This window comes from Paenibacillus diazotrophicus, from assembly GCF_042610465.1.
On the sequence record NZ_JBGJZN010000004.1, the window covers coordinates 400197 to 457867 of the forward strand.

General features: G+C 51.8%; 50 protein-coding genes and 1 pseudogene. 38 read left to right on the top strand and 13 right to left on the bottom strand.

Features of this window, described 5'->3' with window-relative positions:
* The first annotated feature begins 344 nt into the window (after positions 1-344).
* From ACAN54_RS18705 to ACAN54_RS18715, 3 genes are read left to right on the top strand one after another with little or no spacing between them, the layout of a single operon-like run.
* Complete coding sequence (locus tag ACAN54_RS18705) at positions 345-1508, top strand: glucose-1-phosphate adenylyltransferase (protein ID WP_379158544.1); 1164 nt, start codon at positions 345-347, stop codon at positions 1506-1508.
* 24 nt (positions 1509-1532) lie between these two features.
* Positions 1533-2636, top strand: a complete 1104-nt coding sequence (glgD, locus tag ACAN54_RS18710) for a glucose-1-phosphate adenylyltransferase subunit GlgD (protein ID WP_379158547.1) — start codon at positions 1533-1535, stop codon at positions 2634-2636.
* Positions 2637-2684: 48 nt separating this feature from the next.
* Complete coding sequence (locus ACAN54_RS18715) at positions 2685-5117, top strand: glycogen/starch/alpha-glucan phosphorylase (protein WP_379158550.1); 2433 nt, start codon at positions 2685-2687, stop codon at positions 5115-5117.
* 137 nt (positions 5118-5254) lie between these two features.
* Here ACAN54_RS18715 and ACAN54_RS18720 read toward each other — a convergent pair whose 3' ends face one another.
* Positions 5255-5734, bottom strand: coding sequence for a GAF domain-containing protein (locus ACAN54_RS18720; protein WP_379158553.1), 480 nt, complete (start codon positions 5732-5734; stop codon positions 5255-5257).
* A 237-nt stretch (positions 5735-5971) separates the two neighbouring features.
* Between ACAN54_RS18720 and ACAN54_RS18725 the strand changes: the two genes are divergently transcribed.
* The 3 genes from ACAN54_RS18725 (at position 5972) to ACAN54_RS18735 (ending at position 8544) form a co-directional block, all read left to right on the top strand.
* Positions 5972-6271: a hypothetical protein gene (locus ACAN54_RS18725; RefSeq protein WP_379158556.1), complete on the top strand. Its 300-nt coding sequence runs from the start codon at positions 5972-5974 to the stop codon at positions 6269-6271.
* Between the two features lie 170 nt (positions 6272-6441).
* A complete protein-coding gene (locus tag ACAN54_RS18730) occupies positions 6442-6996 on the top strand; it encodes a GNAT family N-acetyltransferase (protein ID WP_379158559.1) in 555 nt (184 codons plus the stop codon).
* Between the two features lie 42 nt (positions 6997-7038).
* A complete protein-coding gene (locus tag ACAN54_RS18735; protein WP_379158562.1) occupies positions 7039-8544 on the top strand; it encodes an MDR family MFS transporter in 1506 nt (501 codons plus the stop codon).
* A gap of 137 nt (positions 8545-8681) precedes the next feature.
* On the opposite strand, the gene ACAN54_RS18740 is transcribed toward ACAN54_RS18735, so the two are convergent.
* Positions 8682-9149, bottom strand: a complete 468-nt coding sequence (locus ACAN54_RS18740) for a MarR family winged helix-turn-helix transcriptional regulator (RefSeq protein ID WP_074086810.1) — start codon at positions 9147-9149, stop codon at positions 8682-8684.
* Positions 9150-9482: 333 nt separating this feature from the next.
* Between ACAN54_RS18740 and ACAN54_RS18745 the strand changes: the two genes are divergently transcribed.
* From ACAN54_RS18745 to nadE, 8 genes are all read left to right on the top strand, one after another.
* A complete protein-coding gene (locus ACAN54_RS18745; protein ID WP_379158565.1) occupies positions 9483-10787 on the top strand; it encodes an MFS transporter in 1305 nt (434 codons plus the stop codon).
* A gap of 107 nt (positions 10788-10894) precedes the next feature.
* Positions 10895-11680, top strand: coding sequence for an ABC transporter ATP-binding protein (locus tag ACAN54_RS18750; protein WP_379158568.1), 786 nt, complete (start codon positions 10895-10897; stop codon positions 11678-11680).
* Positions 11677-12927, top strand: a complete 1251-nt coding sequence (locus ACAN54_RS18755) for an ABC transporter permease (protein ID WP_379158571.1) — start codon at positions 11677-11679, stop codon at positions 12925-12927. The genes ACAN54_RS18750 and ACAN54_RS18755 overlap by 4 nt, the downstream gene beginning before the upstream one ends.
* A 100-nt stretch (positions 12928-13027) precedes the next feature.
* Positions 13028-13609 carry an RNA polymerase sigma factor gene (locus ACAN54_RS18760; RefSeq protein WP_379158574.1) on the top strand — a complete coding sequence of 194 codons (582 nt, stop codon included), beginning with the start codon at positions 13028-13030 and terminating at the stop codon, positions 13607-13609.
* Positions 13602-14447: an anti-sigma factor domain-containing protein gene (locus ACAN54_RS18765; RefSeq protein WP_379158577.1), complete on the top strand. Its 846-nt coding sequence runs from the start codon at positions 13602-13604 to the stop codon at positions 14445-14447. Before ACAN54_RS18760 ends, ACAN54_RS18765 begins: the two co-directional genes overlap by 8 nt.
* Before the next feature lie 241 nt (positions 14448-14688).
* On the top strand, positions 14689-16422 hold the full coding sequence (locus ACAN54_RS18770; protein ID WP_379158580.1) for a two-component system sensor histidine kinase NtrB: 1734 nt from the start codon (positions 14689-14691) through the stop codon (positions 16420-16422).
* Between the two features lie 104 nt (positions 16423-16526).
* The gene (locus ACAN54_RS18775) at positions 16527-16961 is read left to right on the top strand and encodes a BrxA/BrxB family bacilliredoxin (protein ID WP_379158583.1); all 435 of its coding nucleotides are present in this window, start codon (positions 16527-16529) and stop codon (positions 16959-16961) included.
* A gap of 133 nt (positions 16962-17094) precedes the next feature.
* Positions 17095-17904, top strand: coding sequence for an NAD(+) synthase (gene nadE, locus ACAN54_RS18780; RefSeq protein ID WP_379158586.1), 810 nt, complete (start codon positions 17095-17097; stop codon positions 17902-17904).
* A gap of 75 nt (positions 17905-17979) precedes the next feature.
* On the opposite strand, the gene ACAN54_RS18785 is transcribed toward nadE, so the two are convergent.
* Positions 17980-18798 (bottom strand): alpha/beta hydrolase family protein, encoded by an 819-nt coding sequence (locus ACAN54_RS18785; protein WP_379158590.1) that lies wholly within the window; start codon positions 18796-18798, stop codon positions 17980-17982.
* Positions 18799-18960: 162 nt separating this feature from the next.
* On the opposite strand from ACAN54_RS18785, the gene acpS reads away from it, so the two are divergent.
* Both acpS and mutY read left to right on the top strand, forming a co-directional pair.
* Positions 18961-19356: a holo-ACP synthase gene (gene acpS / locus ACAN54_RS18790; RefSeq protein WP_379158593.1), complete on the top strand. Its 396-nt coding sequence runs from the start codon at positions 18961-18963 to the stop codon at positions 19354-19356.
* A gap of 55 nt (positions 19357-19411) precedes the next feature.
* Positions 19412-20692 (top strand): A/G-specific adenine glycosylase, encoded by a 1281-nt coding sequence (gene mutY, locus ACAN54_RS18795; protein WP_379158596.1) that lies wholly within the window; start codon positions 19412-19414, stop codon positions 20690-20692.
* A 102-nt stretch (positions 20693-20794) separates the two neighbouring features.
* Here mutY and ACAN54_RS18800 read toward each other — a convergent pair whose 3' ends face one another.
* Complete coding sequence (locus ACAN54_RS18800; protein WP_379158599.1) at positions 20795-21403, bottom strand: superoxide dismutase; 609 nt, start codon at positions 21401-21403, stop codon at positions 20795-20797.
* A 592-nt stretch (positions 21404-21995) separates the two neighbouring features.
* Here ACAN54_RS18800 and ACAN54_RS18805 point away from each other — a divergent pair.
* The 5 genes and pseudogenes from ACAN54_RS18805 (at position 21996) to folE (ending at position 25535) form a co-directional block, all read left to right on the top strand.
* Complete coding sequence (locus ACAN54_RS18805) at positions 21996-22415, top strand: GNAT family N-acetyltransferase (protein WP_379158602.1); 420 nt, start codon at positions 21996-21998, stop codon at positions 22413-22415.
* A gap of 215 nt (positions 22416-22630) precedes the next feature.
* Entirely contained in the window at positions 22631-23248 is a 618-nt protein-coding gene (gene lepB / locus ACAN54_RS18810) for a signal peptidase I (protein ID WP_379158605.1), read from the top strand.
* 18 nt (positions 23249-23266) lie between these two features.
* A pseudogene (gene queG / locus ACAN54_RS18815) lies at positions 23267-24460 on the top strand (tRNA epoxyqueuosine(34) reductase QueG); the annotation flags it as partial.
* Positions 24461-24638: 178 nt separating this feature from the next.
* Complete coding sequence (locus ACAN54_RS18820) at positions 24639-24890, top strand: YneF family protein (RefSeq protein ID WP_379158608.1); 252 nt, start codon at positions 24639-24641, stop codon at positions 24888-24890.
* A gap of 51 nt (positions 24891-24941) precedes the next feature.
* Positions 24942-25535 (top strand): GTP cyclohydrolase I FolE, encoded by a 594-nt coding sequence (folE, locus tag ACAN54_RS18825; RefSeq protein WP_379158611.1) that lies wholly within the window; start codon positions 24942-24944, stop codon positions 25533-25535.
* A gap of 106 nt (positions 25536-25641) precedes the next feature.
* Here the strand turns inward: folE and ACAN54_RS18830 are convergent, their stop codons facing one another.
* Positions 25642-26721, bottom strand: coding sequence for a Fe-Mn family superoxide dismutase (locus tag ACAN54_RS18830; protein ID WP_379158614.1), 1080 nt, complete (start codon positions 26719-26721; stop codon positions 25642-25644).
* Positions 26722-26882: 161 nt separating this feature from the next.
* Entirely contained in the window at positions 26883-27881 is a 999-nt protein-coding gene (locus tag ACAN54_RS18835) for an alpha/beta hydrolase (protein WP_379158773.1), read from the bottom strand.
* A gap of 375 nt (positions 27882-28256) precedes the next feature.
* Here ACAN54_RS18835 and ACAN54_RS18840 point away from each other — a divergent pair, with 375 nt between their 5' ends.
* Together ACAN54_RS18840 and ACAN54_RS18845 are read left to right on the top strand one after the other, a co-directional pair.
* Positions 28257-29000 (top strand): IclR family transcriptional regulator, encoded by a 744-nt coding sequence (locus tag ACAN54_RS18840; protein ID WP_379158617.1) that lies wholly within the window; start codon positions 28257-28259, stop codon positions 28998-29000.
* 113 nt (positions 29001-29113) lie between these two features.
* Positions 29114-31339 carry a response regulator transcription factor gene (locus ACAN54_RS18845; RefSeq protein WP_379158620.1) on the top strand — a complete coding sequence of 742 codons (2226 nt, stop codon included), beginning with the start codon at positions 29114-29116 and terminating at the stop codon, positions 31337-31339.
* Positions 31340-31483: 144 nt separating this feature from the next.
* Here ACAN54_RS18845 and acnA read toward each other — a convergent pair whose 3' ends face one another.
* Positions 31484-34228 (bottom strand): aconitate hydratase AcnA, encoded by a 2745-nt coding sequence (gene acnA, locus ACAN54_RS18850; RefSeq protein ID WP_379158623.1) that lies wholly within the window; start codon positions 34226-34228, stop codon positions 31484-31486.
* A gap of 292 nt (positions 34229-34520) precedes the next feature.
* On the opposite strand from acnA, the gene ACAN54_RS18855 reads away from it, so the two are divergent.
* From ACAN54_RS18855 to ACAN54_RS18895, 9 genes are all read left to right on the top strand, one after another.
* Positions 34521-35552 carry an amidase domain-containing protein gene (locus ACAN54_RS18855; protein ID WP_379158626.1) on the top strand — a complete coding sequence of 344 codons (1032 nt, stop codon included), beginning with the start codon at positions 34521-34523 and terminating at the stop codon, positions 35550-35552.
* 19 nt (positions 35553-35571) lie between these two features.
* Positions 35572-36663, top strand: a complete 1092-nt coding sequence (locus ACAN54_RS18860; RefSeq protein WP_379158630.1) for a D-alanine--D-alanine ligase — start codon at positions 35572-35574, stop codon at positions 36661-36663.
* Positions 36664-36711: 48 nt separating this feature from the next.
* Positions 36712-37029, top strand: coding sequence for a hypothetical protein (locus ACAN54_RS18865; RefSeq protein WP_036723794.1), 318 nt, complete (start codon positions 36712-36714; stop codon positions 37027-37029).
* The gene (uvsE, locus tag ACAN54_RS18870) at positions 37026-38033 is read left to right on the top strand and encodes a UV DNA damage repair endonuclease UvsE (RefSeq protein WP_379158633.1); all 1008 of its coding nucleotides are present in this window, start codon (positions 37026-37028) and stop codon (positions 38031-38033) included. Before ACAN54_RS18865 ends, uvsE begins: the two co-directional genes overlap by 4 nt.
* A gap of 215 nt (positions 38034-38248) precedes the next feature.
* Positions 38249-39133, top strand: coding sequence for an inositol monophosphatase family protein (locus ACAN54_RS18875; RefSeq protein ID WP_379158635.1), 885 nt, complete (start codon positions 38249-38251; stop codon positions 39131-39133).
* A 15-nt stretch (positions 39134-39148) separates the two neighbouring features.
* Positions 39149-39412, top strand: a complete 264-nt coding sequence (locus tag ACAN54_RS18880; RefSeq protein ID WP_379158638.1) for a hypothetical protein — start codon at positions 39149-39151, stop codon at positions 39410-39412.
* A gap of 100 nt (positions 39413-39512) precedes the next feature.
* Positions 39513-40808: a stalk domain-containing protein gene (locus ACAN54_RS18885; RefSeq protein WP_379158640.1), complete on the top strand. Its 1296-nt coding sequence runs from the start codon at positions 39513-39515 to the stop codon at positions 40806-40808.
* A 91-nt stretch (positions 40809-40899) separates the two neighbouring features.
* Complete coding sequence (gene def, locus ACAN54_RS18890; protein ID WP_379158776.1) at positions 40900-41475, top strand: peptide deformylase; 576 nt, start codon at positions 40900-40902, stop codon at positions 41473-41475.
* A gap of 151 nt (positions 41476-41626) precedes the next feature.
* Positions 41627-41869, top strand: a complete 243-nt coding sequence (locus tag ACAN54_RS18895; protein WP_379158642.1) for a hypothetical protein — start codon at positions 41627-41629, stop codon at positions 41867-41869.
* Positions 41870-41981: 112 nt separating this feature from the next.
* Here the strand turns inward: ACAN54_RS18895 and ACAN54_RS18900 are convergent, their stop codons facing one another.
* On the bottom strand, positions 41982-43298 hold the full coding sequence (locus tag ACAN54_RS18900) for a glutamate-1-semialdehyde 2,1-aminomutase (RefSeq protein ID WP_379158645.1): 1317 nt from the start codon (positions 43296-43298) through the stop codon (positions 41982-41984).
* Positions 43299-43424: 126 nt separating this feature from the next.
* The gene (locus tag ACAN54_RS18905; protein ID WP_379158648.1) at positions 43425-44477 is read right to left on the bottom strand and encodes an LCP family protein; all 1053 of its coding nucleotides are present in this window, start codon (positions 44475-44477) and stop codon (positions 43425-43427) included.
* 103 nt (positions 44478-44580) lie between these two features.
* Here ACAN54_RS18905 and bcp point away from each other — a divergent pair, with 103 nt between their 5' ends.
* Complete coding sequence (gene bcp, locus ACAN54_RS18910) at positions 44581-45048, top strand: thioredoxin-dependent thiol peroxidase (protein ID WP_379158651.1); 468 nt, start codon at positions 44581-44583, stop codon at positions 45046-45048.
* A 117-nt stretch (positions 45049-45165) separates the two neighbouring features.
* The gene (locus ACAN54_RS18915; RefSeq protein ID WP_489685745.1) at positions 45166-49461 is read left to right on the top strand and encodes an acyl-CoA dehydratase activase-related protein; all 4296 of its coding nucleotides are present in this window, start codon (positions 45166-45168) and stop codon (positions 49459-49461) included.
* Between the two features lie 94 nt (positions 49462-49555).
* Here ACAN54_RS18915 and ACAN54_RS18920 read toward each other — a convergent pair whose 3' ends face one another.
* Entirely contained in the window at positions 49556-50251 is a 696-nt protein-coding gene (locus ACAN54_RS18920) for a DinB family protein (protein ID WP_379158662.1), read from the bottom strand.
* A 266-nt stretch (positions 50252-50517) separates the two neighbouring features.
* Between ACAN54_RS18920 and ACAN54_RS18925 the strand changes: the two genes are divergently transcribed.
* Positions 50518-50970 (top strand): MarR family winged helix-turn-helix transcriptional regulator, encoded by a 453-nt coding sequence (locus tag ACAN54_RS18925; RefSeq protein WP_379158665.1) that lies wholly within the window; start codon positions 50518-50520, stop codon positions 50968-50970.
* Positions 50967-52496, top strand: a complete 1530-nt coding sequence (locus ACAN54_RS18930) for a DHA2 family efflux MFS transporter permease subunit (RefSeq protein WP_379158668.1) — start codon at positions 50967-50969, stop codon at positions 52494-52496. Before ACAN54_RS18925 ends, ACAN54_RS18930 begins: the two co-directional genes overlap by 4 nt.
* A 91-nt stretch (positions 52497-52587) precedes the next feature.
* On the opposite strand, the gene ACAN54_RS18935 is transcribed toward ACAN54_RS18930, so the two are convergent.
* Both ACAN54_RS18935 and ACAN54_RS18940 read right to left on the bottom strand, forming a co-directional pair.
* Positions 52588-52887 (bottom strand): zinc ribbon domain-containing protein, encoded by a 300-nt coding sequence (locus ACAN54_RS18935; protein ID WP_379158778.1) that lies wholly within the window; start codon positions 52885-52887, stop codon positions 52588-52590.
* A gap of 97 nt (positions 52888-52984) precedes the next feature.
* Entirely contained in the window at positions 52985-53926 is a 942-nt protein-coding gene (locus ACAN54_RS18940; RefSeq protein WP_379158671.1) for a helix-turn-helix transcriptional regulator, read from the bottom strand.
* Between the two features lie 155 nt (positions 53927-54081).
* On the opposite strand from ACAN54_RS18940, the gene ACAN54_RS18945 reads away from it, so the two are divergent.
* Positions 54082-55350: an MFS transporter gene (locus ACAN54_RS18945; protein WP_379158674.1), complete on the top strand. Its 1269-nt coding sequence runs from the start codon at positions 54082-54084 to the stop codon at positions 55348-55350.
* Positions 55351-55386: 36 nt separating this feature from the next.
* Here the strand turns inward: ACAN54_RS18945 and ACAN54_RS18950 are convergent, their stop codons facing one another.
* Positions 55387-56061, bottom strand: coding sequence for a DedA family protein (locus ACAN54_RS18950; RefSeq protein WP_379158677.1), 675 nt, complete (start codon positions 56059-56061; stop codon positions 55387-55389).
* Between the two features lie 25 nt (positions 56062-56086).
* On the opposite strand from ACAN54_RS18950, the gene ACAN54_RS18955 reads away from it, so the two are divergent.
* Positions 56087-57565 carry a polysaccharide deacetylase family protein gene (locus ACAN54_RS18955; RefSeq protein WP_379158680.1) on the top strand — a complete coding sequence of 493 codons (1479 nt, stop codon included), beginning with the start codon at positions 56087-56089 and terminating at the stop codon, positions 57563-57565.
* Positions 57566-57671: the final 106 nt, after the last annotated feature.

Genomic DNA, 57671 nt, shown 5'->3' on the forward strand with positions numbered 1-57671 from the left:
TTAATCTAATTATACGGAGATTTTAATGCTATTAATAAGAAATTCAGTCAGAATTTAAAAGTTTTAGAACGGGACGATAAATGGTTTTGACGGCGGCTATAGAACACTTTACAATAAGGATACTACCCGGCCTGAGGCTTCCTCTCGGGTCCGGAAATAAGTCCCAATTCTATGTGTTTCCCCCCGTTTCTGACCTTATCACTTTCCTGTCATGCAAGTCTCTTTCGCTACGCTACTTTCTGAAATTTCTATTTCTACACTGGGTTAAATCTACGCTGCACTAATCACTATCCAACCTAATTGATCACATGCTTCACTACCCATAAGTCAAGGGAGGCTCATCCATGAAGAAAAAAGAAATGGTAGCTATGCTATTGGCGGGAGGCCAAGGGAAAAGGTTGAAGGGTTTGACCAAATCGCTCGCAAAACCCGCTGTATACTTTGGGGGAACCTACCGGATTATTGATTTTCCCTTGAGCAACTGCTCCAATTCGGGAATTGATACGGTCGGTGTGCTGACGCAGTATGAACCGCTTGTGCTTCATTCATACATCGGAGTAGGCAGCGACTGGGATTTGAACCGCAAGGACGGCGGGGTGTTTGTCTTGCCGCCGCATGAACGGGAGAACGGAAGCAGCTGGTACCGTGGCACAGCAGACGCCATTTACCGCAATCTGAAGTTTGTGGATCAGTTCGATCCGGAGCATGTGCTGATTCTGTCGGGTGACCATATCTACAAGATGGACTATCATGCGATGCTGCAGTATCACAAAGCCAGAAATGCCGACTGCACCATATCGGTGATCGATGTGCCGCTGGAGGAAGCCAGCCGGTTTGGCATACTGAATACCGATGAAGATCTTAAAATTTATGAATTTGACGAGAAGCCGGCCAAGCCGAAGAGTACACTGGCTTCTATGGGTGTCTATATTTTCAAATGGGAGGTGCTCCGCAAGCATCTCCTGGAGGACGGAGAGAACGCCAGCTCGTCCCATGACTTTGGCAAGGATATCATTCCGCTTATGCTGGCCGATGGCCAATCCCTCTTTGCTTATCCTTTTGAAGGATACTGGAGAGATGTAGGTACTGTAACCAGTCTATGGGAAGCGAACATGGATTTGCTGAGTGATACACCGCCGCTGAATCTGAACGATCCATACTGGCGCATCTTCACCCGCAACCCCAACCAGCCGGCACAATATGTGGCTCCGGGAGCCAAGGTATCAGGTTGCATCATTAACGAAGGCTGCATTGTCCATGGGGAAGTGAAGCATTCGGTGCTCTTTTACGGCGTGGAGGTAGGGGAAGGCAGTGTGATTACGGACTCTGTCCTCATGCCAAAGGTCAAGATTGGAAAGAATGTAAGGATTCACAAAGCTATCATCAGTGAGAATACGGTCATTGAAGATTACATGGAGATCGGGATCGAGCGTGAGCGGGAGGAAGAAATTCTGCTGATCGACAATCGGAGCAAAAAACGCAAGTCCGTTGCAGCCAAAACCATATAATCAGCAGAGGACAGGGGGATTTCGATGAAAGAACTCATGGGTGTTATCAATCTGGACCATGAACTGGACCAATTAAACGAACTGACCTATTTCCGCTGCGGTGCAGCGGTACCTTTTGCCAGCCGGTACCGGCTGATCGACTTTGTTCTCTCCAACATGATGCGTGCAGAACTGGAGAGTGTGGGGCTGTTTGTCCGCCGCAAATACCGTTCTCTGATGGATCATCTCGGCGACGGCAAGTCGTGGGACATGAACCGCAAGCACGGAGGACTCTTCATTTTGCCGCCTGACTGGAATGATCCGACAGATACTTCTCTGGGAGATTTGCAGCATTATCACAACAATCTCGATTTCTTCAAACGGGCTTCAGCCAAATATATTGTGTTCTCCGGCAGCCAGCATATCAATACCGTGGATCTACAGGATGTATACCAGTATCACTTGGAAAAAGGTGCGGACGTAACGCTGGTCTACAAGAAAATTGACCATCTCCAGCCGGAGCATGATCCCTGCCTGCGGGTTGAACTGGATGAGGACGGCAATGTGACCGAGATTCATCAGGAGAAGGATCATCACAATGTATATCTGGATATTTTCATTATGGAGAAGAGGATGTTCCTGGAGCAGGTGGAATACTGCATAGCTCATGGAGAGAGCTTCTTTTTCCGTGATGCCATTCAGAAAAACCGCCACAAGTTCAAGATCGCCGCTTACGAATATACAGGCTATCATGCGGTAATTAACTCGCTGGAGAGCTATTACAAGAACAGTCTGGATCTGCTGCAGCAGGATAATTATTTTGGACTCTTCAAAGAAAACCCGGTTCAGACGAAAATAAAATATGAAGCGCCTACCCGTTATCTGGACAGCGCGGAGGTCAGTAATTCGCTGATAGCCAATGGCTGCATTATTGCAGGAACCGTGGAGAACAGCGTGATTTTCCGGGGGGTACAGATCCGTAAAGGGGCGCGCATCGTCAATTCGGTGATTATGCAGAAATGTGTCATCGAGGAGAATGCCGTGATTGAGAATGTCATTATGGATAAAGATGTGCAGCTGAGCAAGGATCGGATACTCGTCGGGGACAGCAAACGTCCATTTGTGATTGCCAAGAGCAGCAAAATTTAACCGTGAGGCGATTTTCTAAAAAAAGCATGTGTCAGGAGGAACCAGCTGTTGTTCAACGATAAAGAGACTTTTAAACAAGTGTTCCGCGAGACACTCATCGGGAAATTGGGCAAGCCGCTGGAGGAAGCATCGAACGCCGATATCTATAATATTCTCGGCAACATGATCCGTGAGAATGCGGGTAAGGATTGGGCGGATACCAACCAGAAGTTCAAAGCCGATAAGGATAAGCAGGTATACTATTTTTCCATGGAGTTTCTAATCGGCAGACTTCTAGGCAATAACCTCCTTAACATGGGTGTGCTTGAGGTTGTACGTGACGGACTGGCGGATCTGGGGATCTCCCTTCGGGATGTGGAAGAGGAGGAAGCGGATGCGGGTCTCGGCAATGGAGGTCTGGGCCGTCTGGCGGCCTGCTTCCTTGATTCGCTGGCTTCCCTGCAATATGCTGGGCACGGCTGCGGAATACGATATAAATACGGGCTATTCGAGCAAAAGATCGTTGACGGATATCAGGTGGAGCTGCCAGACTATTGGCTGCAGAATGATAACGTATGGGAAGTGCGGCGGGAAGACAAGCAGGTAGAGGTGCGGTTCTGGGGGTATATCGAGACTCGTGAGGAGAACGGTGAACTGGCCTTCGAGCATAAAGATTATGAAGCAGTGCGCGCGGTTCCTTATGATGTACCTGTCATTGGGGCAGACCGCAGGCATGTGAACACACTGCGCAATTGGAGCGCAGAGTCCATCAACCAGCCTTCACGGATGTTCGGTTCCTTGGCCGGAAGTGATTACCACAAGTTTCTGGAATACAAGCGTTCGGTAGAATCGATCTCGGAGTTCCTGTACCCGGATGATTCGCGGTACGAAGGCAAGCTGCTTCGGTTGAAGCAGCAGTACTTCCTGTGCAGCGCCGGGCTGCAGAGTATTCTGCGGACCTACAGCAAGACTGGGCTTGGCATAGAATCGCTGCCGGATAAGGTGGCCCTGCATATCAATGACACGCATCCTACACTGGTTATCCCAGAGCTGATGCGGATTCTGATGGATGTGCATGGACTCGGCTGGGATGAGGCCTGGAGCATGACTACTCGCATGGTCTCCTACACCAACCACACCATTCTCAGTGAAGCACTGGAGAAATGGCCGATTGGAATGGTGCGGGAGCTGTTGCCGCGCATCTTCCTCATTATTGAAGAGATCAACGCCCGATTCTGCGGAGAGCTGATGAGCAAATATCCGGGGGATCAGGACCGGATCAATCAAATGGCGATCATTCATGATGACCAGGTTCGTATGGCCCATCTGGCGATCGTAGCGAGCCATAGCGTCAACGGTGTGGCGGCTCTGCATACAGAGATTCTTCAGAAGCGCGAGATGCGTCTGTTCAATGAAATGTATCCTCACCGCTTCAATAACAAGACAAACGGAATCACCCACCGGCGCTGGCTGCTTCACGCGAACCCGGAGCTTGCCGGATTGATTACGGAATCCATCGGTTCGCGCTGGGTTCATCATCCGCAGGAGATGATCGGCCTGATCAAATATAGTGAGGATGCTTCCTTCCAGGAACAGGTGGCCGGCATCAAGCGCCGCAATAAGCTGCGCCTCTCCGAATATATTTTTGGCAAGCATGGGGTTCAGGTGGATCCGGATTCGATCTTCGATGTGCAGGTTAAACGTCTGCATGCGTACAAGCGCCAATTGCTGAATGTGCTCCATATTATGCATCTGTACAATCAGCTTAAGGATAACCCTTCCATGGATATGGTACCGCGCACCTTTATCTTCGGTGCCAAAGCAGCGCCAAGCTATCACCTGGCGAAGCGGATCATCAAGCTGATCAACACCGTTGCCGATGTCGTTAATAAGGACCCGCAGATCAAGGGTAAGATTCGTATTTTCTTCCTCGAAAATTATTCGGTGTCCCTGGCGGAGAAGATTATCCCGGCGGCGGATGTCAGTGAACAGATCTCCACTGCCAGCAAAGAAGCGTCCGGCACCGGGAACATGAAGTTCATGATGAACGGGGCGCTGACCATCGGCACGATGGATGGGGCAAACGTAGAGATGCATGAAATGGTCGGGGATAACAACATGTTCCTGTTCGGCCTTCGTGCGGAGCAGGTTATGGATTACTACCAATTCGGCGGCTACCATTCCCGTGATATTTATAACGGTGACAGCCGGGTGAAGGAAGTGTTGGATCAGCTGGTGACTCCTGGCCCGATTTGCTGCAATACCCAGGAATTCGATACGCTGTACCAGTCGTTACTCGACAATAATGATGAATTCTTCGTGCTTAAAGATTTTGCCTCTTATGTGGAGACCCATGTCAATATTGACTTGGCTTACCGCAACCAGAAGGAGTGGCTGAAGAAATCCATTATCAATATTGGCCATTCCGGCAAGTTCTCCAGCGACAATACTATTGCCCGCTACGCATCCGAGATTTGGAATATCAGTCCGGTACGCCTGTAGACAGGGCCTGACGGAAGAAGCTGGAATACTGGAAGATTGGTTTTTCCTCTCCGGCAACCAAGTGGCCCAAAAAAGACCTTCACCAGCGCAGATTATTCTGCGGCGGTGAAGGTCTTTTGTCTGATCATGGAGGTGGATCAGATCACCTCGGCAACTAGTAGGGCAAACCGTTCCAGAAAACGGCGCTCCTCGTCATCAAAACGGTGCTTGATGGGGCTGTCAATATCAAGTACCCCCAGCAGGCGGTCGCCTTGAACGAGCGGAACAACAATTTCGCTATTCGAAGCTTCGTCACAGGCGATATGCCCAGGGAAAGCATGCACATCGCCAACAACCAGCGTACGGCGCTCACTTGCTGCTGTACCACATACCCCTTTGCCAAGCGGGATGCGGAGGCAGGCAGGTAATCCCTGGAACGGCCCAAGTACCAGTTCCTTGCCGTCGAATAAATAGAAGCCGGCCCAATTGGTATCCGGCAGAGAGTACTTAAGCAGTGCAGAAGCGTTGGCCAGATTGGCAATGGCACTCGGCTCGCCTTCCATCAGTGCACTGAGCTGGCTTAGAACCGATTCAAACCGCTCGCTGCGTGTGCCGTCATAGGGCATGGCTTGAAACATGAAGCATCACCTTCCTGTACGATAAATCAGCATATTCCTTAACTGTAACTAACAACATAGTACAGTGCGGCGGGCTACGTCAAGCATTCCGGTGATTTTGGCCAAAGGTTTGAATTTTACATCGCGGGGATGTGGGATAGATTACCTGGTTACCATATCTGGTTTATGTTTCCGAATTCTCTCCTCAGGGTAATGCAGTTATAAATACAGAAGGCTTCTGGCCGGAAGGAGTGGAATATGCGCGCCGATGTACAGAACTTGTTCATAGGAATCCATATGTTGTATTGTGCACATGAGAAGGACCTTACACTGACGGAGATGTTGCCGGAGCTCGAGAACCTGGGGTACCGTGTAGCAGAACGTGAGGTGAAGCAGGAGCTGGAGCGGCTCTCACAGGAGAATTTCCTGACGGCCCATGGTGAGGCTTACAGTCTTACCGGAACGGGAATTGAGGAGTTCAAGGCCATTCAGAAGAAGCTTCAGGTGCTGTGCGATGAAGTACTTAAGCCAGTCAAAGCGGCAGGTGCGTCTGGATAACTTCCGGCGGCTGCTACATTTAGAATAACAACAGCGTCTGTAACGGGTGGCGGTCAAGAAGCCCACGACAGGCGCTATTTTTATGGGGCCGGGGGATGTAGGCAACCCCTCCAATTCAGAGAAGACTTGTATCTGATGTATACTAATGAAGTTGAAGGGAGACGATCGTTGTGTATATATGTGGTGGAGAAGTTCCTGCCCTGCCCGGCAAAAAAGTAGAACTGCGTGCAATGGATACGGGGCACGCTGCAGACCTGTTCGCTGTCTGGTCGCATCCTCAGGTTGTCTCCTGGCTAGCTGCACCGCCGCTGTCTTCTCCTGAGGAGGCAGAACAGCTGATATCGATTCTCCTGCAAATGTCCCGTGAGGAAGAAAGTCTGCGCTGGAGCATCCTTGGGCATGACGGGAAGGTCATCGGCAGCTGCGGTTATAACAGCTGGCAGCTGCAGGGAGCGTACCGGGGAGAAATCGGCTGTGAGCTGCTGCCTGAATATTGGGGGCAAGGCTACATGCGGGAGTCACTGGAGCTGATGCTGGACTATGGCTTTGCAGTAATGGGGCTCAACCGGATCGAAGCATTATGCCACCCGGGCAATATCCGGGCACAGCGGCTGTTTCAATCGATCGGGTTTCAAAGGGAAGGCCTGTTGCATGAATATCGGCATACGGCAGCCGGATTTCAGGATGTAGTCCTGTATGCCCTTTTGCAGGGCCGGCGCATCTGAAGCCGTTTCAGATACATATAGAGAGAGGATTGGGAGTAATTGATGTCACCGGGTATAAGAGAACGTAAGCTTATTTTGACGGGGGTGCTGCTGGCAACTTTTCTGGCAGCGATTGAAGGGACAGTGACCGGGCCAGCCGGTCCGGCTATTGTTGGTGACTTTCAGGGGATACAGTGGCTAAGCTGGATCTTTACCGCTTATTTGCTGGCTATGGCCGTTACAACACCGATCTTCGGCAAGCTCAGTGATCTGATTGGCCGGAAGCCGGTGTTTATTGGCGGGACGGTTATTTTTCTCCTGGGCTCGCTGCTGTGCGGGGTTTCTCAGAACATGGCACAGCTGATTATGTTTCGCGGTCTGCAGGGGATTGGAGCGGGAGCGCTGATTCCGATGACTTTTACCATCATAGGAGATATTTACAGCCTTCAGGAACGTGCCAAGACCCAGGGGCTATTAAGCTCCGTCTGGGGGATATCCTCGCTGGTGGGCCCTTTGCTGGGCGGTTATGTGGTGGATTACCTGAGCTGGCGCTGGGTATTTGTGTTCAATCTGCCTTTTGGCTTGTTGTCGATTATATTTATCTCCCGGTTCCTGAAGGAAGAGAGAGTACGGCGCAAGGCGAAGATGGATCTGCCGGGTGTGCTGCTGTTCGCAGCGGGTATGGGTGCACTGCTCTTTGGGTTGACTACAGGAGGACAGAATCTGCCGTGGACCTCTCCGCTGCTCCTGTTGCTGTTCGCCGCATCTGCGGCACTTCTGATAATCTTCTGGTTCGTGGAGCGCCGAGCGCCAGAGCCGATGCTTCCGCTGGGGCTATTCTCTATCCGCGATATTGCGGTATCTTCCGCTGCCAACTTGTTCGTCAGCACATTGATTATCGGATTAAGCACTTACGTACCCCTGTGGGTGCAGGGAGTATCCGGTGAGAGCGCTGCCCTCTCTGGGCTGCTGCTGGCCCCGATGTCTGTGGGGTGGATGCTTGGCTCGATTGCCGGCGGAAGAATGATTCTGCGCTCCGGGTCCCGCCGGACAGGGATGCTGGGTCTATCATTAATCGCCCTTGGGGCTGTAGGTCTGGTGTATGTGACGGCGGATTCATCGCAGCTGCTCCTGTTGATGCTGATGTTCGCCTGTGGAGTGGGATTTGGTTATGCCTCGATCGTATTCACCATAATCGCCCAGTCCTCCGTGGAGCACAGCCAGCGGGGAGCTTCTACGGCACTGAATTCCTTCACCCGTTCGCTCGGACAGACCGTAGGTGTGGCTGTATTTGGTTCGTGGCTTAACTATAGCATTGACAGGCAGCTGGCCCACGAACCAGTCTCGTCCGCAGCCGGCGCGGATATGAATCAGCTGCTTCATCCGGAGGGCGGCAGTATACTCTCAAGTGAGGCCTGGAGCAGCTTGAAGGATGCGCTGGAGGGCGGGCTGCATTCGCTTTTCATGCTGATGGCAGTCTTGGCTGTATTATCGCTTGTGATCACATCAGGGCTGCGCAAAGGACTACCTTCAGTAAGTAAGGCACCCGGCGTACAGAAGAAAGTCTGAGCCTGATTCTCGAAGCTTAAAAAGGACAAAAAAACCGGATGCACTCTCCTGAACAGGAGGATGCATCCGGTTTCTGATGTTTAGCAATTACAGACGGATAGAACGTGAATTCATTCACAACCATTGAGGCTTAAACCCTATTTGCGGGGAAGCGGTGAGAGTTTCTCAGCCTGCAGGCCCATCTTCTTAAGCAGTGTAATCATTTGTTCCTTCTCTTCATCACTCAGGCCGCTAAATGCAAGGTGCAGACGCTCGGAGTATTTCGGATACATTTCATTCATGAGACGTTCGCCTTCTGCAGTCAACTCGGCAAAAATCACCCGGCGGTCGCTTGGGCAGGGTTTGCGCTGCAGATAGCCCCGTTCTTCCAGCTTGTCGATTACATAGGTAACGTTGCCGCTCTGCAGCAGCAGCTTGGCGCCGATCTGTTGGATAGGCTGTGGTCCCTTGTAGTAGAGGACCTCCATGACAGCAAAAGCCGTAGGATTGAAGCCTTCGATCTTGCTGCCGGTTACGGCATGCTCATTAATGCTCTTGAAGGACTTGGCAAAAACCCGGTACAAATGCAGCGTCAGTTGAGTGTCGCGTTCATAGGATTGTATCATGCTTCTCCACCTCTATTGTTAATCGTGAGGGCTTGCCCGCACGGTTTGGAATCCTGCTTCTTACATCTAGCTTTACAATACGTCAAAGAATAGATGTTGAACATGTGATTTGTCACAATGAGCACACTTTTAATTATTAAAAATCAAACAATTTTTTGCCGGTGCACAAAAGTTGTGAAAATTTTGGAGATTACCGTAAATCCGCCTCTGGAAGGAGGGGGAAATCAGCCTCGGGCGCAGCAGAAAATTACAACCAGGGTTCGATGAACCTTTCTGTTCAATTCCTTATTATGGTTATAGCAGATAACCAATTGTACGGGAGAGTGGATAAGGATGAAAGAAAATCAGGGTAATACGGCATCGGCAGTGAAACTGACGGCGAACAAGCCGTTTGTGCTGCTAATCACGGCACAGCTAGTATCCAATATAGGGGACTGGCTGCATATTCTGGCCTTGCTCACTATGGTCGGGCTGAAATGGGAGGCTTCGCCTTGGGAGATTACAGCCGTCTCCTTATGCATGGCAGTGCCTATGCTGCTCGGAGGTCCGTTCGCAGGATACTTAAGTGATATGCTGGACCGTAAAGCGATTATGATCGGATCAGATGTGGTGCGTGCCGGGATTGTGGCTTGCCTGGTATTTGCGGGCTCCCTATGGCAAGTCTATATTCTGCTGCTGGCGAAGGGAGTGCTGGATGTGATGTTTTCCCCGGCTAAAAGCGGCAAGCTCAAGGAGCTTGTGCCCTCTGAACAAATGGACCAGGCTGTGGCGCTCAGCTCTTCCATAGAGCAGATCACCAAAATTATCGGTCCTGCGATTGGCGGCTTGCTCGTTGCGGCCGTCGGAATTTCCGCCTGCTATATCATTGACTCTGTGAGCTACATCATTTCGGCCGTCATCCTGCTTGCGCTGCCGCGCGTGGGGGCGTTCAAGACGGACAGAGGGAATGAGGGGTCTGACACGTCAAAGCTCCGCCATTCTTTTCGCAAGGAAGCTGGTGCAGGACTCAAGCTGATTGCCGGTATGCCGGTGGTGCTCAGCGGAGTCGTGATGATCGTAGCAGCCCTGCTGGTGCTGCAAATTGCTGATTCCCAGATCGTTACCCTATTCCGGGAAATACCCGGGGCGGGCGCTGATGTGCTGGGCTGGTGTGTAGCTGCCAGCGGTTTCGGCACTCTATTCTCGGCCCTTGTAGTGGGACGGATGGGAAGCAGCAGATACCCGCTTGTGTTCATGGCCGCCGGTACAATTCTTATGGGCTCTGTATTTGCGAGTGCGGGTCTTGTGACTGCTTACGGTCAGGCAGGTCTTTGGATGAATATGATGATGTTCGGTTCGTTTGTTCTCGCCGGTGTCGGTGCAGGGTTTGTTATCATTCCGTTCAACTCCATGCTGCAGCGCCGGACGCCTGAGGCCTATACGGGGCGTGTATTCGGAATCGTGGGCAGTCTGACCAGTGCCGCAGTCATTCTGGGGCCGATAGCCGGCGGGGCGCTGGTTACAGCCTCTGGTCCGGTTTCGGCGTTCATTGTTTCGGGTGTGCTGGCAGCCCTGCTTGGAGCATCGCTGCTCTTCCTGCGGCCGGGAATCGAAAAAAGAGACGGGATGACGCCAAGCCTTGAGCAAACAGTGGCCTAAAGGGGCTCTCCACGAACTAAGCTGGTACAGGCTGGCTGAGGGTGATATGATCGGTTTACCGGAGTGTCCGGCAGGCGGATGATTCGCCAGCTATTATGGTTTAGGAGATGGAGAGTACTATGGGAGAAACGGAAGCACCACAGATACAGGAACTTGAATCTGGCGGAGAGCATGAACAGGAGAGTACGGAACGGGACATTGTACTGGATGTCTATATTGAAGAAGCGGGTTATGAAGCAGGCGATAAGAGAATATCCAATATCGCTTTTCAGGTACAGCAAGGCCAGCTGCTGGGCTTGATTGGTCCTAACGGAGCGGGGAAAAGTACTACAATCAAGACTCTTCTGGGGCTGCTGAAGCATGCCAAGGCCCAGGTGAAGCTCGGCGGAGAGAACAGGTCGTATGCTTACGTGCCGGAGCAACCCGTATTTTATGAGGATCTGACGCTATGGGAGCATCTGGACCTGGCTGCAGCCGCTTATGGCTTATCCTACGAAACTTTTGAGGCCACAGCTGAAAAGCTGCTGTCCCAGTTCGGCATGGATCATGTGCGCAATGATCTTCCGGCCGGCTTCTCCAAAGGGATGAAACAAAAAATGATGCTGATGCTGGGATTTCTGGTTCAGCCTGATGTCTATATTGTAGATGAGCCGTTCATCGGGCTTGATCCGCGTGCGACCAAGGATTTCCTTCGTCTCCTGGAAGCTGAGCGCAAGCGCGGAGCCGGGGTACTGATGTCAACGCATGTGCTGGACACGGCTGAGAAAATCTGTGACAGCTTCGTGCTGGTCTCCGGAGGGAGAATGACAGCAACAGGGACACTGGAAGATATCCGCTCCCAGGCGGGACTAGCGGAGGCGTCGTTGTTTGATTGCTTCGACGAGCTGACATGAGCAGAAGCGCATTTGCTTTTCCGACAGCGCAGAAGCTGTTTCGGCGGCGGCTGTTCTCCCATTTCCGTGAACAATCGGCGATCATCCGTACAGCTGCGGACTGGACTGTACTGTTGTATATAATCATTCCAGGCGGTTTGCTGGGCGGACGGTTCTACTATGGTTTCTGGAATAATGAGCTGCCTTCATGGACATCGCATTTACCCTTTGGAATCATTCTCACGCTGCTGGCAATCCTGGCGGTCACTGGAGGGATAGTCCTGCTGTTGCAGGAAGGGGATCTGTTGTTCCTCAGGCAGCGGGAGGACTGGATCCGGACGATTGTGCTGCGGGGAACGCTTTACAGTCTTGTAGTCACGGCCCTGAAGATGGCTTCTCTGTATGCCATTCTACTGCCCTTCATCGTCCACGGCTACAACATCAGTCCGGCTGCAGCCTGGGCACTGCTTGTGATGACGCTTGCCTGCAGCTGGTGTGTCAAGCTGCTAGGGCATATCGTCAAGGTCCAGCGCCAGGGCTTCCGCCGCTGGTTATGGCTGATTCCTGCGGTTACCGTACCCTGTGCCATCTATATCCGAGCCGGACTGTACTTCAAGGGCAGCCCGCTGCTTCTGGTGCTGGTTACCGCTGGGTTTGTAGCCGTGACGGCCTGGGCTGTCCACTATCGCTTGCGCTTACGCGGCACCTTCATGAATGATGTTCGCGAAGACTATAAGCAGCGGATGAGAATCGCTGCGCTGATGCTGCGCGGAGTGCTCGATAAACCGCGGCCAACGCGGTACAAGCCATGGATCTTCCGCAAGTCGCAGCCTCTGCTGAAGTCTACGCTGCCTGAGAGCCGGTTCACCGCAGCCGCCATCAAGGCATTGGTGCGGAACCCATCCCATTTGAAGCTGTATTTGTCTTTTACCGGAGTGGGTATGATAGCGGTCTTCATCGTTCCTTCCCTATTAAAGTGGCTGATCTTCGCGCTGCTTATCGCGTTAATGTCCTACTGGTTGTCTTCCTTCTGGCTGTTGTTTGCAGGAGATGACTACATTGGGATTTTGCCTTTCACCAAAGAACAAAAAGCTGATGCGGGAACCAAGGCACTGCCGCTCATGCTGATGCCGTTTGCCCTGCTGTGCTCGGCAGTCATCTGTCTGCCTCTGTATGGCTGGCTTGGGCTGTTGCTGTTTGTTCCTATTGGCGGCGCAGCCGGTTATCTGATCGCGAGTATGTTTAGCGCCTTCCGTTTTGCCAAATAACAACAGCTGTTAACCAGATTTTTTTACGAAAAAAAGTAATCCTCTTCAAAGTTTCCCGCGAAGGTTAATATAGAGGGAGATTAATGAGAGGGGTTCCCTTATGACAGAAGCTCTGGATGACAGAGAGTTGATGAAACGCATTGGAGACAAGGAACCTGCGGCGCTGGAAGACCTCTATGACCGTTATGAAAAGGTGATATACTCCTTTGCTTACAGGATGGTACAGGACGCCATGGCCGCCGAGGAGGTTGTCCAGGAGCTGTTTTTGCGTGTATGGACGCATAGTGAACGGTTCGATCAATCCCAGGGTAAGCTGACGACCTGGATGTTCGCGCTGACGCGTAATATAGCGGTGGATATGCTGCGGCGCAAATCGGTCAGGGACCGGGGTATCCCTGTGGAAGACGCTGCGCTGCATGCTGTGGCGGACGAGTCCTCCGAGCCTGCGGTTGTGGTTGAAATGAGAACTGAAGGCCAGCGCATGCGTGAAGTACTGGCCGCGCTTAGCCGCGATCAATTGCAGGTCATAGACTCCATTTATTATGGAGGCATGACACAGCAGGAGGTTGCGGCAAGGTATAACATTCCGCTGGGAACGGTCAAAAGCCGCGTGCGGCTGGCCCTGAAACAGCTGAAGAAGCATTTTAAAGCTCAGGAAAGGAGGGAAGGCTACCATGGATGAAGCGGACGATCATATCTGCGATTGGGCAGAGCTGTATGTGCTGGGCGGTCTGGACGAAGCTCAGCAGCAGGAGTATGAAACGCATTTGGCGGACTGCGCAGATTGCCGGGAACAGGTGGATGAGCTGAGGGAGATTATAGATGTGCTACCTCTCGCATCGGTGGAAGTGCTGCCGCCTGAAGGGATGAGAGCGCGGGTACTCGGACGGGTATTGCCAATTGAAGGAATGAAGAAGACAACCTTTGCGGAAGCTGAAGAACAGAACGCCGTACAGGCTGTTCATGAAACCATCATGCCACCGGTTGCTGCTCCGGAAACCCCTTTCTCTCCATCTGCTGCCAAAATGCATACAGTCCCTGTGAGGCGCAGCCGCTTGCTGCGCAGTGTATGTGCAGCCCTGGCTGTAACGGCTGCGGCACTTGCCATCTATTCGTTTTCCCTGCAGCGGGATGTAAGCGGGCTGAAGAAGCAGCTTGCGCTGACCGGAGCTCCTTCCACGGAGCTAAAGGTTAATGAGGTAGTCCAGCTTGGTCCTGCGGCACAGGACATTGTGGCCAAGGGTCTTGCTACAATCGTCATTGATGCCAAAGGTACCCATCTGCTGGTACAGGCAGAGAAGCTGCCTGAGCTCAGCGGAAGCGAAGCGTTCCAGGTCTGGCTGATCAAGGGCGATGTGAAGAAGAGCGCCGGAACCTTTGTATCATCCGGGGGAACGGGTGCGATGTACTATACCTTTGACCCCCAGGGCTATGACACTGTGGCGATTACACTTGAGCCGGATGGACAAGGTGAGCAGCCCAGAGGGCGGCCTATACTCGTCGCCAAGATTGAAGGGTAGCAGCGGCCACAGCTAAGCAAATCATCTGCGCACTTACCAGGAAGCGCAGGATGTCAAACCCAAGAAGCCAGCCTCCTAAACATACGGAGGCTGGCTTTTTTAGATGCAAGACAAAGGCCCGGAAAAGAGCGGCAAAATCCATTGTCAGAACATCGGGGTTTATGTTTTAATCAAATGGAACAGGATGATTTGTCCAATTTGGGGAGTGATTGCAATTATTTACGCGGTAAAGGATATTTTATTGCAAATAACATCTGCTTGCTCCTTTCTGTTCCTGTTCCAGTGGTGGCTCGATCAGAGCCATATGGTTCGCAGGAACGGCAAATTCCCGGATGACCAATCCTTTTTGATTATCAGTTGTGCACTAAGCATTGTATTCTGCATGGTTTTGTCCACCACACTGTTTGGTGTGATCTATCTGAATTTGGCTATTATACCGGCTTATATCGGTATTCTATACGCCAGCTCCCGTTCGGGGGTCAGTCTGGCTGTATTTTTTGTACTCTGCACTCTATTATTCTCGGAGCCTCCTGGTATCAGTAATCTGGTGCTGAACACAGGAGTGCTGCTGTATCCGCTGTTGTTCGGCATGGCGAAGCCGTTCAAGCTCGGGGGGCTGCTGAGCAAAATCTCCATTTTATGGGGTACTCTTTTTCCGAGCATGCTGTTTATTGTTCTTGTTCCCCATATGCACGGGCACAGCCAGTATGATATCCATTCCAAAGAAATGGTTGTGGCAATGCTCTATTTGTTTGTCTCGGTAACCTTGGGGTGCAGTTTTATTTACTTCATCGAAACCGCTTGGGACCGGCTGCAGATCCAGAAGCAGATGAAAGGAATATCAGAAAAGTTCGAAAGGGATTCGGTCAGGCTTCAGCAGATTACTGATGTTGTGCCGGTCAGTATTATATCTCTGGATGACATGGGCTGTGTAACTGAACTTAATGAATGTATGCTGAGCCTCCTCCGGCAGCATGATCCCCTCATGACAAGAGAGGCCATTTTAGGCCAGCGGGTAGAGCGGCTGCTCTCCAAAGAGATGGATCCCCAGATCTTAAAGCGTATGATGGATAATGCATTGCACAAACAGCGCTACAACGAGAAATTCCAGTACGATGCCAGGACTTATCAAGTATTCTCAGTGCCTCTGCAGCAAGGGGGAGCGGGCATATCCGGAGGGAGGGTTGTGATTGTCCAGGACCTGACCGAGGAGGAGAAATTCCGCAGCGAGCTGGATCATGTGGAGCGGCTAACCCTGGTTGGGCAGATGGCGGCGGGAATTACCCATGAAATCCGCAATCCTATGGCAGTAGTACGTGGATTCCTGCAGCTCATGCGGGAAAAAAGCCCCGGTGAGATGGATTCGTATTATCAGATTGTTATGGAAGAGCTGGACCGGGCCAATGGCATCATTAATGACTTTCTCTCTCTTGCCCAGAGCCGGATATCGAACAAAGAGACGGTTCAGCTGCATCATATTATAGAAGAGCTTTCCCCGCTTCTCTGGGCTGATGCTAATCTCCGCGGCCAGAGTGTAGAACTGAGATTATGTCCCTCCCTCCCCCTACTTCAACTCAATCCCAGGGAAATCAAGCAGCTTATCCTTAATCTGGCCCGCAACGGAATGGAAGCGATGGAGCCTAAGGGAGTACTGTATCTGGAGACGCATCTCAATGAGGATTCGGTAGAGCTAATTATACAGGATACAGGAAGCGGGATTCCGCAGAGTCAGCTGGATAAGTTGTTCATCCCATTTTTCACAACAAAAAGCCAGGGGACAGGCCTTGGCCTGCCGCTGTGCCTAAGCATTGCCGAGCGGCATCACGGCAGTATCAGAGTGAATTCCCAAGAGGGAAAAGGTACGGCTTTTATCGTTTCTTTTCCATACATTCATGAGGCCAGCGAGGAAGTTGCCGCCACCCGGGAGACCTCAGATTTCCCCTCCGGCGATATCCCCACCGGTCATGGACAATAAGGCTGGTTTGCTTGCTTTCACAGAGTATGTATGTATAATAAAGTTAGTAAATCCTGCTGCAATGCGGTTTCACAAATATTTAAGGATAAAGGAGAGTGCATTGAATGTCCATGTCATTTAATCAATATATGAAGGATTCCATCCAGCCCATGCGCGATGATCTGACAAGCATCGGGTTTCAGGAGCTGTTGACTCCGGAAGAGGTGGAAGCAGCTCTTCCTGCCTCCAAAGGTACCTCACTAATTGTGGTTAACTCGGTCTGCGGATGTGCCGCCGGTCAATGCCGTCCGGGTGTAGCGCAGGCGCTGCAGAATGAGATCCTGCCGGATCATCTGTTCACTGTATTTGCCGGACAGGAGAAAGAGGCCACAGCCAAAGCGCGTGAGTATTTTGCACCGTATCCGCCTTCTTCGCCTTCTATCGCACTGATGAAGGATGGGGAGCTTGTTCACTTCATCGAACGTCATGGTGTTGAGGACCGTTCGGCTGCCGAAATCGCTGCTGAGCTGAAGGATGTATTTAACCGTCTGTGCCAGTAAAATAAAGAATTCACCAGGGTCTCGCAGGCTGCCGGAAGTCCGGCTGTCTGCGGGACTTTTTGAAAATAATAGGGTTTATATGTTTCACGCTATAATGTATCTTTATACTTTTCGTTGAAACGGGGTGTTGTACTTGAGTATGCAGGAAGAGATTATTGCCGCCCTCGGTGTTAAGCCATCCATTGATGTCGAGGCAGAAGTCCGGAAACGGGTGGATTTTTTGAAAACGTATATATTAGAAGCAGGGGCAAAAGGGCTGTTGATCGCGATCAGCGGCGGGGTAGACAGTGCGGTAGCAGCAGGTCTGTGCAAACGGGCGACGGACGAGCTTACAGCCGCTGAGGGTACAGAATATATCACACTTGGCGTGTTTCAGCCTTATGGCGAACAAGAGGATATTGCGCACAGTTATGCGGTAGCAGAGGCTTTTGAGTTGACGCATAAGGTAGAGACCAACATCGAGGAAACGGTCAACGAAATTGCACTAGAGGTCGAACACAGCCTGAAATCTCTTGGGCAGCACCGCCACATCACCCATCAGGGCAAAGGCAATGTCAAGGCAAGAACACGCATGGTGATGCAGTATGCGCTGGCTTTTGAGAACAATCTGCTGGTAGTGGGAACAGACCACGCTTCAGAAGCTATAACCGGTTTCTACACCAAATGGGGCGATGGTGCGGTTGATATTACACCGTTATCGTCCCTGAACAAGCGTCAGGTGCGCCAGTTGGCTACTTATCTCGGAGTTCCTGCCGATATTGTCACCAAAGCGCCGACAGCAGGGCTGTGGCCGGGACAGACGGATGAAGCTGAGCTGGGCATCACCTATGATGAGAACAGCGACTACCTGGAAGGCAAACCGGTCAGCTCTGAAGCAGCGAAGAAGCTTGAGAGCATGTACCGGAGAACTGCGCATAAGCGCAATGTGATTCCGGGGATCTGAACAAGAGGGCATATGAAGAACCGCCGGAGCCGCTACCTTCAATCGCAGCCGCTCGGCGGTTCTTCCTGTGATTATCTACTCAGCCAAAACACGGCTGATGAACGCCTTGGAAGCAGCAATCGCCTGCTCCAGCCCAGGAGTAGTTCCGGCAAAAGGATGTACAGTCCCCAGGGTGTGGTTACCTCCGGGGATTTGGAACCATTCAATATCCGGACGTATACGGGTCAATTGTTCGGAACCGCGGCGCAGCCGCTCGCCATCCTCGCTACCCTGGATCAGGATGACCGGAAAACTGGACTGCTTCATCCGTTCCAGGATATTGTAGCGCTCGGCTTGCTGCTCCAGATCATCTAGAATTACAGCATCCAGCGGCATCTGCTGACCAGTACGTCCATTGAGCACATAGGTTCGTCCCTTTGCTCTCATTTCGTGTTTTTGGTCTTCTGTTAACAAATCGAGATTGGTAACCCCGTTCCAGGACAGCACACCGGTAATGGCCTCAGGATGTTCAAGCGCGTAGAGCAGACATATTCCGCCTCCAAGGCTGTGTCCGAGCAGAAAGACGGGCAGACCTCCAAACTTGTGATGCTGGGAGAGATAGGAGAGCAGAATTTCCAAATCCCTGATCTCACGTTGACCCGTGTTGCGGGCGAATTTCTCCAGCTCGGTGAAGGTTTGCAGGTCTTCGCCAATTCCGGCATGCGAAAAGTTGAAAGTGACAACCTCATGTTCATCACAAAGAGCCTTGGCAGCATAAGGGAACATTCCCCAATCTTTGAAGCCTTTGTATCCATGGGCAATGACAATCAGGCTTCTTGCTGTGCCTTGGGCCTGAAAATGAGAACAACGCAGGACAGCATCTTCACCTGCGGGCAATTCGAAGTTACGGGGCATAAGGCAATCTCCCTTTCCTTGCGAAAATAGACTTTAGCGGCTTTTTCTTTTAAGATAGCAGAAAAGCAATCCATAGGAAGATCATACCATTAGCAACACGGTTATGGATAGAAGACAATATGAGGCAGTTAATGACCGCAAGAGCACAAGGGGCGTGGAATTTTGATCTATGGAATCGGGCATGATGTGCTGGAAATCCAGCGAGTTGTAAAAATAGCAGCCGGTAGCTCGGGCACCCGGTTTATCCGCCGGATTCTTACCGGGCAGGAACTGGTGCTGGCCAGAAGCAGGGGCGGGAAGGCTGCGGAGTTCATAGCCGGACGATTCTCGGCCAAAGAAGCGGTAGTCAAAGCACTGGGATGTGGAATCGGGAAAACTGTGGGTTTTCAGGATATTGAGATTCTGCCGGATGCCCAGGGCAAGCCGGTGGTCTCGCTCTCTGCTGAGGCATGGGGCCGGCTCCTGCTGACGGAGCATGAGTATACCATCCATCTCACCATTACGCACAGCCGCGAGTTGGCTTCGGCGTTCGTGGTAGTGGAGCAGTTGAAAAAATAGATTATGGCTTATATGTACCAGCTACATGGCTATATGAGCGGCAAGGAGAATAACAATGACGACACATGAACAACCAGGTAAAGCGCAGCAGGAAGCCAAGTTATTCTTCAGCCGGTTTCTGCTGGAATGGTACAAAGATCAAAAACGTGATTTGCCATGGCGGCGCCACCGGAATCCTTATTATATCTGGATATCGGAGATCATGCTGCAGCAGACTCGGGTAGATACGGTCATTCCTTATTTCAACCGTTTTATTGAGCGTTTTCCTACGGTGGAGTCGCTGGCCGACGCCCCTGAAGAAGATGTGCTGAAGTGCTGGGAGGGACTTGGCTACTATTCACGTGCCCGGAATCTGCAGCATGCGGCCAGGCAGGTTAAAGAGCAGTATGGCGGACAGGTTCCGAATGACCGTGATGCTGTATTTGGCCTCAAAGGCGTAGGCCCTTACACAGCAGGTGCTATCCTCAGCATCGCCTTCAACCGGCCCGAGCCAGCGGTGGACGGTAATGTAATGCGGGTATTGTCCCGGTATTTCCTCATTGAAGATGATATCGCTAAAGGACCTACCCGCGTTGCCATGGAGCGCCTGGCGGCAGAACTGATCCCTGAAGGCGAAGCCTCGCATTTCAACCAGGCGCTGATGGAGCTTGGCGCGCTGGTGTGCACGCCGAAATCACCGCGCTGCCTTCTGTGCCCGGTGATGGAGCACTGCGCTGCGCGGCTGGCGGGCTGCGAGACATCGCTGCCCGTCAAGACCAAGGCCAAGCCGCCGCGCCCCGAAGAGCGGCTGGCTGCCCTGGTGGAGGGCCGCGGCGCGCACGCGGGCCGGGTGCTCATCCGGCAGCGGCCATCCAGCGGGCTTTTGGCCCGCATGTGGGAGCTGCCGCACTGGCCGGCGCCGCCTGCGGGGGGCGGCGCGAATGGAGCGCTGCTGCCGGAGGCCGCGGCGCTGGACCGGCTGCGCCGGTCCCTGAGGCAGGCCGGGATTCCCGCCCGGCCTGAAGAGCACTGGATGGCTGCGGAACATACGTTCAGCCATATTGTGTGGACCCTGCAGGTATACCGCTGCAGGGAGGAGGACATCCGCGCGCTGCCGCAGACTGCGGAAGGGCGGGCGGCGTATGCCGGCGGGTACACTCCCGCTTCCCCAGGTCTGTTCGCTGAAGACGTCATAGCCGCAGAGCCATTCGCCGACGGCAGCGGAAGTCCTGAGGATGGCGGAGCGGTACGTTGGATCAACCGTGAGGATATGGCCAATTACGCCTTTCCGAATGTTTTTTTGAAGCTGCTGAATAGTTATTTTGATGAGCAAGACTCCGATCAGGGGACTGGTTGAATGCGGCGAATCACGTGATATATAGCAAAAAACGGGTACCCTCCGTAAGAAGAGGGTACCCGTTTTCATATGTTCAGGTGCAGCACAATGTGCCGCGTTTACTTATTTAGCGCTGTCGTAACGTTTGCCGACTTCTTCCCAGTTGACTACATTCCAGAAGGCTTTGATATAGTCAGGACGTTTGTTTTGATAGTTCAGGTAGTAAGCATGCTCCCATACATCCAGTCCGAGGATTGGAGTAGCACCTTCGCTGATCGGGTTGTCCTGGTTCGGTGTGCTGGTAACTGCCAGCTTGCCGTCTTTCACTACGAGCCAGGCCCAGCCGCTGCCGAAACGGGTAGTTGCCGCAGTAGCGAAGTCTTCTTTGAATTTATCGAAACCGCCAAGCTCGCTGTCAATTGCAGCAGCAAGTGCGCCGGTTGGTGCGCCGCCGCCGTTCGGTCCGATAACTTCCCAGAACAGGGTGTGGTTGGCATGACCGCCGCCGTTGTTGCGGACAGCCGTGCGGATCGCTTCAGGTACGGCGTTCAGGTCGGTAAGAAGCTCATCAATGCTCTTGCTTTGCAGTTCAGGTGCCTTTTCCAGAGCGGCGTTCAGATTCGTCACGTATGTGTTATGGTGCCTGTCATGGTGAATCTCCATCGTCAATGCGTCGATGTGCGGTTCGAGAGCGTTGTTCGGATAAGGAAGTGCCGGTAATTGAAATGCCATGGAAAAATCCCTCCTGAGTGTTATTAGAATTTTGTATAGATAAAGAATTTTGGCGGTCTTGACGTCAAAACCCCTTATTTCCGACGAATCTTATAGGTTTGTATCCGATAAGATACTATTATTAAACCGTATCTGGAACAATAATGCAACATTAAACAAACATTAATGTTTGTTAAGTGGAGGCCTTTGAAAATCTACCCACATGTGTTAACGCTGTGTTAAAATCGTAAAGGGCCACCAAGGCATTCGTTTACATAGTCTTAATGGTAGTATTTAACGAAATTCTGTAACAATAATCGATGTAAACGCTTTATATCAAGCGCTTTCAAAAGAAAAGTGATGATATCAGCAGGAAAATATGCTTTAATAGACTTAAAAGCAGGTATTCCTCGTTTTTTGAAGTTTAAAGAAGCAATAATCTGTTTAACAATAGGTTAATACTTCTTTAGTCGCACGAAAAGCTGCTCCCTATTACAGATTCGGCGACTTCTTCGAAAGGCATTTTTTGCTTTTCTTTTTTTCCTCTCCACGCTGTTACGGGAACTCCTTCTTTTTGTTAAATTCTAAGCCATAGAAAAGGGAGATTTAAAGAATGCACGTTCGTTCCTTTCAATTAAGCGACGTTACCCCTGTGACTGAACTGCTGCAGACCGCATTATCGGAAGAATGTTTCGAGAGCACTATCGAGCCTTTCTCCAGGCAGCTATCATGGGATTCCGATCTCATTGTTGTTGCCGAGGTTGAAGGAGAGATTGTTGGTGCGTTGATTGGTACAATCGAGAAGAATCACGGCTGTTATTTCCGCATTGCCGTTCATCCCGATTACCGCCGCAGAGGAATTGGCAGAGGTCTTGTCACGGCGATGGAACACAAGTTTCAGGCCCGCAAGGTCAGTGGTATTTTTGTAGCGATTGACGAACATAATTCATTTGCACTGCCGCTGTATGAGGCCATGGGTTATGGCGAGGATCAAATCTTCAAGTCAGTACGGAAGCTTAGCATTGTCGGATAGAGAACCTTAATTCCGGTGCTGCGTAAGCGGAAACATTTTCTAGAGTAGAGAACTATAGCGATGATTACGTCTTCAATAGTTATTGAGAGCGTGCTTGCATAGTCTGATTCCTTATACTGAAGCATATCTTCCCACGGTCCATTGCAAATGGCCGGAAGATATGCTTTTCTATTGTTATGGACATGTATGACCAATGAGAAGCAAGAAGGTGGCCTATGAACCAGGAGCTTGAAGAAGATATCATGCGGAGCCGCCGGCAGAGATACCGGTCCGTTACCCATGGCAAACCCGGCTCTATACCGGGAAGACACTGGGTCCGCGATCTGCGGGATTGGCTTGTTACTGCCGCAGTTATTTTCGCATTAATGTCGCTGCTCAATATTTTTGTGTTCAATGTCTCCACGGTTATCGGCCAGTCCATGCAGCCAACGCTGCTGGAAGGCGAGAAATTAATTATTAGCAAGATATCACTAGTCTTTGCCAGCCCGAGACGGGGGGATGTGATTGTTCTTCATGACCCCAGCACGGGACCGGACCGCAAGGAGTATCTGGTAAAAAGGGTCATCGGGTTGCCTGGCGACAGGATTGAAGTACGGAATCATAAGCTGTATGTGAACGGCAAACTTACGGAAGAGCCCTATGTGGATACAGAAATACAAGACCCGGACTTTGCCCGGATTACCGTAGATAAGGGAGCCTATTTCGTGATGGGGGACAACCGGCATGCGGGAGCCAGTAAGGACAGCCGGTATTTCGGTGCTGTTCCGCAAGATCTACTGGTTGGCAAGGCAGCGTATATTTGGTGGCCCCTTGGCAAAGCAAGTGCATTATAAGTGAAGGAGAAGGCGGTAATGAACAATAAAATACAGACATCCTATGCCCCACCGCCTTCGAAATGGGAAGGTCTCAAAGCTGAGATTAAGGCTGCCGCACCGGAACTTGGGATTGATGATATCGGGTTTGCGGGTGCGGAGCCGTTTTTATATTTGAAAAATATTCTCCAGGAGCACCGTGACAACGGGTATGATTCGGGCTTCGAGGAGCCGGATCTTGATAAGCGTACTCTCCCGGCACTACAGTCCGGTGAGCAGCCGATGTCCATTATCGCCATAGCTGTAGCTTACCCCTCCAAAATGGAGAATCCGCCCCAGTCGGAGCCGGGTGCACGCCGTGGTATACTTGCCCGCGCCTCCTGGGGACGGGATTATCATCATGTCCTGCGCGAGGCTCTGGGCAAGCTGGAGGGTTTCATCCGGGAGCGGGTACCTGGAGCGGTGCTGGAGAGTATGGTGGATACCGGGGTATTGGTTGATCGGGCCGTCGCTGAACGGGCGGGCATCGGCTTCAGTGCCAAGAACTGCAGTATCATCTCTCCCAAATGGGGCTCATGGATATATCTCGGTGAGATGGTGACGAATATCCCCTTTCCTCCGGATACACAGGTGGAGGAAGGTTGCGGAGATTGCACGAAGTGTATCGATGCCTGTCCTACAGGGGCTCTTGTGGGTCCCGGACAGCTGAATGCCCAGGCTTGCATTTCTTATTTGACGCAGACGAAGGGCTTTCTGAGTGAGGAATATATGACCAAAATCGGCAACCGGCTGTATGGCTGCGATACATGTCAGATCGTCTGCCCTAAGAACCGGGGAAAACATTGGGACCATCGTCCAGAGCTTCTGCCTGATCCCGAGATTGTCAAACCGCTGCTTCTGCCGATTCTGGAACTCAGCAACCGCGAGTTCAAGGAGCAGTTCGGCAGCAGTTCTGCAGCCTGGAGGGGGAAGAAGCCGATTCAGCGTAATGCGGTAATCGCGCTCGGCAATTTCAAGGATGCTGCGGCTGTGCCGAAGCTGACAGAGATTATGCTGAAGGAAACCCGCCCGGAGATGCGAGGGAGTGCCGCTTGGGCGCTCGGACGTATCGGAGGTGAAGAAGCACTTGCGGCGGTACAGCTGGCGCTGCAAGCGGAAGAAGACCATACGGTCCGGGAGATGCTTGAGCGCTCTCGGGACAGCCTCCTGCTAGCGCAGGAGGCTCAGAAGCAAGACTGAGATAATGGATGCTCCAATCCTCAGTAGCCGTTTCTGATAGACACAGTTATTAGTATTTGCAGTGACCTGTTTCATTGTATTTACCAATTGCTGTCGAGTTGTTGAAATGCTATGATAGATTCGCGTGCCTATAGCGGGCATTGCAGACATTAGAGTAAGAGGTGGACTTTGGATGAATATTGCATTGCCTATTATTACGCTTGTCGTAGGTCTGATCGGCGGATTTTTCATCGGGGTATATTATCTGCGCAGACAAATGACAACGATGCAGAATGATCCGGAAATGCTGCAGAAGGTTGCCAAGCAGATGGGGTATAACTTGAACGGAAAGCAGATGCAGCGTGCCCAGCAGATGATGAAGAACGGTAACCCGCCGGGACGTATGCCAGCTGCTGGAAAAAGACAAGGCCGCAAAGGCAAGTAACCGGTCGCGGATATAGCCGAATTAGATACGGGTACGGAAGGGGGAGGCTTCATGGGGGGCACCAAAGATTACATGAATGACAAGGTTGCTGCAAACCGTGAGCAGATCGAGTACCACGTTGAGAAAATACTGGAGCTGATTGGCGAAGACACAGGCCGCGAAGGACTGCTGGAAACGCCGGCCAGAGTTACACGGATGTATGAGGAGATATTTGGCGGTTATTCGATTGATCCCCGTGAGGCGCTCGGTGTAACCTTCGATGAGTCTCATGAAGAATTGGTGATCGTAAAGGATATCGTCTACTATAGCCAGTGTGAGCATCACATGGCTCCGTTCTTCGGAAAAGTGCATATCGGGTATGTTCCAAGCGGACGGATTGCAGGGCTCAGCAAGCTGGCCCGCCTCGTGGAGGCTGTAAGCCGGCGCCTGCAGGTGCAGGAACGTATTACGGCGCAGATTGCCGACATTATGACAGAGGTTCTGAATCCTCATGGGGTGATGGTCGTTGTGGAAGGAGAGCATCTCTGCATGTGTGCCCGCGGGGTCAAAAAGCCCGGCAGCAAGACGGTAACCATGTCAACACGGGGTACTTTCCGGGAGGACGCTGCCGCTCGGGCAGAATTTCTGGCTTTAATCAAGGAATAGAATACAGGGGAATACCCCGTTGCTTCATAAGATTAAGAGCCCTTCCATCACTGTGAAGTGACGAAAGGGCTCTATTTCTATGCCTGGGAGAATGAGACTGCTCTCCTTAGTAGGGCTGCCAGACAAGCTTGCGGGCGGCTGTGAACCTTTCGGATACATAAGGCCAATTCACAACCTTCCACCAGTCTTTGATATATTCGGCACGGTAATTCTGATGCTTGAGATAATAAGCGTGCTCCCATACATCTAGGGTTAGCAGAGGAACCACATCCCATTGGGAGAGATTCTGGTGTTTCTCCGCTGTCAGAATTTCCAGCCTGCGGCTGCGCGGACTCCAGACCAGGATGGCCCAGCCTCCGCCTTCAACCTTATTCCCAGCTTCTGTGAACTGCTCCTTGAAGGCATCGTAGCTGCCGAAGCTATGTTCTATGGCGTCTAGCAAGGTCCCGGTCGGTCGGCCTCCGCCTTGAGGAGACATGATGTTCCAGAAGATCGTATGGAGGTAATGGCCGGCACCGTTGAAGGCAAGCTCGCGCTCCCAATGCTTCACTAGATCGTAATCCTTGGTTTTCCGGGCTTCAGACAGTTTATTCTCTGCCTTATTAAGCCCGTCTACATAGCTTTGATGATGTTTGTCATGATGGATTCTCATGGTTTTTTCGTCGATATACGGCTCCAGCGCGTTATAGGCATAGGGAAGAGGCGGCAGGGTGTGGCCCCCTACCGGAACAGAACCCGTTTCCCGGTTCTCGGAAATTGGCAGAGTCAGAGGTGACTCCCGCTTAAGTGCATCAAGAGTATTCACGAAATACTCTGATTCCCGGATGATATGCGGCAGAACGATTCCGGCCAGCGGCTGATCTTTCACAGCGGTGCTTCCCTCCATTAAGGCATACAGCTGTCGGATTAATTCCCGGGATTGGGAACGCGCCACCTGGAGGAGCGGTTCTGTTCCGGCAGCCAGTTCTGCCGGACTGTTGCCTGGAGCAGACTCGAGCAACTGACGTGCCGCATGTCCGGTGGACTCAAAGACCACGGCCCATTCATCCAGCAGCTGCACATACGGCTTCTCAAGATGAGGGACAATCGCCTTGATGACCGCCATGTGCTCCTGCTCTTGCTTTTTCCAGAAAATAATTTCTTCAAGAATCTGTGCGGGCAGCTGCGGCCCGTATAACCCTACCATTGCATGCAGTCCTCCCATCCTAAGTCTTCAACAGTTCATTCTATGTATGGGGTCAGCAGCTTAGTATGCTTCTCTCCAAAAAAATAGCGTGCAAGGACATAATACTAACATCCTTGCACACTACAATTGCGAAGCAGGCGGGTTGAATTCCAGGCTGGGTATTATTTGATGGCGGAAAGCGTCTGTTTGTTCTGCTCGGCCTTAGCCAACTGAACATTGCCCAGAAAAGCGGACACACGCCGCAGATACTCACGAGGGTGTTCACGGAACAGCAGCTCATGGTGGCTGTCCTGCACAATCCAGGAATCGGAGTAAGGGTTGCTTTGGTTCGCTGCAAGTTCTTCAGCAATCGGATAAGGCGCTTTGTCATCATTGGTGCCGTGCAGGAAGAGTGTAGGGAACGGGTAATCCTCTGCTTTGACCTTGGAATATGGAATCTGGTTCAATCCTGTACCGTTCAGCACTGGAAAGAGCAGCTCCATTATCTCCAGGGAGGGTTGGCGCGGGAGGTTGATATTCTGCTTGATGTTATGGTACAGCGTATCCGGTTCAAGCAGGAAAGTGCTGTCCAGAATCATGGCATCGACATCCTTGGTGACAAGCCCTGCCTGAAGGGCGGTGCCTGCCCCCATCGAGAAGCCCCAGACAACGATTTCTTTGGCTCCATGCTCCTTGGCGTACTTTATAGCTCCGAGGAGCTGCTGCGATTCTTTTTTGCCTCCGGTGGCGATATCCTTGTTGGTCTTGGAGGCGAAGCCGTAATCGAACATGATCACATTGAAGTTCAGGCTATGCGCATAGTGGGCAAGATCGTACATGGGTACCCAGGTTTCCTCGCGGTTGGCACCATAACCGTGACTGAACACGATAGTCTTGGCTGAGCCTTTAGACGGGATGTACCAACCCTGCATCATGCGGCTGCCATCCAGCGCGGGAAAGGTGATGTCCTCATAACTCAACCCCTTGGCTACTTGAGGCGTGGAATAGAGCGGAGCCACTGTTGGATTGGACAGTACCCAGGCGATATAGCCATGCAGTGCGATGAAGCAAAAGACAAAAAAGAAAAACACCGACAAAAGCAAAGAAACTATAATATGTTTAACGCGAATCATCCGCAATGAAAGCTTAGGTGCTGTACCTGGTTTGTGCTCACCTGGCATTCGGGAGACCGGCGTGCCGGTATGCGTGGTTGCTAAGTCCATAAGGTCCCCTCCTATAATGGTCCATAATTAGCAAGTTGTGTTGTGGTATAGAAACATAACCTTTTAAAATAAAAAAATAAAGTGTGAACGTTAGAAATATGGCTTTTCATTCTCTGTTACAGGCTATATAATTCATATATTTAATCGTATGATGATGGCCTTACAAAGTCAATGAATTCGCCGCTTTTGTAATCTAACTGTAAAGTGCCGCCCAGTCTTTTCCGCTCACTGAAACTGCTGGACTTACCCGGGGCATATGCTCTAAGATAGAATGGATATCTTAAATAATGTAACCGGGTTTCATTTAGTGAAACAGTTGAAAGGGAGATTGTTGTGGAGGACCGAAAACTGACTGTACGTGCGGTAGAACGTGCACTGGATATATTGCTGTGCTTCACTCAGGAAAGTGAGCTGAGCCTGACGGAAATCGCCTCCAAAATCAGCCTGCACAAAAGCACAGTGCATCGGCTGCTGACTACGCTTGAGGAGAAGGGGTTTCTTCTGCGCATGGAAGCCACGGAGAAGTACCGCCTGGGGATCCGAATCTGGGAGTTGTCCACACATCTGCCCACGCTGGATGAACCGGCTGCACTGCTGCTTCCAGCCATGGAGAAGCTGCGTGACTCATTGGGAGAGACGGTCAGCCTGTATCTGCGCGACGATCTGGAACGTGTACGCATTCAGGCTGTTCAGAGCAGGCAGGCGATCCGCCGGGTCGCACAGATTGGGGCCAGACTCCCGCTCTCGGTTGGTGCGTCGAGCAAGGTGCTTGCCGCCTACGCTCCGCCTGAGGTGCAGTCCCGCCTGCTGGCTGATCCGAATTGGCCGGAGGCTGTAGATAGGAGCGTGTATTTGGAGCAACTGAATGAAATTTCACAACGGGGCTATGCAACAAGCTTCGAGGAACGGGAGCCGGGTGCGGCAGCGGTAGCGGTTCCTATAACCGGAAGGGCAGGCAATGTAGTCGCTGCCCTCTCGCTGTCAGGACCCGTCAGCCGCCTTTCCCGTGAGACGCTGGAGCAATATGCCGTGATTCTGGCGGAGAAAGCTGCAGAAATGGGTCTGATGATGGGTTAATACCTTTGAATTCCGTTATATAGTCGATTTAGGGGGTAATTAGTAAGTGGAGGCAATTTTGAAGTCATTAGCTATAGGAAATTGTGGTTAAATCCGGGGCATGGGGTGATAGGATGGTAACGGTAGTACCTGATTCATTAATAGAGGAGATGGAGCAGCTCCAGGAAACATTCAACATGGTTACTGGGCAGGCTATCGTGCTGACGGATCAAGAGGGGAATGTCTTCACACGTCCGGCAGTATCAGGAATGTTTTATGAGATAATATTGACCTCACTTCAGGATATAGACAGCCCTTTCAAGCCGACTATTCGTAAATTGGGCCCTTTGTCGCATCCTGTGGTTCTGGAGCAATGGATCCCCGGATTGAAATATAACATCATTCCATTGTTTCCAGGTTATGGACAGGTCTATTATTTATGGTGGGGCATCTATATGGAAGAGGGCAGCAAAGCGCTGGTAATGCCTGCTTTTGAAGCGAAAATGAAGAATCATCCAGTATATGACCATTTGTCTAAGGCGCTGCTTGCCCTGCCTGAGCTAAGCCGGGAGCGTGTTGATGAAGTGCGGGAAAAGATCACTGTGCTTGGACGTGTCCTTAGCAAGTTGTTGGCCAGTTACGCGGGAGCTTCTGCCAAGCATGGTTTCGGAGATATGATCCCAGGGCTCTTAACAAATCTGGAGAAGGGTTATCTCAAGATTGAAGAGGTGCTGCAGCAACTAGCGGCTACTCCTTCGGCCGGGGATTTGTATGCTTTTGCCAAAGAGAATGAAGCTGGAGAGTTTCAGGTGAAGTATGCCGCTGGCAAAGGAGCGGGTATGTTAATGAATGCCGCTTTCCAGCAAGGTGACGGATTCCTGGGACAGGCAGCCCTAGGTAGGGAGCCAAGGCACTGGAGAACGAGCGCAATGGACCCGAGATCCCTGTTCTTCACACAGCGAGGACTTCCTCAACCAGAATATTTATCCTGTTATCCGGTCACGATCTATGGTGGCAGAAGAGCGCTTTTGCTGACGGTTGGCTTCGGTAAAAGTGAACATATAGAGAACTATGATCCTCAGGAACAGTGCGTAGCCTCATTGCTGGGGATTTCCGACAGAGGCCAGAATCTGGTGCAGCGGGAAGAACTGCGGAAAGAAGGAACCCAGGTTCTCAAAGAAGCGGTGCGGCTGTTGCCGCTGGCGGCATCCTATAAGGAACTTGGCGACAAATTGATGGATACCGTAATGAGCATGCCTTTTTCGCCATCGTCTGTTTTTGTCTTTTTTCAGAACCCGCAAGCCGATCAGAGTACATATTATGCCAGGGGCTGGGGGCAGGAGGAAGAATCCCTTTATGTGATGGAACTTGAGAAGCGATATTCTTCCCAATCCTTTGTCATCGCATCAATCACTACTGAGACCCCAGGCGGACAATTTTTGCTGGAATGCCCGTTAATCGCAGAAAATATATACAAAGGGATGTTGTCTGTCGGATTCCGCCAGCGGAATGATGTACAGGAATGGCGGACTTTCGTAGAGTGTTTTGCTACGCTGGCTATAACGGTCATCCGTCTTCTGGAGAAGGACAGTAGATATGCTAAACATGCGGAGACTTTTTTGAACAATCTCCTCCACCATCTGCAGAACAGTAATCCGGTACTGCAGCGCATGTCGCTGGATGCCTCGAATCTGGCTTATGATTTTGCCCGTTACGCAGGACTGTCGGAGAGCGAGTCCGAGCGGTTGAAGCGTACTTGTATACTGGCGCCTTTTCCGCTGGAGGTGCTGGAAGAGTATGATTACTACACTGAAGAAGTTTTGCTGCTGAATCAGGTGGATCAATTGTCAGCCTTTTATTTTGAGATAGAGAAACCCGTTCTGTCCTTTGAAGCCCAGCTGCTGGCGCTTGTGCTGCATCATACAGGCCAACAGGAGCAGTCAGAGACGCTGAAAGACAACAATGGGAAATGGATCGATTCTTCAAGATTTCATATGGACTTTAATCCGAAGGCTGTAATGGATGCCGAGCCGCGGGTGGCGTTTCAGTCTTTCTTGCTCAGCAGGGCCGGGGAACAGCGCAACAATAATCAACCAGTCTCGCCCGTTAAACTCCTAAATAATACAGCCCTTAAGTCACCGAAGGAAGAGTGGGGAATCTCGCCCCGTGAAGAAGAGGTGCTAGAGCTGATCATCCTTGGCAAGACGAATAAGGATATAGCTGCGGCGTTGTTCATTAGTGAACATACCGTTAAGAACCATTTGAGCCGTATCTTTGATAAAATGAACGTAACTGACCGCTCGCAGATTATTGCCCTTGTCTATAATAGAATTCTGAACTCGGAGCGGATTGAGATTTAGGGCTTGAAGTTTCCCTCCAACCGGGTGTGCCTATTCAAAATATAAACAGCCTCCAATCCTCCCGCAGGGAGAGATTGGAGGCTGTTTGTGATAGAAAAAGACCGGCAGCCTAGGGATACAGGCTGCCGGTCTTCTATGAATAGTCTATTCCACCGGAAGCGCGGAATCTGAAGCTGCGGCATCGGCTAGCATCTGGCGGAGCACGGTCTGCAGAATCCCGCCATTGCGGTAGTAGTCAATGTCTACAGTGCTATCGAGACGGGCAATGACCGGGAACTCGAACTGGGTGCCGTCTTCACGGGTAGCTGTGACGGTCAATTCTTGACCAGGCGTTACATCGTTGCCGAGTCCGGTAATATTGAAGGTCTCACGTCCGGTGAGCCCCATGCTGCTCCAGCCATGGCCCTCCTGGAACTGCAGCGGCAGCACGCCCATGCCGACAAGATTGCTGCGGTGAATCCGCTCGAAGCTCTCGGCGATGACGGCTTTGACGCCCAGTAGGAGTGTGCCCTTGGCTGCCCAGTCGCGGGAGCTGCCGGTACCGTATTCCTTGCCTGCGATGACAATCAGGTTCTGTCCTGCGGACTGATATAGCATGGACGCATCATAGATCGACATCACTTCTTCGCTCGGCAGGAAGGTGGTCACTCCGCCTTCCGTTCCCGGAGCAACTGCGTTGCGGATACGGATATTTGCGAATGTGCCGCGCATCATCACTTCATGGTTCCCGCGGCGCGAGCCGTAGGAGTTGAAGTCAGCGCGTTCCACGCCATGGCTCCGCAGATATTCACCGGCAGGACCTGAGTTGGAAATATTACCTGCAGGTGAGATATGGTCAGTGGTTACAGAATCGCCAAGCAGTGCAAGCACGCGGGCATTGCGGATATTCTCGATATCGCCGACACCGTCTGCCAAATGCTCAAAGAATGGCGGGTTCTGGATGTACGTGGAGTTGTCGTCCCATTCATACAGTTCGCCTTCCGGTACCGGAATCGAATTCCAGCGTTCATTCGCCGTGAATACATTCTCGTATTTGCGGCGGAACATTTCCGGACTCAGGGAGAGGCCGATGGCTTCGCGGATTTCGGCGGACGTTGGCCAGATATCAGCCAGGAAGACCGGCTCGCCTTGAGGATCATAACCCAGCGGCTCGGTTTTCAGATCAATGTTGACCGTGCCTGCCAGTGCATAGGCTACCACAAGCGGAGGGGAGGCCAGATAATTGGCTTTGACCTGGGCATGCACGCGGCCTTCAAAGTTCCGGTTACCGGATATAACGGCAGCAACCGTCATGTCATGGTCTGCGATGGCCTGGCTGACTTCATCCGGCAACGGGCCGGAGTTACCGATACAGGTGGCGCAGCCGTAACCGGCCAGATAGAAGCCCAGTGCTTCCAGCGGCTTCAGCAGATCGGCCTTTTCCAGGTATTCGGTAACAACCAGCGAACCTGGCGTAAGGCTGCTTTTTACATAACCCGGTTTGGTCAATCCGCGTTCTACCGCTTTCTTGGCAAGCAGGCCTGCTCCCAGCATTACACTCGGGTTGGAGGTGTTGGTACAGCTTGTAATGGCTGCGATCACAACTGCTCCTGTGCTTAGCTTGCTGCTCGTGCCGTTCTTGTGCTGCACTTCGACTACTTCGTTTATTTTCTCGTCACTGAGGCCATAGCCACCTTTGTCGACCGGAGTGCGGATAATACCTTCGAAGTTTTCTTTCATATGTGTGAGCTCAACACGGTCCTGCGGACGTTTCGGTCCGGCAAGACTTGGAACCACAGAAGCAAGGTCTAACTCAATGGTGTCGCTGAACTGCGGATCTGGAGTGCCTGCGGTACGGAACATACCTTGAGCCTTATAATAATCTCCAACCAGCTCCACAAGCTCATCCGGACGGCCGGTGCTGCGCAGGTAGGCCAGCGTCTCATCGTCCACAGGGAAGAAACCGATGGTTGCGCCATATTCCGGTGCCATATTGGCTACCGTTGCGCGGTCCGCCAGGCTGATGTTGGCCAGGCCCGGTCCATAGAATTCAACGAATTTGCCGACTACGCCTTTTTTGCGCAGCATTTGGGTGACGGTCAGCGCCAGATCGGTTGCTGTAGCTCCTTCTACCAGACTGCCGGTAAGCTTGAAGCCCACTACATCCGGTGTCACAAAATAAAGCGGCTGACCCAGCATGCCGGCTTCTGCCTCGATGCCGCCTACACCCCAGCCTACAACGCCGAGTCCATTGATCATCGTTGTATGGGAGTCGGTGCCAACCAGGGAATCCGGGTAGACGAAGGTTTCTCCATCCACAGTCTTAGTGGTTGCCACAGAAGCCAGATACTCCAAGTTAACTTGATGCACAATACCTGTTGCCGGTGGAACCGCACGGAAGTTATTGAAGGCTGTCTGCGCCCAGCGCAGGAACCGGTAGCGCTCCTCATTGCGTTCGAACTCTACGTTCATATTGTATTCAAGCGCGTCTGCGGTGCCAAAGGCATCGACCATAACTGAGTGGTCAATGACCAGGTCAACCGGTACGAGCGGATTGATCTTTTTCGGGTCACCGCCGGCTTTCTTAACGGTATCGCGCATAGCGGCCAGATCGACAACCACCGGTACACCGGTGAAATCCTGTAGTACGATCCGGGCAGGAATGAAGGGGATTTCCTTGTTGCGGTCGATACCGCCAGACCAATCCGCCAACTGCTTCACATGTTCTTCTGTAATCGCCCGTCCGTCATATTGGCGGACAGCGGCCTCCAGCAATACTTTGATGGAAAACGGCAGAGAAGAGATGTTCCCTGCACCTTGTTCTTCCAGGGAGTTAAGATGATAGTAGCGATAGCTTTTGCCGCCTGACTCCAGGGTACGGGCCAGCGAAAAATGGTCCTTGCTTGGCATATATGCGCCTCCTTGTTTCATCTGGTGAAACTACATTTCAATATTTCGTGTACCTTAAGTATAACGGTTACAAAGGGGCGAGTAAAGTTTTTTTTGCCGCAGAAACGCCCGGATTGTTCAATGGGATGTGAGGTTTGGCACCTGGGGAATAAAGGGATTGCTGTAACATAATCCTCTATCTATTAATGGAGATATTCTAAAGCGTTTCTTCTTTTTGCTATCTGTATAGCTGCGAGGTTTTCCTCATATACATAGAACAGCAGCCAATCAGGGGTGAAGGGCGGGGAATAGAATGGAACAGCAGTGGAAAAAAAGTCTCTACGTATACGTAGATCAAGTGAATAAGGGCCGTGTGGCGCCGGGAGCTGATCAGCAGCGCAGAAGTGCTGTCAAGGACCCGCGGTTCCTCGTGGAGCAGGGCGAGCGTTCCCGCCGTCTGGCGCAGTGGTACCAGCGGCGAGGCATTACTCCGCTTCGTTCCGAGACAGGCGTCCGTACATTGCGGACCGTTCGGCAGAACCCGTTCGAGGTGGTCGCAGATGTAGCGCTGCACAGTGCGCTCTACTACGAGAAGGGTGGTATCACCCACCGAGAGGATGTCATTGAATCGGAGCGTCTGACTTTTGTGCACGAGGGGGATAACTGGGAAATTACGTCTGTGGAACGCAGCGTACCGGAGCGGAAATCAGCACGCAAAGTAGTTGAGGCAGAACCTCTGCTCCGGCTGTCCAAATGGGGCGAGGTGCTCCCCGTTCCGCAGCCGTCACAGCCGCTGCTTAATAATCGTATTCTCCGCAGCATTACCACCGGTAAAGAAGTGCGCTACCGCCGGGAGGAGGCAGCAGCATATGCTGACCGGTGGTGGAAGGACGGCAATCCGGAGTTCGAGGTATTTGATGTGGATTGCACCAATTATGTGTCCCAATGTCTCTTTGCAGGGGGGGCGCCTATCAACTATACTGGTAAAAGAGAAACGGGTTGGTGGTATAAAGGCTACAATGGCGCACAGGAATGGTGGAGCTTCAGCTGGGCTGTATCGGATAGTCTGCAGCGCTATTTAAGCGCAGACCGAAGCAGCGGACTACGGGCTGAAGCGGTGGAACGGGCGGATCAGTTGATGCTTGGGGATGTCATCCAGTACGATTGGGACGGCAACGGCCATTATCAGCACAGCACGATTGTTACTGCTTTTGATGCAGCGGGACAGCCGCTGGTGAATGCACGAACTGTCAGCAGCAAGCACCGCTTTTGGGATTATCGTGATTCCTACGCATGGACTGACAGAACGGCATACCGTTTTTTTCATATTAATGACTACTTATAATTCAGAAAGAGGTTAGGGCATGAGTGATGCAAAATTAACCGTAGGACTGGTGTACGGCGGCAAATCCGGGGAGCATGAGGTATCGCTGCAGACGGCGTTTGCGGTTATGAACGCTTTTGACTACGCTAAATATGAGATTATTCCTTTTTACATTTCGAAGAAGGGGCTCTGGAAGGTTGGTACTGTACTGGACGCTCCTTTTGGTAATATAGAGCAACTGAAGCTGGGTGGTGAAGCCGGTGATATGGGCACGGCACTAACTGCAGTATTTAGCGGCCTGACCGGCGGAGACCAGGTGATAGATGTAATGTTCCCGCTGCTGCATGGTACTAACGGGGAAGATGGAACGATTCAAGGTTTGTTCGAAATGGCTAATATCCCGTATATCGGCGCTGGCGTACTGGCATCATCCGCAGGTATGGACAAAGTCGTAATGAAGAAGCTGTTCGGGGAAGCCGGGCTGGATCAGTGTGAGTACTGCTATTTCAATATCAGTTCATGGAAACGCAAAAGTCATGAGCTGATCGTTGGCCTGGAGGATAAGCTGGGGTATCCGGTATTCGTCAAGCCGGCCAATCTGGGCTCCAGTGTGGGCATATCCAAAGCCGTCGACAAGGAAAGCCTGATCAAGGCAGTTGAGCTTGCCTTCCGTTACGATACGAAGGTCATTATTGAAGAATTCGTGGATGCGCGCGAGGTTGAGGTCAGTGTGCTTGGCAATGAGGAGCCTGAAGCTTCGGTTCCGGGTGAAATCGTCTCTTCTGGTGAATATTATGATTATGCGGCCAAATATACCGACGGCAAATCGCAGATGATGATTCCGGCACCAGTGGACCCTGAGGTTGCAGACCGCCTGCGGGAAGCGGCCATTCAGGCCTTCCGGGCCATTGAAGGCAGTGGTATAACCCGGGCCGACTTTTTCCTGCGCAAGTCAGACGGGAAAATTCTCATCAATGAAGTGAACACGATGCCCGGATTCACGCCGTTCAGTATGTATCCGCTGCTGTGGCGTGAGACAGGGTTATCCTATCAGGCACTGCTGGACCGGATGATCGAACTGGCACTTGAGCGATATCAATTCAAACAGAATCTGAAGTACGACAACGAATAACATTTTGCGAGCGGCGGGATCATTCCGGCCGGGAAGGAGAGAGGAACCATGGGATTTCAATCCGAATTCAATTCCGTCTGCAAGTTTAAGAATGAGCAGGAGCTGTATGAACTGCTGGAATACGGCCGCACCAAAATGGTAAAGCAGGGCTTCCGCGTGTATCCGACCGGCCAGAAGGTCATCGCCTATACACCTGAGAACGTGGCTGTGGCCATCGTCAAAATTTCGGCGTCCATCGCAGAAATCAATTTTCAGGGCAATGAGGTTACCGCTGTAGAGATGGATCTGGTACGCAAGCTGAATGAAGAAGAATCACGGGTGCAGACTGCACTGGCGTATGAGATGTTTTTTGGAGAAGAAGGATGATTGTCCGGTTTGGCTATGTAGCCATGTCCACTGTCATTCCAGACTGCTCTCCTTCCAAGACTATGACTATGGCAAGCTTCAACAAGCTGAATGACCGGGAGGCCGGACTTCGGCGGCTGGAGGCTATCACCCGCGGGAACCTCCATAATACACTGCGTCTGCTGAAACATAATGTTGGATCGGAGATCCGGGTATACCGCCTGACCTCCAAACTGATTCCGCTGGCCACACATCCGGATATGCAGGACTGGGATCCTTTTGCCGCCCTCGCTCCTGATTTTGCCGAAGTAGGTAACTATGTAAAAAAACACGGACTGCGTGTTTCTTTTCACCCTGACCACTTTACAGTTCTGAGCACTCCGCGGCCCGAGGTGCTGGCAAGCTCTATCCGTGATCTGCAGCATCATGTGGATATGCTGAATGCCATGGGCCTTCCCGCAACCGCAAAGAATAATATTCATATCGGCGGTGCTTACGGGAACAAGCCCGTGGCGGCTTCACGCTTTGTAGAACACTTTGCGCAATTGCCGCCGGCCATTCAGGAACGGATAACACTGGAGAATGATGACAAGACATTCACCGCGCCGGAGACTCTTGAAGTCAGCCGGAGGCTGGGCCTGCCGATGGTTCTCGATATCCATCATCAGTGGGTGAATAACGAAGGTGAGCTTCCCTGGGAGCTATGGCCGGAGATCTTGAAGACCTGGCAGACCCCCCTTGCGCTGAAGGACACGCTCCCGGGCGAAGGGCTTCCCCCGAAGATCCATGTCTCCAGCCCGCGCAGCCCCTCGGATCCTAGAAGCCATGCAGAGGGTGTTGAGCCCGCGCCGCTATTAGCTTTTCTTAAGCGAATCGCAGCGGACACCCCTGCCGTGGATGCGATGATAGAAGCGAAAGCCAAGGACGGGGCGCTATTTGGTCTGATGGAAGCCATGAAGGAGCTCGCTGAAGCGGGAAACGGAATTACGGTATTAGATGGAGCCAGCGTGAATATTGAACCCTAAACCCCGGATAAGCCGGCATTAGTGGCAGGATACGGGCCAAGGTATGACTTGATAAGTCTCCTAAAATAGGGTACGTTGAATGAAACTTTAGCAAAAGCCAGGCCAGCGCCCAGAACATCTGGCCTGGCCGAATGGCGGATGCAAGTCTGACCCCTAAGAGCGCACCTTGTCTTTACATATGAGAACGATTATGTTCAAGAAAGCGGAGTGAAGCTATGAATTCTACAAATCCAGATAACCGGAATGACCGCGAGCCTTACGTTGTTACGAGTAAGGGGCATACGGCCGCAGCCATCAATGCCGCTGCCAAAGCGGGGGAATGGATCAAGAACAGACAGGGTACTGTGAAGGAACTGGGCAGCAAGACTTCGGCCCAGGATCTGGTTACAGAAGTTGACAAAGGCGTGGAGCAGATGATACGCCGGCTGATCCTGACCTATTATCCCGACCATGCCATTCTCGGGGAAGAAAGCGTTCAGCCTGGGGCAGATGCTTTGACCGCTGCCCTTGAAGAAGGGCGGAAGCATGAGTATCTATGGATTGTTGATCCCATTGACGGGACGACTAACTTTGTACACGGCTTTCCTTTTTATTGCGTCTCCATAGCCTTGGTGGTTAAGGGCGAGCTGACCGTGGGGGTTATCTATGACCCCATCCGGGACGAAATGTTCGTCGCCGAGAAGGGGAAAGGCGCATATATGCACGGGATTCCTACCTCGGTTTCCGCTGAAGCAGACCCGGGAAGCAGTCTGATAGCGATGGGATTCCCTCCTGACCGTATCTTTGCCCAGCCTGCCAATATGGCCGGACTGCAGCAGATTCTGCCGCAGATCCGCGGCGTACGTGCCGGCGGTTCTGCTGCTCTGCACCTGGCGTATGTGGCTGCCGGACGGGTGGACGGTTATTGGGAAGTCGGCCTAAGTCCGTGGGACTGTGCTGCCGGCGTGCTGCTGGTACTGGAGTCCGGAGGCAAAGTGACGGATACGCTGGGCAATCCCTATGACATTGGTACCCGTCATGTGGTAGCGAGTAACGGACGAATCCATGATTTCCTGTTAGGTTCGCTGGAAGAAGCTAAGGCAACAGGATATACGAAGTAGGAGGCCGCGGGAAGCATGAGCGAGAAGGACGATCTGGAGCGCAAGCTGAGTGAGCTGCTGGAGGATGGCGAGATGGAGGAGATAGACCGGGCCGCCAAGGAAATCCGTCAGATCTCACCCAAGTATGAGATTCGTATTCAGACCAGACTGGATCCGATTGTGGAAGAAACGCTGCGTTACCGCAAATTCGGCCATGAGCTGGATGACAGATATGATAAATATCTGAAGCGTACGGATAAGAACAACGCCGCCAATGATACCGACGAAACGAAGCGATAATAGATTCAGGCCAGAGCAGTTTCCGAATATCCGGAAGCTGCTCTTTTGCATAGGCGGGCTGGATGATAGAATGGAATTATACCAATTTGGGAGGGATACGATGCTGAGCGCATGGAAAAAAATGTACGTAGCTGGCACGAGCGGCCTGCTGTTGCTCACGTTATTAGTCAGTGCGGGAACGGGCACTGCTAATGCAGCTGAAGCTGCAGCAGTTACACAAGGTTCGGAGCCGAATGTTTTTCGCATCGTAGCTTTGGGGGATTCCATTACAGCCGGTTATGAACCGGGAATGACCGATCCGAATGTGAAGCCTTACGGCTATGCGGAAAGACTGCTGGAGCAAGGCTGGTATCACGGCAGAAGTGCTCTAAGCAACTACGGTATCCTAGGACTTACTACTACGGGATTGCTGAATTATACTGCAGCCATTAAGAACGGCGCCGTTACAACTGCAGACGGGATTCAGCCGGGACTTCCGGATCCGCGGATTCAACAATTTGCTGCACTTACCCCTCAGATCAGAACAGAGCTTGGCGAGGCAGATCTGATCACGCTGACGATCGGCGGCAATGATGTCAGCAGCCTGCTGGTAACGGCCAAGGATCTAACAGAAGAGGCATTCAAGACCCAATTAGACCAGCTACTGGCAAGCTACAGCAGCAATGTTAAGACAGCACTTGAGAATATCCGGACGGTTAATCCTCAGGCTACCATACTGTTAGCCGATCAGTATCAGCCCGCACCCAAGATTGCTGTGAGCAGCTCCTACCTGAAGCTGATGAGTGCTGCCCAGCAGTTCACTGCGACAGCAGATAGCGTGGCAGCCAGCTTGAACCAGCCGGATGCTCCAGTAAAAGTGGCTCATGTAGCGGAGAAGTTTGCAGGTGTGGAAGCTTCACTGACTCATATCATTGGTGCGGGGGCGGCAGATTTTCATCCTACCCAGCTGGGGTATGAGACGATTGCCCGGGTCTTCGCCGAAGCCTATTGGGGAGAGTATCGTACGCCATCCGTCCCTGCTTGGACAGCTGCATCGGCACCTATGGCGATTGTGGTGAAGGGAGTGGAGCTGAATACGCCGAATAAGCCCATTCTGAAGAATGGACAGAACTTCCTGGCGCTGAAGGACATTCTGAACGCGGTAGGCGCCGCCGGCAAATGGGACAATAAAACCCGGAGTGCGACTATTGTATACGGCGGAAGAACCGTTGTGATTACCATCGGCTCTAAGACGATCAAGGTGGATGGTACAGCGGTAGCTATTGATACGCCGGCGTTTCTGCAAAAAAACGGTAAAGAGGATAAAACCTATCTGCCGCTTGCCGCACTCGCCACCGGCCTTGGCTTTGATGTGAATTACAGCAGCAAGCTGCGGACGGCTTTCATAAATCCATAAAAGCGCATTAACCAGAAAATATAAATTCAGCCCGTACGGCATAAAAGGTGGATGAATGTTGTTGTCTAGTGCTAAATATAATGCCGAGTATATGATTACCATGGATGATATTCTGCGGGAGGGGGAGCCCGTGCTGCGCACGGTAGCGGAACCTGTGCAGCTGCCCTTGCAGGCTGAGGATCGGGAGGCGCTGCAGTGCATGATGCAGTTTTTGAAGAACAGCCAGGATCCTGTGATATCCGCCAAATATAAGCTGCGTTCAGGTGTCGGGTTGTCGGCCAACCAGATCGGACTGCTGAAGCGGATGTTCGTAATGTATCTGAGGGATGATAAGGGCAATATGGTGGAGCAGGCCTGGGTAAATCCCAAGATCATCAGCCATTCAGTCGCGATGGTCTATCTGCCGGAGAGCGAAGGCTGCCTGTCCGTTGACCGCCCGGTGCATGGCTTTGTGCCGAGATACGACTCTGTGAAGCTAAAGGGATATGATATGAACGGCAAGGAAGTCGTAATGAGACTCAGGGGCTACCAGGCCATTGTAGTTCAGCATGAAATTGATCATTTGGACGGGATTATGTTCTACGACCGGATCAATGAGGAGAATCCGTTCAAGCTTCCCCAAGGCGTGAACATCCGCAGTCTTTACGATCAGAAGAGCAACAGATAAGTATGTATGTTTACACCGCTTTCCTACGGGGAAGTGGTTTTTTTATGTGTCCGCGGATTAGATTTATCTTAAATCTGGAAAAATATGCTATGATTGTAGAGGTGTTGAGATTATAGCAACAAGCAGAATGAGATAGGAAAAGGGAGTTTATATGGACAGAAACACAGACATGCTTACCATTATTTTTACCATACTGGCGCTCGTGATTATCGCAGTGTTCCTGTACAGGATCCGAAACGGCACATTCAAAAAGCATCTCACGGCGGAGGCAGCTATTGTTGTCAGCTATTTCATTGCCTCAGCAGCGGCATTTGATATGGCTTTTCTCCTACGGCTGGCAATAACCTTATCCATTGCGGGAGTGTTTGTGTACGGCCGCAGGAAGAGGGATTAAAGCGGCAGGACTCAAATTCAGAATTCGCAAAAAAACAGACCCACTGCGCAGTGGGTCTGTTTGTATTGAAGAAGCCTCAGTGCAGCAGAGGCTGTTGCCTGCAAGAATTGTATTATTTCTCCGCCGCCATAGCCTGGAATGAGGCTTCTGCCGCTTCCAATGTAGCGTCAATATCGGCATCGGTATGCGCTGTGGTCAGGAACCAGGCTTCATACTTGGAAGGAGCCAGGTTGATGCCTCGGTTCAGCATGTGGCGGAAGAAGCTGGCGAACAGCTCGCCGTCTGTATCCTGTGCTTCATCGTAATTAGTTATTGGATGGCTGCAGAAATGAGTAGAGAATGCGCCGCGGATCCGGTTGATGGTCAGCGGGATCCCGTGGCGGTCAGCGGATACCTGAAGCCCTTCGGTCAGGCGGATGGCCAGCCGTTCCATCTCGTCATATACGCCTTCTGCTGCGAGTACTTCCAGGCAGGCAATGCCTGCGGAGATGGAAGCCGGATTGCCGGCCATGGTTCCTGCCTGGTAGGCCGGACCGAGCGGGGCAACCTGTTCCATGACATGCTTGCGGCCGCCGTAAGCACCGATCGGGAGGCCGCCTCCGATGATTTTGCCCAGAGCGGTCAGGTCGGGGATGATGTCCTCATGATTAGCGAGTCCGGCATAGGTTTGGGTAGAACCGTAATGGAACCGGAAAGCAGTGATAACTTCGTCGTAAATCACGAGTGAGCCATTGTCGTGAGCCTGCTTGCAGAGCCCTTCGAGGAAGCCCGGCTGCGGCATAACCATGCCGAAATTGCCGACAATCGGTTCGACCATGACCGCTGCAACATCCTTGCCCCATTTGTCCAGCGCCTCACGCAGTGCGTCCAGATCATTGAAGGGAACAGTAATGACCTCTTGGGCGATGCTTGCAGGGACTCCGGCACTGTCTGGAATGCCCAGGGTGGATGGACCCGAACCCGCGGCTACCAGAACAAGATCGGAATGGCCGTGGTAACAGCCGGCGAATTTGATAATCTTACTGCGCTTGGTGTACGCACGGGCTACACGGATTGTGGTCATGACGGCCTCAGTGCCGGAGTTGACGAAGCGGACTTTATCCATCGAAGGGATAGCTTCTTTGAGCATTTTGGCCAGCTTGATCTCGAGTTGAGTTGGTGTTCCGTACAACAACCCGTTTTCAGCAGCTTTTGTAATAGCCGCTGTAATATGGGGATGGGCATGCCCGGTAATAATCGGTCCGTAGGCGGCCAGATAATCTATGTATTCATTGCCGTCTTCATCCCAGAACTTGGAGCCGCCGGCACGTTTCATGAAGACGGGGGCGCCGCCGCCCACGGCTTTGAAGGAACGGGAGGGACTGTTGACGCCTCCGACAATATGCTGCAGGGCTTCCTCATACAAATGTTCAGATGTGGTACGATTCATGGTTAATCATCCTTTCAATAGTAGTGGCACATGGGAAAGGGCGAACCGCCGGATAGATCCGCTGTTCGCCCGCCCTAATGCCAAGCATAGGTTTACTTACGAATTATTACGCTGACATGGAGTGCTTTATTTGCTCCCGGAGCTTGCAGAAGGACTGGTGTCCGGTGAAGCAGACGGCGATGGAGAAGGCTCAGGACCAGCCAGTGTGTCTTGAACGAACTGCTTCAGCTCATCTTCGCTGCTGATGCCGATTACTGCAGAACCGCCGCGGGTTGTTTCTTCGGTGAGCAGTTCCATCGGAGGGATTTGCTCACTGCCGCCCATGGAGCTCTTATAGCCCACGGTGGCCAGCTTCCACATATCATTCACATCCAGGTTAGTATCAATGAAAGGGGTAACCTGGGATAGGATATTGGGAAGATTAATAATGGAAGTGGTGCTGATCACTTTGTCGGCAACAGCCTTCAGGAAGCCGCGCTGGCGTTCCGTACGGGTGAAGTCCGAGGTAGCATCGTGCCGGAAACGCACATATTGCAGCGCCATGCTGCCGTCGAGATGCTGGAAGCCCTTTTTGAGATCAATGTCGTATTCCGGCCCGTCGGCCGCGGTCTTGTAGACCATGTCCTTCTCGACCTCGTAATCGATCCCGCCGACGGCATCCACGAGTTTGATGAAGCCCTGGAAGTCGGTATAGACATAATATTGAATCGGGATGCCCAGCAGGTCGCTGACCGTCTGCATCGCCGTGTTGGGTCCATGGGTAATCGCTGTGTTGATACGTTCTTTGCCATGCTCAGGGATAGAAACATAAGTATCACGGAGGATAGAGAACACATAAAACTTCTTCTTGACCGGGTCAAGCGAAGCGACCAGCATCGTATCGGAGCGTGGAACTTCACCCTTCTTCACTCCACGTGCATCGACACCCATAAGTAGGATGTTGACCGGCTCTGTACCTTCCCATTGAGGAGGTTGAACTACTTCAGCCGAAGGAGAGGGGATTGCTGCAAACGGTGAATCTTCACCGGTCTTATGCAGATTGTCCATTTGATTGTAGATCTCGGCAAAATAATAAACTGCCCCGCCAATAATCAGGAGAAGTATGATTGCCAGAGTCCAGAGCAGGGGTTTCTTTTTTGATTTACCGGCTTTTGCGTGCCGTTTCTTTCTTGGTGGCATTTCGTTCTTCCTTTCGCATTCACATTCTCTACATTATAATTTCTTTTAGGTATACAAGCAATTTCGGAATATCCATCCATATAATTAAGGAGCGAAACTTAAAATGAACGAACTAAAGGTTGGACAAGAAGTGCCGGACTTTACTCTTCCCGCTTCAACAGGACAGAACATCAGCCTAAGGGATTACCGGGGAAGCAAGGTAGTGCTGTACTTTTATCCGAAAAATATGACGCCCGCCTGTACCCAGGAGGCTTGCGAATTTCGTGATGCCGAGGACCCGATTGCCCGGGGGAATGCTGTTCTGCTGGGAATTAGTCCGGACAGTCTGGCTTCCCACGCGAAGTTTGCTGCGAAGAACAGCTTACCCTTTCCGCTGCTTTCCGATGAGGAGCATACCGTGAGCCAATTATTCGGAGTGTGGCAGCTCAAGAAGCTGTACGGCAAAGAATTCATGGGTATTGTTCGCTCCACCTTTCTCATTGATGAGCAGGGTATCCTGGTCAAAGAATGGAGGAAAGTCCGGGTCAAAGGACATGTTGAAGCGGTATTGGGAGAAATCATGAATAAATAAGTATGCTGGTAGTTAATTGTAAATGTCTGTAACATTTCTAACAGCTTCTATAAGGCGCTCTCATGATATAGTTGCCTCATATTACTTCAAATTTGGAGCAAGGCATGGTGATGATGCATGATGATGCTGCGCATTGGGCTGGACGTCGGATCAACTACGGCCAAATTGGTTGTTATGGAACGTGATGCGATTATATATGAGGATTATGTGAGACATTTTAGCGATATAAAAAAAGCCGCCCTTTCCCTCCTGTCGGATGTTCGGGACAGGTTCCCGGATCGCGAGGCAGCACTTACTGTAAGCGGTTCCTCGGGTTTGTCTCTTTCAAAGCTTGGTGAAATTCCTTTCGTTCAGGAGGTCATTGCCTGCACGAAGGCGATCAGCGAGCTGATCCCGCAGTGCGATACAGCGATTGAGCTTGGCGGAGAGGATGCTAAGATCATCTATCTCAGCGGCGGTATTGAGCAGCGGATGAACACGGCCTGTGCGGGCGGCACGGGGGCGTTCATTGATCAGATGGCTTCTCTGCTGCAGACAGACCCGGCGGGCCTGAATGTTCTGGCCGAGCAGCATGAGCGGATCTATCCGATCGCATCGCGCTGCGGTGTATTTGCCAAAAGCGATGTGCAGCCGCTGCTTAATGAAGGCGCCCGCCGCGAGGATGTGGCGGCTTCTATTTTTCAGAGCATCGTCAACCAGACGATCAGCGGCCTGGCCTGTGGCCGTCCGATCCGCGGACGGGTAGCCTTCCTGGGCGGACCGCTGACCTTCCTGCCAGCGCTGCGGCAACGTTTTGCAGAGACACTCAGCCTGAACGAAGGAGATGTGCTGTTCCCGGAGCGTTCACAGTATTTTGTCGCTATCGGTTCAGCCCTGTCGCAGAACGATCCGCTGGTTCTGCCGCTGTCCGGTTGGCTGGCCCGGCTGGAAGCCGTGGACTTCTCAGCAGACCGTGCAGAGGATGCCAAGCTGCAGCCGCTGTTTGCGGCGCCGGAAGATCTGGCGCAGTTCCGTCTTCGTCATGGCCGGGCGGCAGCTCCGCGCTCTGAACTGGATACATATCGAGGACCTTGTTATCTTGGTATTGATGCTGGGTCTACCACAACCAAGCTGGTGATCACCGGCTCGGCGGATGAGATTCTCTATACCTTTTATGGAAGCAACAAAGGCAATCCCCTGCAGTCTGTCAGCGACGCCCTGAAGGAGATTTACCGGATACTTCCGGAGGGCTGTCATATTGCCGGTGCCTATGCAACGGGCTATGGTGAAGGTCTGGTCAAGGCGGCGCTTCGGACAGATGGCGGTGAAGTGGAGACGGTAGCCCACTACAAGGCAGCTTCCAAGTTTATGCCGGAGGTAGATTTCATTCTCGATATCGGCGGACAGGATATGAAGTGTATCAAGATCCGCGGAGGCGCTATCGACAGCCTCATGCTGAACGAAGCTTGCTCCGCAGGCTGCGGCTCTTTCCTGGAGAGCTTTGCATCCGCCCTGGAGCTGGGCATCGGTGAATTCGCTGCAGCCGCATTGGAATCCAGGGAGCCGGTCAACCTGGGTTCACGCTGCACGGTCTTTATGAACTCCAAAGTGAAGCAGGTGCAGAAGGAGGGGGCCTCTCTCGCCGATCTTTCGGCAGGACTTGCGTATTCCGTGATCAAGAATGCGCTGCAAAAGGTAATCAAAATCCGCAACCCCGAGGATCTGGGACGCAATATCATCGTGCAGGGCGGTACCTTTTATAATGAGGCGGTGCTTCGGGCATTTGAACTTCTCACTGGAAGAACAGTGGTCAGACCGGATATTGCCGGTGTAATGGGCGCCTATGGCTGTGCGCTGATTGCCAGAGAGCATGCCGGACTTGACGGATTCAGTACTCTTCTGGGACCGGAGGAGCTGGAAGCCTTCAAATATGAAGTGTCACCGGGACGCTGCGGACGCTGTGCCAATAACTGCGCACTGACAATCAGCCGCTTCCCCGACAAGAGCTTCCATGTGACAGGCAACCGCTGTGAGCGCGGGGCCGGAGGCAAGAAAGAGAAGAACAATCTGCCTAACCTGATGCAATATAAATATGAACGGTTTTTTGATTATGAAGGACTGCCTGAGGAGCAGGCGCAGCGGGGGACGGTCGGCATTCCGCGGACCATGAACATGTTCGAGAACTATCCGTTCTGGCATACCTTTTTTACCAAGCTGCGCTACCGGACTGTGCTGTCCCCGAAGTCCAGCAAGAAGCTCTATGAGAGCGGAATGGATACCATCCCTTCGGAATCCATCTGCTATCCGGCGAAGATGGCTCATGGACATGTACAGAGCCTGTTGGGTAAGGGTGTGGATTTCATCTTTTATCCGGCCGTCGTGTATGAGAAGAAGGAAGATGATGCGGCGCAGAACCATTTTAACTGTCCTGTGGTGGCCTCGTATCCTGAAGTGATCCGCAACAACATGGATGGGTTGAAAGAGAGAGGTATACCGCTTGTAAGCCCGTTTCTGACCTTCGACGATATCCCGGCGCTGACACGGGTTCTGGTGAAGACTTTTATAGATATCCCCAAAGAAGAAGTTGCCGCTGCTGTGCAGGCAGGACTTGCTGAAGCTGACCGCGCCAAAGATGATCTGCGGAACAAAGGCGAAGAAACGCTTGAATTCCTCACGCATAGCGATACCAAGGGGATTCTGCTCTGCGGGCATCCCTATCATGCAGACCCTGAGATCAATCATGGCATCGCCGAGATGATTACGGGAATGGGGCTGGCTGTGCTGACCGAGGATTCGATCTGCCATCTGGACAGAAGTGAAGGAGAGGTAGGGGTAGTCAACCAGTGGACTTATCATGCCCGGATGTACCGTGCGGCCCGTCTGGCCGCCAGCAGGAACGATCTGGAGCTTGTACAGTTGACCTCCTTCGGCTGCGGCATTGATGCCATTACCTGTGATGCAGTTCAGGAAATTATGGAGCAGAGCAACAAGGTATACACTTTGATCAAAATAGATGAGATCAGCAATCTGGGTGCCGCACGTATCCGTCTGCGTTCACTCCTCGCAGCCATGCGCGAACGGGAGAGGGGCGATGTTCAGCCTCAGCTTCTGTATAAGACTCAGGCCAACATACCGTTTACGAAGGAAATGAAAGAGACCTATACCATTCTGGCCCCGCAAATGTCACCGATTCATTTCGAACTGTTCGAACGTGTCTTCCGTGACGCCGGATACCGGCTCAAAATTCTGGAGAGCACCGGACCGAAGGAGACAGAGGAAGGTCTCAGATATGTTAATAATGATGCCTGCTATCCGGCAATAGTCACTATTGGACAGATGCTGTCGGCGCTGAAGAGCGGAGACTATGATCCGGACCGGACCGCAGTAATTATGTCACAGACCGGGGGAGGCTGCCGGGCAACCAATTATATTTCACTGCTGCGCAAGGCACTGAAGGATTCCGGTCTGGGCCAGATTCCGGTAATTTCGCTGAATGCCTCCGGAATGGAGAACCAGCCGGGCTTCCGCATTAGCCTGAAGCTGGCGAACCGTCTGATAGCAGCCGCATGCTATGGCGACCTAATGATGCGTCTGCTGCACCGCTTCAGACCGTATGAGGTGATTCCGGGAAGCGCACAGGCCTTGTTCCGCAAAGGGATGGACCGCTGCAAGTCAAGCCTGTCAACCTTTTCGTTCCGGGAATACAAGCGCCTGACCCGGGAGATCGTGGCTGAATTCAGCCAGCTCCCCGTGATTAAAGCCGTTAAGCCGCGAGTGGGAATCGTGGGCGAAATCCTAATCAAATTCCATCCCGATGCCAACAACCACATCATTGAGATGATTGAAGCTGAGGGCGGCGAAGCGGTCATGCCGGATTTCCTGGATTTCATTTTCTATTGCGTCTACAATCCCATTTACAAAGCCGAGCAGTTTGGCAAAAGCAAAAAGCTGGGCTACATTAACCCGATGCTGATCTCCTATCTGGAAATTTACCGTAAACCGGTTAAGGTGGCGCTGGAAGCGGCCGGGCTGGCAAAAGGGCGTGAGAATATTTACGGCCTGGCCGAAAAGGCCAGCCGCCTGGTGTCTGTGGGCAACCAAATGGGAGAGGGCTGGTTCCTGACTGCGGAAATGATGGATCTGCTGGATAATGGGGTGAATAATATTGCTTGTATCCAGCCTTTCGCCTGTCTGCCGAATCATATTACCGGACGGGGAATGATTAAGGGGCTGAAGGATCTATATCCTGGGGCCAACATTGCTGCTATTGATTATGATGCGGGTGTCAGTGTCGTGAACCAGGCGAACCGGATCAAGCTTATGATGTCAATCGCCAGCGGGCTGGAGAGCAGTGCTCCCCGCACTACGGCCAAGGTGAAAACAAGCAGCAAAGTTAAGCCAGTAATGGTAGGCAGCATTAGAAGCGATCTATAATAAGTTGGATAATTTATAAAGAGCGTACCCTTTGCAAGACGGGTGCGCTCTTTATTTATTTTGGATGCCAGGTTCAATGAGCTTAGTATTCCAGTTACTTTTGCAGCTTCAGCTTGACCCGCATGGCTTTATTCAAATGAACGAAGTTATGCCTGGTAGCAGGCATAAGCACCAGGCCCGCAACGGTCTTACTCCCCCAGTAATCTATCAGCCACTGTTCCGATTCTTTCACGGCGCCTTCTCCGGAAATTCTGCTAATCTGCGCGGGACCGGGCTTTGACCGGAACTGCCCTGGCTGTAGGGCAGCAATGATTGACCTAGTCCGGGCAGCTACAGCCTGACGGTATACCATAAGAGCCTCAATATCGATTGCCTTACTGAAATCGGCGATTTCCTCTGCGCTCATTCCGTTTCCGGAATGAATAAAAGGGATGTTAAGCTTGTGCGCAAAATGAGCGGAATGAAGAATCTGCTCACCGTTGGCAGTTAGAATATTCATGGTGATGTCCTCAATACGGGCGCTATGCCAAATATGCCACACGATCGAATTGTTGCTGTTCGTCGTATGTACCGGATAACTGCGCATGGTTTGCTCACGGAGATCTTTCAGGAGTTCATCTTCATAAGTTGGCTGTTCTGGATTCGTGCCGTCCGAGGCATACAGGTAGGTATGCAACTCCAGGAAGAGGGCAACTGCATTAGCATGCTCCTCCGGCTTTGTAATGATTTCAGTCAATTGCTTGTGTTTGGTACTCCAGATTTTCCGCGCTTCAAGATTCAAGGGGCTCACCTCTTTCGATGGAATATAGGCCGTTATTCAAAAGTATATATTAAATCCCTTAACTGGTCTTTTTTATAAATATAAGAATTTTATAAGTTGCACACTATAAATTATCCTTCTATTTCCCGCTGACCACACAAAAGATATACTCCAACATCCCGAGATGAAAATTTCAGAAATTTTCAGTAAGTGGTTGACGAACAAATAGATAAATAGTAAAATATTTCGCATGCGAAGTATTATTGGGTTAAAGGATTTCATGGAGGCGATGAATCTTGGAGGATAAAGAGCAGCAATTGGATGAGATCGTTTCTTCATTCCGCTGCATTATTCATAATTTTCAACAGCTCATGTGGAAGGATGCAGAAGAGCTGGGCATCACATCCACTCAGTTAATGGTCTTGCGCAAATTGACAACTCACCCTGATGTAGGGATCACAGAGCTTGCGGATTTGCTGCATTTGGGAAACAGCGCCGCGAGCGGTGTGGTGGACCGGATGGTGAAGGCAGGACTGATAACCAGACAACGCTCAGAGAGCGACAAACGCATCTTTAAGCTGGCAATCACCGATAAAGGGCAGGGAATCAGGGAGCAAAGCAAAAAGTCGCTTAGAAGCCACTTGGAGCCATTGTCACACATCCCAGCCGAAGATGCCAAAGAATTGCTGCGCCTGCATGGTGAAATTATTAAAATTTTAGGACAAGGGAGAGAAAATAAGAAGCTATGAGTACAATAACTGCTAACGCTGGCGCACCGTCGAAGACGATACGCAGAGGCCCGATCATTGCGGCCCTTCTAATCGGCGCATTCGTGGCACTGCTGAATCAGACACTGATGAATGTGGCGCTGCCTAAAATGATGGAGGACCTCAACATTGCCGCCAATACAGCGCAATGGTTGACTACAGGATTTATGCTGGTGAACGGGGTGCTGATTCCGATCAGTGCCTATCTGGTGGAGAAGTTTACCACCCGTCAACTATTTACTACGGCAATGATCCTTTTTTCTATAGGAACGCTGGTCTGTGCCGTAGGATCCGGGTTTGAGATGATTATGGTCGGCAGAGTGATTCAGGCTGTCGGCGCTGGTATTCTAATGCCGCTGATGAACATCGTATTCCTGCGGATCTTCCCGATTGAAGAACGCGGTAAAGCGATGGGACTGATGGCGGTCGCTATGATTTTTGCCCCGGCTGTAGGACCTACGCTGTCCGGTTGGGTGGTCCAGAACTATTCTTGGCGGGTGCTGTTCTACATTGTGCTTCCGCTGGCTATTTTCTCCACGCTGCTGGGGATGAAGACGATGCAGAATGTCGGAAAGCTGACTTCGCCCAGACTGGACAAATTGGGTGTAGTCCTGTCTACGCTTGGTTTTGGCGGATTGCTGTATGGTTTCAGTGATGCCGGTACAGATGGCTGGAATAGCGCGACAGTATATGCATGCCTGATTCTTGGCGTTGTATCTTTGGCTTTGTTTGTATGGCGTGAGCTCACTACCGACAAGCCGCTGCTCGAATTCCGTATTTTCCGCTACAACATGTACTCATTGACCACAGTTATTAACATTATTGTTACGATGGCACTGTATTCCGGTATGATTCTGCTGCCGATCTATCTGCAGACGATTCGTGGCTTTACACCTATGGAGTCGGGGCTGATGCTTCTTCCGGGCGCGATTCTGATGGGCGTAATGTCTCCGATCACAGGAATTATTTTTGATAAAATCGGTGCCAGATGGCTGTCCGTTATCGGTCTGATTATTACTACGGTCACCACTTGGGAATTCAGCCAGATTACTCATACAACTACCTACACTCACCTGATTCTGACGTATACGGCCCGGATGTTCGGGATGTCCATGCTGATGATGCCGATCGTAACCGCTGGTCTGAACCAGCTACCGCAACGTCTGGCTTCACACGGAACCGCAATGTCGAATACGCTGCGGACGGTAGGCGGAGCACTGGGGATGGCGCTGTTCGTCAGCCTGATGACCAACCGTACGAAGAGCAACATTACGGACGCTGTGATGAGCGGGGCTGTATCTCAGACCGACAAAGCGGCAATGCTCAAACTTACACAGGATGCCACGATCAACGGGATTACCCATGCGTTTACTGTAGCGACCTGGGTGACCGTTGTGGCCCTGGTGCTGGCCTTGTTCATTAAGAAAACCTCTCCGCAGCCTGACTTCCTCAAAACGGATGAAGCAGAACCTGTGCAGACACCGAAGGTAAAGTCACAGCAGGCATAAGATGATTCCTAACTGAATTCCGTACTCATATCTATGAACAAAAGGACTATCCGGCGCGGATAGTCCTTTTATTTATACTATTGTCCATTGTTTATAGGGGCGTCTGGACCTCTGCTCCTGGACTCCAGCGTTTCAAGCGCGGCAGGCTGTCTGCCAGAATACTTCGTGCTTCCGCTTCATCCATACCCTCCTCTACCATGTATCCGGCGCACACATCAGCCATCTCCTCCATAGTAGTCTCCGGTTGCTTGAATTCTCCATTCTCGTAGCAGTATACACAGTACTCTTCCGTCTTGTTGCCTTCATGATCTGTGCCCTTCAGCCCTGCCTCAGGCATAGGCATTCCGCAGCTTTGGCAGATGGGGGTTCCGCTCTCATGGGATGCTGTCATGTCCACTATTCACACGCTCCTTGGATTTGGGTCAGGCTTCCTCAGCCCGTATTCCTCCACAGTATAAAATACCTAACCTGACAGCATCACTTCAGGTTTATATACTGCCTTTATATTTGGCGGCAATTTCTGCTGCCAGCCCAGCCAGTCTGCGGCGGACCGGTTCCGGCTCCATTACCTCTACAACTGTTCCGAAGCTGAGCAGGAATCCGTACAGCCAGTTGTTCTCTGCATAGGACACCTTAACCGTATATCCGCCTTTTCCATCCGGTTCAAGCTCCTCCGTATCGAAGTAGTCTTCCGCCAGATGTCTGCCCTCTGCCGAAAAATGCAAGACAATGGCTTGTGTATTCAATGGTTCTTTCCAGCCGTCTGTCCAGGGCAGATCCTTGAGCGGGATATCCAGACGCTCGTAGCTTCGTGTTTCCTTGACCAATGCCTTCATTCGCAACAGCTTGAATAATCTGAAGTCCTGGCGTTCCGTGCAGAATCCGTATAGATACCACCCGGAGCCTTTATGTACAAGTGTGTAAGGCTCCACAGACCGGTGACTGACTTCTCCGTCTGCATTGACATAATCAAAAGCTATGGCAGTACTCTCCTCCAGCGCTTCTTTTAGAAGAGTCAGGCGCTCTTCCAACAGACCCTGCATTCCCCAGGGAGAAAAGTCGACAATCAGCTGGTTGGTTTTGTTACGGAAAGCATGCGACTTGGAGGGAGGAATCACACTGCTGATTTTTTCCATAAGCAGGTTGTGACCGCCGCCGCCGTAAGAGGATACACTTTGCAGAGCCGTGAAAATATCAGCCAGCTCACGTTCAGTGAGCACATTGCGGTCGAGCCGGTATCCTTCCATAAGGCCAATGCCGCCATTGGCACCCTGGTAGGTGACGACGGGGATACCGGCGCCGTTAATACTGTCGATATCACGGTAGATGGTCCGTACAGACACCTCGAACATATCAGCCAAGTCTTTGGCCTGGACTAGGGGCCGGTTCATCAGCAGAATGACGATGGAGAGCAAACGGTCTATTTTCACACAAGCTTCCTTCTTTCCGGGAATATTCGTATTTCCATTATCCTTGTATTCTTGCGTGGAATCAAAATAAATAAAACTTGTAATCCCATATACATTAGAATAATATCTAATTAGATAATTGTTTAATGATGAATGTGAGGGTATGCGTTGTGAATATGAATCTATTGAAGGATAGCTCATCGGCAGTACTGAAAAGGAACAAGGGAGGATATTCCAGGCTGTTTGCCGCTGGTCTTGTCAATGGCGTCGGTGACCGGTTCAGCAGTATCGCCATGCTTGCGCTGCTTCTGAAGGTGACCGGATCGGGAATGGCGGTAGGGATTGCACTGGGGATAAGAGTGATTCCCTTTCTGTTCATGGCCCCGCTTGCCGGGATCCTTGTGGGGAGGATGCCGCGCCGAACCCTTATGATGGCCGTCGATATATTGCGGATACCGGTTGCACTGTCCTTTTTGCTGGTAGATGGGGAGCACAGGCTTTGGCTGCTGTATGCAGGGAGCTTTATTATGGCGGCTGGAGAGGCTGTTTATAGTCCGGTGCGCAAATCTTCGATTCCGCTGCTGGTAAGTCCTGATGCTTTGCTAAAGATCAATAGTCTGGAGCAGCTGATGACAGGGTGTGTACTCATACTCGGAGCCTTTACAGGTGGAGTTGTGTCACTGTGGTGGGGTCCGCAAATGGGTTTTGTCCTCAATGCAGCTTCTTTTCTGCTGGCAGCACTTCTGATCCGGGGCATAAAGTTTCCGGAGACTGCGGTCAGCGAGGCGGAACAGATGGCAGCTACCGGTGCAGCAGAGAAGGTTGTATCGCAGGGTTTCCGGAGACAAGCGGGCCGCTGGCAGACTCTTAAGCTTCTGATTGGCGGCAGCCGGGTGCTGCAGATTATTATGGCCTACGAGCTGCTGGTACCCATAATCAATGGGTGGGACAATGTACTGATCAGCGTGTATGCTGTGCAGGTATTCCATATGGGGGATGTGGGAGTCGGAGCTTTTTATGGCGCACTGGGCATCGGGCTCAGCCTTAGTTTTTTTGCCGGACGGCTGCTGAAGCAGAGGCTGTTATCCATAGCGCTTACCGGACTGCTGCTGGAGGGGATTCTGCTGATGAGTATCAGTGGGAGCAGCCATTTTGGAGTTGCCTTTGTCCTGTATATTCTGCTGTCGCTGTGCGGAGGGATTGGTAATGCCTGTCTAGACACACTGGTAATGAGGGAGACGCCTCCGGCCCAGCAGCCGGTTCTTTTTGGTATATTGGCAGCGATAAGCGGCTCCCTGATTGGAGTGTCTATGTTCGGCGCAGGCTGGCTGCTGGATATCGTGGGGCCAAGAACACTGGGATTCTCAGGGGGGGCCGGTTTTGCAGGGGTGGCCTTGCTGCTTGGAGGTTTGTCTTTGCTGCGGCGGCGCAGGGAGAAGAGGTGAAGTCGGCTGTTTCTGTCACGACTAGGGGACACACCTTTATTTGGAGGGTTCTTTAACCTTGACGTTCACTTTTGAATCCAGATTCATGCCTCTTTTACGCCGGAGAAGACGGGCGCTGATGCTATGCCGGCAACGATAGAGGATAATCAGTGCTGCAAGGCCGGCAATACCGCAGGCAATCCAGACCGCATTCTGTTCAATGAGGTGAAAGATGCCCATCCACTGCGGACCGAACAATTTTCCGATTCCCAGAAAAAGCACTACCCATAGCAGGGCACCACTGTATGCATAAAGAGCAAACTTTCGGAAGGGCAGAGCGGTAATTCCGGAAAAGTATCCGGTAAAGTGCCGGACTCCGGGGATGAAGTAGCCGATGGAAACCAGTATGCTGCCATAGCGGTCGAACCAGTGCTGCGTCTTCTCCAGCTTAGTCTCTGAGAAGAGAAACCACTTTCCATAACGGCGGATAAAAGGAAGCCCGGCCTTAAGTCCGATGAAATAGGTTACAGTCATGCCAATGGTCGTTCCGGCAAAAGCTACAGCAATCAGCACAAAGAAGTCAAGTCTGCCGGTATAGGACAGGAATCCCGCAAAAGCCATAGTAGTCTCTCCGGGAAAAGGTAGAGCTACAAACTCCAGCAGAAGCCCGAAGAATAATACACTATATCCATAACTCGCGAACAATTCCTGTATCCATTTCAACATTTCCATAAGGTTGTCACTCTCCAAGGGCATCATGCCTAAGTCTATTTCGGAGCGTGTCTTCATACAATCTACCAAACGGCGCGAAAAGCGCAATAGAATGCTGGAGGTAGAGAAGATGAAAGACAGCCGGAAAAATCATATCCGCCCGATGATTCTCAGCGGGCTGCTTGCTATGGCGGTTCTAATATTTGCAGTAGGGGGTTGGGCTGTACTCTATAAGAATAATCTTCCGGCTTCCGTGACGCAAGATTTGACCTCGGTGGCGCCGGTTCCCGGCCAGCTTCAGCCGCAGCCAAGTTCCTCTCGGACTGCAGCGGCGCTTTCGCTAAATAGCAGACCCTCACAGACCGCTGGGAAATCTGCAGCGCTTAATGCGGTAAAAGCACCGGTGAAAGCTGTTGTTAAGCCAGAATCTGCTGTGTCGAAGGTTTCTGTATCTGCGCCGGACAAGCACAAGACGGTCTACTTAACATTTGACGACGGCCCCAGCAATATCACTTCGAAGGTGCTGGAGATCCTGCGCCAGCAGGGGGTCAAGGCGACTTTTTTCGTGCTAGGGGAGCAGGCCAAACAGCGGCCGGAGCTGATCAATGCTATATGGGAACAGGGCCATGCGATCGGCAATCATACCTATAATCACAATTACCATGATTTATATAGCGGGTTTACGGAGTTTTGGTCTCAAATCAAGCAGACCGAGGAGATAGTCCGCAAGATCACAGGGGTGCGCCCGCAGCTTATACGTGCGCCAGGCGGCACGTTTGGGCATTTCGACGGGACCTATTTCTACCTGCTGAAGCAAGCGGGCTATGCTGTTATGGACTGGACGGTGGATAGCGGGGATTCCAAGCGCAAAGGGGTGCCTGCAGCGGATATTTTGAAGGAATCGGTTGCAGATATGACCGCTTCCCGGGTGATTCTGCTGCTGCATGACGGGGGAGGCCATGAGCAGAGTGCGAAGGCTCTGCCGGGAATTATCGAGCGTTATAAGGCTGCCGGATATGCTTTTGGTGTATTGGATGGACAGATGCAGCCCGTCCAGTTCAGAGTATCCCGCGCCAAAGCCAAAGCGGGTCACACGGGGCCCTCCAAAGACTGGATTGCTGCCAATATAGTGCCTAACCGTGAACTGTTCGTACCAGGCAAAGCGCTGGCACTGGAAGTGGGGATGCTTGAAACCAAATTGCTGCCCGGAGAATACAGCATCCGTGAAGGACAGTATCGGGTCCCGCTGCGTGCAGCAGTGGAGCGGCTGGGTGGACAGGTCAGCTGGGATTCATCCAGCCGCAGCGGAAAGATTATCTGGAATGGACGGACCATCATAGCGGATGCTGAGCACAAACAACTGACCCTAACGGATGCGGATGGAATACAGCACATTAGTAGTGCTGATGTACAGATGATCGGTGCTTCACTCTGGGTTTCGCTCCGGGGATTGCTGGAGGCTGCCGGTCATAAGCCGCTGACAGCATCAGTGACAGTGGAAGAACGTAGGGTAAAAGCACTTTGAAATGGAGCCGTCCAGGAGGTCTAGGCACTCTTTTTCGTGGGAACAATAGACCGTATCAGGCTTCGCACCGTCATCTCAGTTAACCGGGATGGCAGCGGGGCTAGTC

Excerpts from the sequence above, each read along its gene's own strand:
- ACAN54_RS18800 (WP_379158599.1), bottom strand. The coding sequence starts at position 21,403 with ATGGCATTTCAATTACCGGCACTTCCTTATCCGAACAACGCTCTCGAA.
- acnA (WP_379158623.1), bottom strand. The coding sequence starts at position 34,228 with ATGCCAAGCAAGGACCATTTTTCGCTGGCCCGTACCCTGGAGTCAGGC.
- ACAN54_RS18740 (WP_074086810.1), bottom strand. The coding sequence starts at position 9,149 with ATGATACAATCCTATGAACGCGACACTCAACTGACGCTGCATTTGTAC.
- ACAN54_RS18945 (WP_379158674.1), top strand. The coding sequence starts at position 54,082 with ATGAATCTATTGAAGGATAGCTCATCGGCAGTACTGAAAAGGAACAAG.
- ACAN54_RS18880 (WP_379158638.1), top strand. The coding sequence starts at position 39,149 with ATGAGCGAGAAGGACGATCTGGAGCGCAAGCTGAGTGAGCTGCTGGAG.
- ACAN54_RS18885 (WP_379158640.1), top strand. The coding sequence starts at position 39,513 with ATGCTGAGCGCATGGAAAAAAATGTACGTAGCTGGCACGAGCGGCCTG.
- ACAN54_RS18955 (WP_379158680.1), top strand. The coding sequence starts at position 56,087 with ATGCCTAAGTCTATTTCGGAGCGTGTCTTCATACAATCTACCAAACGG.
- ACAN54_RS18935 (WP_379158778.1), bottom strand. The coding sequence starts at position 52,887 with ATGACAGCATCCCATGAGAGCGGAACCCCCATCTGCCAAAGCTGCGGA.
- ACAN54_RS18750 (WP_379158568.1), top strand. The coding sequence starts at position 10,895 with ATGGAGAGTACTATGGGAGAAACGGAAGCACCACAGATACAGGAACTT.
- ACAN54_RS18855 (WP_379158626.1), top strand. The coding sequence starts at position 34,521 with ATGGAACAGCAGTGGAAAAAAAGTCTCTACGTATACGTAGATCAAGTG.
- ACAN54_RS18785 (WP_379158590.1), bottom strand. The coding sequence starts at position 18,798 with ATGCCCCGTAACTTCGAATTGCCCGCAGGTGAAGATGCTGTCCTGCGT.
- ACAN54_RS18900 (WP_379158645.1), bottom strand. The coding sequence starts at position 43,298 with ATGAATCGTACCACATCTGAACATTTGTATGAGGAAGCCCTGCAGCAT.
- ACAN54_RS18865 (WP_036723794.1), top strand. The coding sequence starts at position 36,712 with ATGGGATTTCAATCCGAATTCAATTCCGTCTGCAAGTTTAAGAATGAG.
- ACAN54_RS18915 (WP_489685745.1), top strand. The coding sequence starts at position 45,166 with ATGATGATGCTGCGCATTGGGCTGGACGTCGGATCAACTACGGCCAAA.
- ACAN54_RS18805 (WP_379158602.1), top strand. The coding sequence starts at position 21,996 with ATGCACGTTCGTTCCTTTCAATTAAGCGACGTTACCCCTGTGACTGAA.
- ACAN54_RS18820 (WP_379158608.1), top strand. The coding sequence starts at position 24,639 with ATGAATATTGCATTGCCTATTATTACGCTTGTCGTAGGTCTGATCGGC.
- ACAN54_RS18765 (WP_379158577.1), top strand. The coding sequence starts at position 13,602 with ATGGATGAAGCGGACGATCATATCTGCGATTGGGCAGAGCTGTATGTG.
- ACAN54_RS18905 (WP_379158648.1), bottom strand. The coding sequence starts at position 44,477 with ATGCCACCAAGAAAGAAACGGCACGCAAAAGCCGGTAAATCAAAAAAG.
- folE (WP_379158611.1), top strand. The coding sequence starts at position 24,942 with ATGGGGGGCACCAAAGATTACATGAATGACAAGGTTGCTGCAAACCGT.
- ACAN54_RS18845 (WP_379158620.1), top strand. The coding sequence starts at position 29,114 with ATGGTAACGGTAGTACCTGATTCATTAATAGAGGAGATGGAGCAGCTC.
- ACAN54_RS18930 (WP_379158668.1), top strand. The coding sequence starts at position 50,967 with ATGAGTACAATAACTGCTAACGCTGGCGCACCGTCGAAGACGATACGC.
- mutY (WP_379158596.1), top strand. The coding sequence starts at position 19,412 with ATGACGACACATGAACAACCAGGTAAAGCGCAGCAGGAAGCCAAGTTA.
- ACAN54_RS18950 (WP_379158677.1), bottom strand. The coding sequence starts at position 56,061 with ATGGAAATGTTGAAATGGATACAGGAATTGTTCGCGAGTTATGGATAT.
- ACAN54_RS18720 (WP_379158553.1), bottom strand. The coding sequence starts at position 5,734 with ATGTTTCAAGCCATGCCCTATGACGGCACACGCAGCGAGCGGTTTGAA.
- ACAN54_RS18755 (WP_379158571.1), top strand. The coding sequence starts at position 11,677 with ATGAGCAGAAGCGCATTTGCTTTTCCGACAGCGCAGAAGCTGTTTCGG.
- ACAN54_RS18760 (WP_379158574.1), top strand. The coding sequence starts at position 13,028 with ATGACAGAAGCTCTGGATGACAGAGAGTTGATGAAACGCATTGGAGAC.
- def (WP_379158776.1), top strand. The coding sequence starts at position 40,900 with ATGATTACCATGGATGATATTCTGCGGGAGGGGGAGCCCGTGCTGCGC.
- ACAN54_RS18895 (WP_379158642.1), top strand. The coding sequence starts at position 41,627 with ATGGACAGAAACACAGACATGCTTACCATTATTTTTACCATACTGGCG.
- ACAN54_RS18735 (WP_379158562.1), top strand. The coding sequence starts at position 7,039 with ATGTCACCGGGTATAAGAGAACGTAAGCTTATTTTGACGGGGGTGCTG.
- ACAN54_RS18860 (WP_379158630.1), top strand. The coding sequence starts at position 35,572 with ATGAGTGATGCAAAATTAACCGTAGGACTGGTGTACGGCGGCAAATCC.
- ACAN54_RS18830 (WP_379158614.1), bottom strand. The coding sequence starts at position 26,721 with ATGGTAGGGTTATACGGGCCGCAGCTGCCCGCACAGATTCTTGAAGAA.
- ACAN54_RS18725 (WP_379158556.1), top strand. The coding sequence starts at position 5,972 with ATGCGCGCCGATGTACAGAACTTGTTCATAGGAATCCATATGTTGTAT.
- bcp (WP_379158651.1), top strand. The coding sequence starts at position 44,581 with ATGAACGAACTAAAGGTTGGACAAGAAGTGCCGGACTTTACTCTTCCC.
- ACAN54_RS18875 (WP_379158635.1), top strand. The coding sequence starts at position 38,249 with ATGAATTCTACAAATCCAGATAACCGGAATGACCGCGAGCCTTACGTT.
- ACAN54_RS18775 (WP_379158583.1), top strand. The coding sequence starts at position 16,527 with ATGTCCATGTCATTTAATCAATATATGAAGGATTCCATCCAGCCCATG.
- uvsE (WP_379158633.1), top strand. The coding sequence starts at position 37,026 with ATGATTGTCCGGTTTGGCTATGTAGCCATGTCCACTGTCATTCCAGAC.
- ACAN54_RS18835 (WP_379158773.1), bottom strand. The coding sequence starts at position 27,881 with ATGCCAGGTGAGCACAAACCAGGTACAGCACCTAAGCTTTCATTGCGG.
- glgD (WP_379158547.1), top strand. The coding sequence starts at position 1,533 with ATGAAAGAACTCATGGGTGTTATCAATCTGGACCATGAACTGGACCAA.
- lepB (WP_379158605.1), top strand. The coding sequence starts at position 22,631 with ATGAACCAGGAGCTTGAAGAAGATATCATGCGGAGCCGCCGGCAGAGA.
- ACAN54_RS18705 (WP_379158544.1), top strand. The coding sequence starts at position 345 with ATGAAGAAAAAAGAAATGGTAGCTATGCTATTGGCGGGAGGCCAAGGG.
- ACAN54_RS18745 (WP_379158565.1), top strand. The coding sequence starts at position 9,483 with ATGAAAGAAAATCAGGGTAATACGGCATCGGCAGTGAAACTGACGGCG.